This window comes from Bradyrhizobium xenonodulans (assembly GCF_027594865.1).
Taxonomy (GTDB): Bacteria; Pseudomonadota; Alphaproteobacteria; order Rhizobiales; family Xanthobacteraceae; genus Bradyrhizobium; species Bradyrhizobium xenonodulans.
Map to the genome: position 1 here is coordinate 845,291 of NZ_CP089391.1, position 57,671 is coordinate 902,961.

The window sequence follows — 57,671 nt, forward strand, 5'->3', positions numbered from 1 at the left end:
ATGGGCGGTGATCTCGGCGTCCCAGTCGCCGACGAAGCGGCCGTAAAGCTGAAGCGCCGCCGCGTGCTCGGGGTTCGGTCCATCCGCGTGCAACAATCTCGCAAAATCTGTCATGTCGGTCTCCTGTTGGGAGGAGATCAGCACGGACGAACCGCAATCGACTTGGAGAAAATTGCGCCTCAGACGCCGTCGAGGATGATCACCGTCGGATTCGTTGGCAGCGTGTCCCGCGACGTCCGGAACGAGCGGTCGCTGCGCCGGTCGATCTCGAACTGCTGGCCGATCCGGCGCATGAAGTCGTCGAGCGGGGTGGCGAAGCGATGCATCGGCAGCACGACGGAGGCGCGCAGCCGTTTGGTGATCTCGGAGATGCCGTCGAGCGACATGGTGTAGGTGCCGTCGATCGGCACCATCACGATGTCGAGCCGTCCGATCTGGGCGAAATGGCTGTCGTCGAGCTTGTGGTGGAGATGGCCGAGATGACCGATGCAGAGGCCCGCGACTTCGAAGATGAAGATCGAATTGCCGTCGCGGATCATGTCGGCGCCGGCATCGTCGCCGAAATAGCGGCGGATGTCGGTCGTGACGTTGCGGATAAAAGTGTCGCCGATGCGCTCCGAGACAATGGCCGGCTTGCCGTCCGCGCCCCAGCCATGCAGCACGTGGGGAATGCGCCTGTCGGGAGTTAGCGTGTAGTGGGTGCTGTGGGCCCGGTTCATGGTGGCGACATCGGGTAGCCGTCCCACCTGGTAGGCCCCGCTATAGTCCGTGGCGATGCGCAAGCCGCCGGGCGTGTCGATGAAATAGGTGGAATGGCCGGCATAGGTGATCTGGACCTCGGCCGCCGCTGCCGCCTGCCGGAACGCTACCGGTATCGCGCGGGGTGCGGCATTCGCCATCGCCAGGCATTCGCTGCGCTGAGGTTGCTGCTGGGCGAGGGCAGGTGAAAGGAATGCGCCGAACAGCGCCAGAGCCGCCGAAACCAGTCGCCACATATCCGTCCCCGATGACATCAGGGGGAAAGTCTAGCGTGCTATGCAGCGCGTAGCCAACGGCTGGCGATCAACAGCGCGTCAGTGTCGCACCTTCGCGGCTCTTACTCCCGCCTTGGGCTGAACTTCCAGGTGATGGCGACGAGGCTCGCTGTGATCAGGCCGCTGATGAGGCCGGCGATCGGCAGGGCCAGCAACAGCGCGGCGCTGGCCGCCCAGCCGATCGAGGAGAAGGCTTCGGCGAAGGTCGCAAGCCGCGAGGAGGTCTGGCGGCGGCGGAATTGGCTGCGCCGGGCCTGCACCCGGAACCAGAGCTGGATCGCGGTGGCGGAGGCCGCGCTGATGATGACGGCACCGGCGCTGACCGCGGCCTGGATCGGCGAGGCGAAAGCGAGTGCGGCGACCAGCGGACAGAAGATGACGGCGATCGCGATCAGCACCACCTCGATCTTGGCGCGAATGACGCTGGAGGGCGTCAGCGGCGCGGTCGCGACCAGATCGGGCGCGTCCTCGCCCGAGATCGTCAGCCAGGCGAGCCCGCCGGCAAGCTGTCCCGCCGCCATCACCATCACAGGCGTGATCAGCGTCAGCGCCGCCGAGCTGTCGGCAAAGCTGCGCCACAGCAACAGCGCAGGTGGCACCAGGTAGAGAAGCTGCATCAATGTCTGTGAGACCAGCCAGGGATCGCGCCAGAGCAGGATAAACTCCTTGCGCCGCAGCGCCTGCTGCCGCGATCCGCCGCGGAACGGACGCTCCTTTGCGTGCGTGCTGCCGGATTTGCCATGAGCCGCGGCATCGATCGCGGTGTCGGCAAAGCGGCCGGAAAAGATCGCCATGACGCTGCCGAGCAGCACGAGCCCGAGCGCCAGGAGCAGCAGCAGCGCTTCGCTGTCGCCCATCGTCGCCCGCGCCGGCCACCACCAGATGCTGTCGAGGTCGGGCGCGTAAGCGGCGAAGCTGCCGGAGGTCAGGATGGTGAAGCGCGACAGCGTGCCGTAGGACATGATCGCGGCGACCTGGAGCGCGATCACGAAGCCGGCGCCGATGATCGCGGCGAGGATCTGGGCGATGAGGCGCGTCCGCGCCGGGCCGATCAGGCGGAACAGCAGGATGGTGACGGCAATCGCGACCGCCGCGGCCGACAGCCCCATCGCGACGACGACGCCGAAGGCGGCAAGCCAGCGCGGCCCGCCGCCGATCACCAGCACGTCGATGAAGGGCGTCGAGAACAGCAGCGCCATCACGGTGACGGCGAGCGCGATCGCGGCGATGCGTACCGAAAACAGATTGGCGAGCGTCGCCGGCGAGGACATGATGAGGTCGAGATCGGCGCGCGCGTAAAACACCCGCGTCACCGATTCGATCGCCTGCGACAGCATCAAGGTCCAGGCCAGGAAGATCGTCGCCGAGATCATGATCAGCGACGATTTGTCGAGCGGCAGTTGCAGATCGGCGAAGCGACCGATCACCGCCCAGGCCGGCACGTGCAGCAGCGCTGCGATGGAGAGCAGGCCGATGACGGCGGCGCGGGCCCGCTTGCGCCGCCCGCCGGTCATCATGGCGAACCATTCGCGCCAGGCGAGCCGGAGCTCGTGGCGGGCAAACCAGGACAGCGCGGTCGCCGAGCTCATGCGGCTTCCTGAAGCGTCACCAGTGCGATGAAGAGGTCCTCCAGGCTGGTGTCGGCATGGCCGTTCTGCTGGCGCAGCTCGGCCAGCGTGCCCTCGGCGACCAGCCGGCCCGAGGCGATCACGCCGATGCGGTCGGCCATGCGCTCGGCCACCTCCAGAATATGCGTGGTCATGATGATGGTGCAGCCGGCCTGAACGCGCGTGCTGAGGAGGCCCTTCACATGGCGGGCGGAGACGGCGTCGAGCCCGGTCAGCGGCTCGTCGAGGATGATGAGGCGGGGATCGTGCACCAGCGCGCCGGCGAGAGCGACCTTCTGGCGCATGCCCTTGGAAAAGCCTTCGCAGCGCTCGTGCCGGTGCGGCTCGAGCCCGAGCGAGCTCAGCAGCTCCTGCGCGACCGGTTCCGAAACGGAGGGCGCGATGCCCCAGAGGCCTGCGACGAATTCGAGGTACTCAAGGGGCGTCAGCTTGTCATAGATCATGGGCTCGTCGGAGACCCAAGCCATCATTTGCTTGGCGGCGACGGGATTGTCGAGCGCATCGATGCCGAAGATCGAGACCGCGCCGGCATCGGGCCGCAGCAGGCCTGCAACCATGCGCAAGGTGGTGGTCTTGCCGGCGCCATTGGGGCCGACCAGAGCATAGAATTCGCCGGCGTGAATGGTGAGGTCGAGGCTATCGACCGCCAGACGGTCAAAACGCTTCGTTAACCCCAGAATTTCCAGCGCCGAGTTGTCCGGCTTCATGACAGCCACACCTTGCGGTTTTGCATCGCCCGCGACCATGGCCCGAAGATGTTTCGGCACCGTGAATCTACGGCCTACAAATTCCGTCATCCGGTTTGGACTAAAGGCAAGTCACCGTTTGTTGACAGCGCTTGGCGGTTCAGGCTGAATTGGTTTCGGACAAATGGCGCTGACGCAGCGAAACGACTGCGTAGCGACTGGACACAAGATGCAGCGAGGCGGTCACGAAGAACCGCTGGTTGTATCGGGAGGATGCGCGGCGATGCTGGATTTCGTTCAGCAGCTGGTCAGCGGTGTTGCGCTCGGCTGCGTCTACGGCCTGATCGCGCTCGGCTTCGTGCTCGTCTACAAGGCCACCGAGGTCGTCAATTTCGCCCAGGGCGATCTGATGATGCTGGGCGGCTTCTTCGCCTTCACCTTCATCGGCATGATGGGCCTGAACTACTGGATCGGCTTTGCCGGTGCGGTGGCCGCCATGGCGCTGTTCGGCATGCTGGCCGAGCGCGTGGTGGTGCGGCCGATCCTCGGCTATCCGCAATTCTCCATCATCATGGCCACCATCGGGCTCGGCTATTTCCTGCGCTCGATCGCCGGCATGATCTGGGGCACCGATGATCTCAAGATCGAGACGCCGTTCAGCCAGGGCGTGCTGCGCATGGGCACGCTGGTGCTCGCCTATGACAAGCTCTCGGTGATCGCGGCGACGATGATCCTGTGCACGCTGCTCTGGCTGTTCTTCAACAAGACCACGCTCGGCACTGCGATGCGCGCCAGTTCCGAGAACATGCTGGCGGCCTACTACATGGGCATTCCGGTCAAGCGCGTGGTGTCGATCGTCTGGGCCATCAGCGCGGCGGTGGCGACCTGCGCCGGCGTGCTGCTGGCGCCGATCACCTTCATCCATTCCAATGTCGGCCTCGTGCTGGGCCTGAAGGCGTTTCCCGCCGCAGTCCTCGGCGGCTTCGGCTCGATCCCGGGTGCCGTGGTCGGCGGTGTCCTGATCGGCGTGATCGAGAGCATGGCCGGCTTTTATCTGGCCGAGGGCTGGAAGGACGTCGCGCCCTACATCGTGCTGCTCGCCGTGTTGCTCTTGAAGCCTGAAGGCCTGTTCGGCCTCCACGTCCGCAAGAAGGTCTGAACGCCATGCGCTTCCTGTTCAAGACCGACTACGAGGACGACATCAAGCTGTTCCCGCATTCGGGCTACGTCGTTTCCTACGGCATCCTGCTCGCGCTGCTGCTGATCGCGCCCTATGTGCTCTCCAGCTATCTGATGAGCCAGCTCGTCTTCGTCTGCATCTACGCGACCGTTGGCGTCGCCCTTCTGATACTGACCGGTTTTACCGGGCAAGCTTCGCTCGGGCATGCTGCGTTCCTGGCGATCGGCGCTTACACGGCGGCGTACCTCCAGAAATACAATGTCCCGTTCCCGGTCTACTTCCTCGCGGCAGGCGCCCTGTCCGGCCTGATCGGGGCGATGGTCGGCTTTCCCGCCCTGCGGCTCCAGGGCATCTATCTCGTCATCGCCACCATCTCCTTTGCCTTGATCGTCGAGGAGATCCTGGCGCGCTGGGAAAGCGTCACCAACGGCAACGAGGGCATGCGGGTCAAGACGCTGTCGCTGCTCGGCGTCACGGTCCCGCGCGACAGCCCGACCTTCTATTTCCTCTGTCTTGCCGTGCTGGTGCTGACCATCGTCGGCACGCTCAACCTGTTGCGCTCGCCGACGGGGCGCGCCTTCGTCGCCATCCGCGACAGCGAGACCGCGGCGCGCAGCATGGGCGTCAACGTCGCGCTCTACAAGGTGAAGTCGTTTGCGATCTCGGCGGCGATCACCGGCTTTGCCGGCGTGCTGTTCGCCCACAAGCTCTCCTTCATTTCGCCGGAGATGTTCACGCTCCAGCTCTCGATCGAGTTCATCATCGTGATCCTGATCGGCGGCACCTTCAGCCTGCACGGCGCGGTGCTGGGCGCGATCTTCATCGTGATGATCGATCCGTTCCTGACGTATCTCAAGGACGACATGCCCGGCATCATCGCCGGCATCGCCGCGACATTCGGAGCGGGTTCGGCGACTGCGGGCAATATCCAGTCGAAAGTGGCGGCCTTCGCCTCGCTCAACGGCCTCAAGGGCGCGATCTACGGCATCATCATCATGCTGTTCGTGCTGTTCGAGCCGCTCGGCATCTACGGCCGCTGGCTCAAGATAAAACTCTTCTTCCAGCTCTTTCCGCTCTACAAGCGCGCCACCTTCAAGCGCCAGAAGATCTATGTGAAGTCGGAGCGCAACCGATGAGCTATTTCCGCGCCGAGAATTTGTCGCTGCACTTCGGCGGCCTCAAGGCCGTCGATGCGGTGTCGTTCGCGGTCGAGAAAGGCGAGATCCTCTCGATCATCGGACCGAACGGCGCCGGCAAGAGCTCGATCTTCAATTTGATCTCGCGGATCTACCGGCCGACCTCGGGCCGCATCTTTTTCGAGGACCAGAACATCACCGAGCAGCCGCCCTACGACATCGCCAGGCTCGGTATCGCCCGCACCTTCCAGAACATCGAGCTGTTCGAGAACGCGACCGTGCTGTCGAATCTGCTGGTCGGCCGCCACCGCCATTCGACCACGCAGCTCTGGCAGGAGCTCTTGTTCCTGCCGAGCGTGCGCGCCAACGAGAAGCTGCATCGCCGCCGGGTCGAGCAGGTGATCGAATTCCTCGATCTCGAGCCCTATCGCGACAAGCTGATCTCGGGCCTGCCCTACGGCGTCCGCAAGGTGATCGAGCTGGCGCGCGCGCTGTGCTCGGAGCCCAAGCTGATCCTGCTCGACGAGCCGTCCTCGGGCCTCAATGTCGAGGAGACCGACGACATGTCGTTCTGGATCCGCGACATGAAGAGCGAGCTCGGCGTCACCGTGCTGATGGTGGAGCACGACATGTCGCTGGTGAACCGCGTCTCCGACCGCGTCATCGCGCTGAACTACGGCCGCGTGCTCGCCATGGGCACGCCCGCCGAGGTGCAGCAGCATCCCGACGTCGTCGCCGCCTATCTCGGAGCGTAGGCCATGGATGCGACGGCGACGCCGGACATCATCCTGAAGCTCTCCAACATCGAGAGCTATTACGGGCCGATCATGGCGATCCGCGGCATCTCGCTGGAGGTGCCGCGCGGCCGCATCGTCACGCTGCTGGGCGCCAACGGCGCCGGCAAGACCACCGTGTTGAAGACCATCTCCGGCATCCTCGATCCGCAGAAGGGCGCGATCGAGTTCATGGGCAAGTCGATCCAGCGCATGGAGGCGGACCGCATCGTGCGGCTGGGCCTCAGCCATGTGCCGGAAGGGCGGGAGGTGTTCCCGTTCCTCTCCGTGCGCGAGAACCTGATGATGGGCGCCTATCCACGTAAGGACCGTGACGGCGTCGCGGAGGACCTCGAGCGTGTCTACGGCTATTTCCCGCGGCTGAAGGAACGCATCAACCAGCCGGCCGGCCAGCTCTCCGGCGGCGAGCAGCAGATGCTCGCGATCGGCCGCGCGCTGATGAACCGGCCGACGCTGCTGCTGCTCGACGAGCCCTCGCTCGGCCTGTCGCCGCTATTGGTGAAGGAGATCTTCACCATCATCCGGCGGGTCAACGAGGAGCAGGGCATGTCGATCCTGCTGGTCGAGCAGAATGCCAAGGTGGCGCTGGAGACCGCGCATTACGGCTACGTGCTGGAGATCGGCCGGATCGTGATGAACGACACCTGCGACCGCTTGATGCATTCCCAGGACATCCAGGAATTCTACCTTGGCGCCAAGGAAGCGGGCGCCCGGGGCGAGCGCCGCTGGAAAAAGAAGAAGACTTGGCGATAGAGGAAGACTTAAATGCACGAGCCCATCCGCGAGGAAAGACCGCCGGCAAGGCAGGCAGCGGAGGGGAAGGCGACAAGGAGGAGACGCGCATGGCCCGACCGGCGGTGCTGACGGTCGCTGATACGATCGCGAAGAGCTTTCTGCGCGCCGTCGAAATGCGGGGCGACAGGCCGGCCATTCGCGAGAAGAAATTCGGCATCTGGCAGCCGACGAGCTGGCGCCAATGGCTGGAGGTCTCCAGGGAGATCGCCTATGCGCTTCACGCGACCGGCTTCGCACCCGGCGACGTCGCCTCCATCATCGCCAATGCCGTCCCGGAATGGGTCCATGCCGACATGGGCATTCTGTGCGCCGGCGGTGTCTCCTCGGGTATCTATCCGACCGATGCATCGTCCCAGGTCGAATACCTCCTCAACGATTCCCGGACCAAGGTGATCTTCGCCGAGGACGAGGAGCAACTCGACAAGATCCTCGCCTGCCGCGCGCGCTGTCCGTCCCTGCAAAGGATCATCGTGTTCGACATGGAGGGCCTCAGTGGCTTCTCCGACGACATGGTGATGTCGCTCGACGAGTTTCGCGCGCTCGGCCGCAACCACATGGTCGGCCGCGAGGCGCTTTGGCAAGAGATGATCGACAGCCGCGGCGCCGGCGATCTCGCGATCCTCGTCTACACGTCGGGCACCACCGGCCCGCCCAAGGGCGCGATGCACGCCAATCGCAGCGTCACGCATCAGATGCGTTACGCCAACGACTTCATCCCGGCGCGGGAGGATGAGGACCGGCTGATCTTCCTGCCGCTCTGCCACGTCGCCGAGCGCATCGGCGGCTACTACATCTCGGTCGCGCTCGGCTCGGTGATGAATTTCGCCGAGAGCCCGGAGACCGTGCCGGACAATCTTCGCGAGGTGCAGCCGACCGTCTTCCTCGCGGTACCGCGCATCTGGGAGAAATTCTATTCGGCCATCACCATCGCGCTGAAGGATGCGACGCCGTTCCAGCAATGGGTCTACCGCCGCGCCATCGGCATCGGCTATCGCATGGTCGATTGCCGGATCGAGGGCAAGCCGCCGCCGCTGACGCTGCGCCTCGCCAACCGCATCGCCTACCGGCTCGCCTTCCGCAACATCCGCCGCATGATCGGGCTCGATCGCTGCCGCATCGCCTTCACGGGCGCTGCGCCGATCGCGCCGGAGCTGATACGCTGGTATCTGGCGCTCGGCATCGACATGCACGAGCTGTACGGCCAGACCGAGAATTGCGGGGTCGCCACCATGATGCCGGCGGAGCGCATCAAGCTCGGCTCGGTCGGCACAGCCGTGCCCTGGGGCGAGGTCGCGCTGTCGCCCGACGGCGAGATCCTGATCAAGGGCGACTTCCTGTTCATGGGCTACCTCAACCAGCCGGAGAAAACCGCCGAGACCATCGACCAGCGCGGCTGGCTGCACACCGGCGACGTCGGCACCATCGACAACGAGGGCTTCGTCCGCATCACCGACCGGATGAAGGACATCATCATCACCTCGGGCGGCAAGAACATCACGCCGTCCGAGATCGAGAACCAGCTCAAATTCTCGCCCTACATCTCCGATGCCGTGGTGATCGGCAACAAGCGGCCGTATCTCACCTGCCTCGTGATGATCGACCAGGAGAACGTCGAGAAGTTCGCCCAGGACCACGACATTCCCTTTACCAATTATGCGAGCCTGTGCCGGGCGGCCGAGGTCCAGGACCTGATCCGGCGCGAGATCGAAGGCGTCAACGGCAATTTTGCCCGCGTCGAGACCATCAAGCGATTTTACCTGATCGAGCGGCAGCTCACCCCGGAGGACGAGGAGCTGACACCCACCATGAAGCTGAAGCGCGGCTTCGTGAACAAGCGTTACGCTGCCGAGATCGACGCGATGTATCGCGAGCGCGCGGTGGCGTGACCAGCCTGCCAATTCGAGAAAGCGAAGGAGCCATGGCCCCGCCCTTCGTGCAACATGGGCCCCAAGGAGAGGAGACGTCAATGTCGAGATCGTTCAACGCGTTCGGCCTTGCGATGGGCGCCGTGGCGCTCAGCTGTCTGCCGGCCGTCGCGCAAACCAAGGTCACCAACGAGGGCATCTCGGCCACCGAGATCGTGCTCGGCACTCACCAGGACCTGTCGGGTCCGATCAAGGGTTGGGGCGTGCCGGTTTCCAACGGCATGAAGATGGCAGTCGAGGAGGTCAACGCCGCCGGCGGCGTCAACGGCCGCAAGATCCGGCTGGTCGTCGAGGACAGCGGCTACGATCCGAAGAAGGCCGTGCTGGCCTCGCAAAAGCTGATCGAGCGCGACAAGATCTTCGCGATGGTGGGCCCGATGGGATCGCCGACCGTGCTCGCCGCGCAGGACATCCTGCTCGATGCCGGCGTGCTTCAGCTGTTCCCGCTGACGGCGGCCGAGTTCACCTTCAAGTTCGATCCGGCCAAGCCGCAGGAACGGCTGAAGTTCAACAACCTCCTGCCTTATGTCGAGAGCACGCGTGCCGCGCTGAAATACATGATGGAGTGGAAGAGCTTCAAGAAGCCCTGCATCATGCACCAGGATGACGAGTACGGAAAGAACGTGCTCGACGGCTTCAACCAGCAGCTCACCGTCATGAAGGTGCAGCCGGCCTCGATCACGAGCTACAAGCGCGGCGCCTCCGACTTCAGCGCGCAGGTCGCCAAGATGAAGTCCGACGGCTGTGATCTCGTTGTGCTCGGCGCGGTGCTTCGTGAACCCATCGGCGCCATGACGGAAGCCAAAAAGCTCGGCTGGGATGTCACCTTTCTCGGCGCCACGCCGACCAACGTGATGGAAGTGCCGATGCTCGGCAAGGACGCCGTCGAGGGCCTCTACGCCGCCAGCGGCTTCGAGATCCCCTATGAGGACACCGCCAAGGGCAAGGTCAAGGACTGGCTCGTCAACTACAAGAAGATGTTTGGCACCGACGCCAACACCCAGGCCATCATCGGCTACAATGCGGTGATGACGTTTGCGTTCTACGCGAGCAAGGCGGGCAAGGACCTGACCGGTCAGAAGATGCTCGATGCGCTGGAGTCCGGCGACCAGTTCCTCGACATCTTCAACTCGCCGCCGACGAAGTTCTCCAAGACCGACCACCTCGCCAACACCATCACCCAGGTGCAGCAGGTCAAGGGCGGCCGCTGGGTTCTGGTGAAGGACAACCTGATGTTTTGATCTTCGCCTCTCCCCGCCTGCGGGGAGAGGCCGCATCGCATCGGAGATGCGAAGCGGGTGAGGGGGACTCCCCGCGAATAGTCTTTCACCGTCTTTGCGGAAGCAGCACCTCACCCCAACCCTCTCCCCGTAAGAACGGGGAGAGGGAGAGAGACAGCCTACGACCCGCCGCCCGCCGTCCCCGAGCTCACCGGCGCCAGCTCGTCTTCGCGGCAGCGCCAGCCGTCGGCGGCTTTCACGAAGGCGAAGGTGCGCTGGATCCTCAGCCGGCGCGTGACGTTGAAGGCCTCGCCGGAGCGCTCCTTGTTGCCGGCCCCCGATTGCGGACGGCCCGTCCGGGCGTCCCAGCAGGTGCCGGTGCAGGTGGAAGCGACCTTGCTGCACACGCTGAAGGGCGCCAGCACGGCCATCTCGATCTCGCCCGTGACCTGCGCCTCCTGCCCGGTCACCTGGCTGTCGAGTGCGTAGACGCGATTGATGCGGAGGAAGTTGCCGCAGGAATTGGCGGCATGGATTCGCGCGGCGCAGAAGTCGACGGCGTCGGTGTCCGGCGAGCGGGCCGCGACCTGCCGGCCGAACACCTTTTTGGGATCGCCTTTCGCCGCGCGGACCTCATCGTTCCTGTGCTTCAACTGGTCGGCGAGACAAGCCTCCGCGGATTCGAGCTCGTGGAGCGGCACATTCTCCTTGCCGACCAGATTGCATTTGCGATCGCGCTCTCGCGTCCATCGGCCATATTCGGCGTAGGCAAAGCGCGCCGCGGTCGGGTCCAGCTTTCCGATCAGGCCGAGCACCTGGCCGTTCAGCTCGGTCTCGGCGAGCGCCAGCGACGGGTCCGCGCAGATCAGCGCGCCCGCGGCCGTGTTGGCCGCAAGACAATCAAAATCGGGATCCCGCACGATCGCGGCGCGGTCTTCGGTGACCTTGAGAAGGCACGCCTTCACCCGGTCGAAATCATCGGCGCGGATCGCTGTCTGGCCGACGATGCCGCAGCCGAGATTGCGCTGGCGATTCCAGATCGCGTTCTCCTCGATTCCGGGCAGGCGATCGGGCAGGCGGGCGAGCCGCGCCTCGATCGCCGTGTTCAGCTTCTCGGCGGCGGCGGCAAGCTCGGCATCGCCACAGAACAATTGATTGCCGGGGTCGCGGATCTGCTGGCAGTTGTTCTTGGCAAACAGCGGCAGCCTGTCGGCGATGGAGCGATCGGATTGCGCGAAGGCTGGTGCCGCCGGCAAGACCAGCAGCGCAAGCACAGACAGCACGATGAACCGCATTCCAGTCGCCCCCGCATGGAAGGCGCCATGCTAGCGTTTCGGATCGCGCGGCGAAATGGCTTTGTGGCGGGAGGGACGTAACCCGGATGGGGTCACTGCGTCTCAGTTGCCACCATCGAGAACCGCACGGGCTCGTCGACATATTTCATCACGGCGGACTGGTAGAGCACGAACAGCGGTTGGTAAGTCCGCGCGACATCGTCCTCGACCATCGCCATGCGGCGGTTGTCGAGCATCAGCCAGTGGCCGTCGAGCTTTGCTGCGGCAACCGCATGCTCTTCACCGGCCCTGACGTCGCGCACCACGACGATGCGCAGGTCTTCAGTGGCGACCCCCGCCAGCCGCAGCGCGGCGAGCTTGGCGATGGCATAGTCTTCGCAATCGCCGGTGCCCCGTTCAAAGGTCGCAAGCGGCGAACTCCAGACGTCGTCGGTGCCGTCATCGGCAGCCCGAATGGCAAGGTTGACGGCGCGGTTGGTCTCGCCCAGCTTCGCGCGGCCGTCGCGGCTGCGGGCCTGGTCGACGATGGCGAGCAGCTTCAGCGCCGCAGGCGAGGCGCAATTGTCCCGGTCGCCGTCACACAGCGCGAGCTGCACCATGTCGTCGTCGAGCTTCTGCTTCAGCGCGAACCATTTCTGTTGAAGGCTGCCGGACGAGATGGCGAAGGCGAACACGCCGAACGGCTCGGCCGATTTGCGCACGAGCACGCCGGCTCCGGGCGACAGCAGCGTGCCGGCGCGAAGTTCGGCGGCTGACCCGAACAGGATCAATCCGCACAGGACAAGGACAGCGCGAAAGGCGCGCGAGCGAGCAGCGGTCTCCATCTGACATCCCCTTCCGGCTTCGCCAGGTCCCCCTTCGACCTCGACGTGCCGGGCTTTGTTGCTTTCGCGGAGATAGTGCGAGACGGGCGGTTTTGGTCTGCTTAACGCGCCCGGTACGGGTCCCAAAACCGTGGGGCAGGCTGAAATGAGCCTGCCCAAATTGCGTAAAATTTTACGATTCGCCGGCTAGGAGGGCCCCACTGCCGCGAATCGGAGCGGATTGCAGGCGGAAGTTGTGGCGGCGCCGATTCTCTGTCCTATGGCTAACGACCCGCTATTTCACGGGTTCTGTTAATTAGGTCACAGATTTTGTCCCGTATTTGCCGCAGGATGTTCCGGGGCCCTGCGAAGAAAAGATGACGGAAGTATCTGCCGTTTGATTGATACGGCAGATGACTTGGGATGACTGGAAATGCGGGAAAATCGGTCGAAATTTACTTCTGAATACCTGAGTTATTACTTCGGCTCCTCTGTGACGGCTCCACGCAACGGGGGCTCCTGCGGCCAAGTGATGCGAAATCACACAAGCAATAGATGGTATCGCTAAGGACTTGGTAATGCTATGCAAGCTTAGGCAGGCGATACTTACTTAAATTTTAACCCTTTTTACGGTGCCCGGTTGAATTACGCTGGCAAATTTGACGCCGCGATTCCTTTGGACGGCCAGGGTTCCCGCTCGCCCGCCGACGTCCATCTCGAGTCCTTTGGGGCAAAGCCCTTTATCGCCAAGGCGCACGGTCATTTGCCCGACGGCGCGGTCGTCGTTCCCGACCCGAACCTGATCTTCAACGGCGAGTTCAAGCGCGCAGGTCTCGACCTCGTGCTGTCCCATGAGGGGCACGAGTTCGTCGTTCACGATTATTTCAGGGGCGACAAGCGCGCGGCGATCGCCTCGCCCGATGGCGCGCATCTTACCGGCGACACGATCAACGCGCTCACGGGCCATGTGCAATATGCGCAGGCCGCGTCCGGCATTGCCGCTGCCCAGATCATCGGCCACGTCACCAAGCTGTCCGGCAGCGCGACCGCGGTCCGCAACGGCGTCTCGGTCATCCTCAACAACGGCGACAACGTCGAGAAGGGCGATGTGGTCTCGACCGGCGCGGATTCGACGCTCGGCATCACCTTCATCGACGGCACTGTGTTCGGCCTGTCCTCCAATGCGCGGATGGTGCTGAACGAGATGGTCTACGACCCCAACGGGTCGAGCAATTCCTCACTGCTGAGCCTCGTCGCCGGCACCATCACCTTCGTCGCCGGCGAGACCGCCAAGCACGGCGACATGAAGATCGACACGCCGGTCGCCACCATGGGCATCCGCGGCACCGCGGTACTGACCCAGATCAATTTCGTCGTTCCCGCCGGCGGCGGCGATCCGCAGCCGCAGGCGAGCTTCCAGGTGCTGGTCGAGCCAAACGGCACGACGGGCTCCTATATCCTGTTCGACAAGGTCACGCTGCTGCCGATCGCGACGGTCAACCAGGCCGGGCAAATGATCCAGATCAGCGGCGGCAACGTCTCGATCTCCAATGCGCTGATGTCACCGGACATTCAGAAGCTGATCACGGACGTGTTCACGCTGAAATTCACCGACAACAACAGCAACACCAAGCTGACCACGAACTTCACCGACTCGATCACGCAGACCGCCGATGGTCTCATGATCAAGACGCCGTCCGGCGCCACCGCGATTCCGGTCTTCACGAATCTCAATCAGCAGGGGTCCGAAGGGCCTGGCCACAATCCGGGGACGAGCACCCGCATTCCCGGTCCGCCCCTGCGTCAAAGCCTCGATGCCAACGGCAATGTGAAGACGGCATTTGCGCTGACCGAGCGCGCAGATACGACCGGCGACACCGCTCATTCCGATACGATCTCCGGCCGAATCACTTTCGTCGATCAGAATCTGGGCGATCGGCCAACGGTGAGCATAAGCCTCGCCGACGCGCCGAACTACGTCTACAAGAGCGCCGGCCAGCAGGACGTCACTGGCACGCTCTCTGCACTCCAGAAGCAGGACATCGCGGCAACGCAGATCGATATCCAGGTCGTCGCCGACGGCGCCAACAACAACAACGGTTCGGCGGTCTGGACCTACACGATCCCCGACCACGTCTTCGATTTCCTCGCGGCCGGCGAAACGCTGACGCTCACCTACAAGGTCCGCGTCAACAACAATTTCTCGGTCAACCCCGAATCCTCCTACATCGACATCACGATCACGATCGCCGGCACCAACGACAAGCCGGTGATCACCACGAGCGTGCCGGTCATTACCTTCGAAGGCGGCACCAGCGTGCCGGGTGGCCCGCTCGCGAGCGATGTGCCGACCTCGGGCACGCTGACGTTCGACGACGTCGATCTCACCGACACGCATACGGTGTCGGTGAAACTGACCAGCGCGACCCTGCCCGATGGCACCGTGCCGCCGGGCCCGCTCGAGGCGTTCCAGAAGGCGATGTCGGTCGCGATCGCGGCGGGCGCCGACAGCACGGGGGACGGCACCGGCACCATCAACTGGTCGCTGGCCGACCTGCCGGTCTATCTCGCCGACTTCATCCCGCAGGGCGCGGTGTTGACGCTGGTCTACACCGTGACGCTGACGGATTCGCAAGGCGCGACCTCGCAGCAGACCATCACCGTCACGATCACGGGCACCGACGCGCCCGCCGTGGTGTGGATCGCGACCGACAAGGCCGGCGCTCCCTCAGGCGGCTTCTGGAAGGACGCGGCCAACTGGGAAACCGGGACCGTTCCGACCATCGACGACGACGTCATCGTCATCACGGATCAGCTGCACGGCCTGACACCGTCCTATCCGGTGACGATCGATGCCGCGGCCTACGCCAAGTCGATTACGATGAACGACTTTGGCGGCCCGCCCCCGAAGGTGATCAACCAGAGCACCTTGACGATATCGGGCGCGCTCAGCATGAGCGCCGACTCGATCTTCACCAACGCCGCGGCTGGCGTGATGTTCGTCGGCGGCAAGGCCGAGATCCTGGACACGGCCGTCTTCACCAACGCGGGCAATTTGACGCTCGCGGGCGGCGGTGATTTCGCCGCGGGTGCCACGATCACCAACTCCGGCACGATCGAGCTGTCCGGCGGCACGCTGAAGACCCTCGCCGAGATCCACAATGCCGGCGGCTTGCTGAAGGCCGATGCCGGCACGATGCTGATCGTGGATGGCACGACGATCGATGGCGGCACCGTCGCCATTCTGGGCACGCTCGAGCTCGACGGCACCAGCCTGATCGAGAACGGCACGCTGAACAATTCCGGCACGGTCAACGTCAAGGGCGCGACCGAGCTCGCCCACGAGACCGTCTCCAACACGTCCAGCGGCACGATCAAGGTGCTGGCGAATGGCTGGCTGACCATCGACCAGGGCTCGAGCGTCACCAACACCGGCAACGTCACGGTCGATGGCGCCGGCAAGCTGACCGTCAACGGCGCCACGATCAGCGGGGCCGGCACGCTTACTGATAATGGTGAGATCGATCTGACCGGCAACGCCGTACTGAGCGGCGGCATTCTGAAGAACAATGCCGCCTTCAAGGTCAGCGGCACCGGCAACGCGCTGGACGACGAGACGGTCACCAATGCCGGCACCATCGAAGTGCTGGCGGCCGGCGCGCTGGCGATCGACCAGGGTTCGACGGTCGACAATTCGAACGGCAATTTCATCGTCGACGGCAATGCCCTGCTGACGCTGGACGACGCCACGATTAGCGGCGGCGCCATCAACGGCGCCGGCGCGATCGACGTCATCGGCGCCAGCACGATCGACGGCGGGGCCACGGTCAGCGTCGGCACGATCGCCGCCGACGCTGCGCTGACGCTCGACGGCGTCACCGTTTCCAGCACTGCTATCACCGATAACGCAACTATCGCGCTCGCCAACACCGTCAAGCTCAAGGACGGCGCCACGATCAAGGGGTCGTCCGCTGCGTCCAGGGGGGCGATCACCAACAACGGGACGCTCGAGATCGCGGGTGCAGCTGCCCTGCTCAATGACGTCCTGACCAACACCGGCCATGTCATCAAGGTCGATGACGGCCAGACGCTGACGCTCTCCGGCACCGAGATATCGGGCGGCACCGTCGACAATTTCAGCGGCGCGCTCGGCGGCACGATCGACGTCACCGGCAACAGCAAGATCGGCGGCAATGCGACCCTGAACAAGGGTGCCGTGACCGTCGAGAGCGGCGTCACGCTGACGCTGGACGATGCGACCGTTGCGAGCACCACGATCGCCAATGGCGGCACCGTCAAGGTCGATGCAAGCAAGAAGCTGACGCTGTCAGGGGCGAACCTGACCGGCGGCACGCTCAACGTCTCCGGCACCCTGGATTCGACCGGCGTTAGCACCGTTACGAATGCGTCCATCACCAACAATGGCCTGATCGAGGCGATTGGCGGTCTGCTGACGCTTTCTGCCACGACCTCGGCCGCCGTCGCCAATGCCGGCACGCTTCAGGCCAATGGTGCCGAGCTCGACATCGATCACCAGGCCGTCAGCAACACCGGCACGCTGGGCGCGATCAACGACGGCACGCTGAAGCTGATCGGGATGACGGTGACCAACACCGGCGGCGCCGTGTCGGTCGAGACCGGATCGACGCTCGATCTCGTCGGCGCGACCATCGACGGCGGCACGGTGACGATTGCGGGCACGCTGGAATCGACCGGCACGAGCGCGATCAACGACGCCGACATTGACAACACCGGCACGATCACCGTTACCAGCGGCACACTGACGATCGATCCCGCGGTGGTCCATACGATCACCAATCACAATCTGATCCGGGCGAGCGGTGGCGTGCTCGACATCATCGGCGACCTGATCATCAACACTGCCGACATCAAGTCGATCAACGGCGGCACGTTGAAGCTCACGACCGTCATCGTCACCAACACCGGCGGGACGATCACGGTCGACGGCGCATCGAAGCTCTATCTGTCCGACGTCTCGATCAACGGCGGCAGCCTGAGCAATGCCGGTAATCTCTACAGCGTCGCCGGCAGCAACACGGTCACGGGCGGCGTCACCAACACCGGCACGATCGAAGTCCAGAGCGGCACGCTGAATCTTTCCGGCGGCATCACCGGCATCGGCGCGCTGATCGTCGACGACGGCGCGACGCTCGAGCTCGGCGGCGCGGACGCGCAGACCGTCACCTTCGCCGGCGGCGCCAATACGCTCCAGCTGGACGACACGAGCCATGACTTTACCGGCACCATCACCGGTCAGGCGTCGACCGCAGGCACTTTCACCATCACCGGCAATGCCGCCATCATGACATCGAGCGGCGATGCCCTCGACGTCACCGCATCGGGCGGGACGAGCGGCAATCATGGTGATATCGAGTTGACGCCGACCGGCGCGCTGACCGGCGCGGCCAACGGCCTCGTCGTCACCCAGAATGGCACCGGCGACATCTCGCTGACTGCGACGGGTGACATCGAGGGTCTTGCCGGCAACGGCATCACGTTGCGCGACGGCCCGGCCGGCTCGGGTCATATCACGATCAACAATCTCACCGGCAAGGCGACCGGGACCGGCGTAGGTTCGGTTGGCGTGCTCGTCGAGAATCTGAACGGCGCCAACGCCGGCAACATCGCGATCACCCAGCGCGGCGGCGCTGTCGGTGGCGCGTACGGCATCGATGCCGTAACCGGGGGTGGCGGCGACATCACCATTGATGCCGGCGGCACCATCACGGGCAGCGCGATCTACGGCATCCGTTCGCGCAGCTATGGCAGCGGCGACCAGACCGTCACGACCTTAGCCGGCAGCGTCGTCACTTCGGGCAGCTCCGGCATCGTCGCCGTCAATCGCGCGACCGTCCTCGGCGCAGGTGCCGGCAGCACCATCACGGTCGATGCCTACGGCACGATCAATTCCGGCAGCAGCCCGAACCAAAGCGGCAATGCGCCAGCCGGTATCCAGACGGGCTACACCGGTGCCACTAGCGGCAGCAGCGCCAACACCGGCGTCAACGGCTCGGTCGTCGTCAACAACCATGCCGACATCACCGCTGCGGCGGGTTACGGCATCCACGCCTATAATTACGGAAATGGCGACGTCACCGTGAACGACGCTGCCGGCACCACGATCGTTGGCGCGGAGGAGGGCATCAGGGCCCAGGCGCTCAGCGGTGGCACCGGCGACGTCACCGTCACGCTCGGGGCGGGCGCGTCGGTGAAGGGAACGACCAGCTACGGCATTCTCGCCTACAGCATCGACCAGGGCGACATCCGCGTCACCCTGGCGGCGGGCGACAGCATCACGTCCGGCAGTTCCGGCATCGTGGCGGTCAACTACGCGGCCGTCATCGCAGCCGGCGTCGACAGCACGATCTCCGTCGAGGCGCATGGCACCATCCACTCCGGCTCCGCGCTGAATAACGACGGCACCACGCCGGGCGCGATTATCGCCGGCTACAAGCCGGGCGGAAGCTCCGGCTTCTCGAATACAGTCAACGGCGACGTCATCGTCACGAGCGATGCGGCGATCACCGCGGAAGCCGGCTACGGCATCGAGGCGTTCACCTGGGGCGTCGGCGATGTCACGGTCACGGCCGGCGCCGGTTCGTCGATCACAGCGACTGCGGGCATCGCGATCGGTGCCTTCGACCATGGTGGCGGCGACGTCAGCGTCACCAATGACGGCTCCGCCGCCGGCACGGTCGGTCTGGCCGCGCTCGCCACCGGCGGCGGCGACATCACCATCGTCAATCACGGCCACATCACCAGCACGAGCCTTGCCGGCATCAGCGTCACGCAGAACGAGACCGGCGCGATCGGCTCGACCCATGTCACCAACACCGGCTCGGTCGTGGCTCCGACCGGCCATGCTGCGATCTATATCCAGGAAAATGCGGCCGGCTCGGCGACGATCGACAATTCCGCCACCGGATCGATCGGGGCCGGCACCGTGACGTCGACGACCTATGCGATCACCGAAACCGGCGGCGCCGTCACGATCAACAACTTCGGTCATATCAACGGCAACATCAACGTTGCCAGTGCGGTGTTCAACAACGAGGCGACCGGCATCTGGACCGTCGCCGGCACCAGCGTGTTCGGCAATGCGTCCTCGATCGTCAACCACGGCGCCATCGATCTGCATGGCGCGTCGATCTCCGGAACCGACCTCGGCGTCACCAATTCCCACGAGATCGACAGTTGGGGGACGACATCGATCGCCGGCGTCATCACCAATACCGGCACCATCGAGGTCCATGACGGCGAGTTGACGTTGTTCGGCACGCTGTCGGGCACCGGCTCGGTCACCGTCGATGCCGGCGCGCTGCTGACGCTCGAGGGCTCGGTCACGCAAACGATCAACCTCGCGGGCGACGGCGCCGCGCTTCAGATCGATACGTCGACCTTTGGCGGATCAATCGCGGAATTGTCCACGGCCGATACGATCGACCTGTCGAGCATCGTTTATGATGACGGCACCTCGGCGACCTACAACGCTGCGACCGGCGAACTCGTCGTGAGCGACGCCTACAACCATACGATTACGCTGAAGCTCACGGGTGCCGACTACAGCAATTATCATTTCGCCGGCAGTGACGACGGCCATGGCGGCACGCTGATCACGATCAACGCGAACGACGATGCGCCTACGTTCGCGACGGCGTCGCTGACCGCCACCGTCCCCGAACGCGAGAACACCACCGGCTCCTCCGCGCTGGACCCCACGCCGACTGCCGCCACCGGCGCGCACGACTTCAAGGACATCGACCTGACCGACCGGCCGACCGCCGAGATCACGGGCCAATCCGTGACCTGGTTCGATACCGATGGCACGACGCCCCTGACGCTGACGGGCCAGGAAGCCGCGCTCGAGCAGGCGCTCACGCTTCAACTGACCGGCAAGAACAACGGCACCATCGGCTGGAGCTATTCGGTCGCCGACAACGCGCTGGATTTCCTCGGCGAGAACCAGACCGCGAAAGTGGTTTCGACCGTCACGCTCGACGACCATCAAGGCCACAAGATTACGACTGACGTCACGATCACGCTCGCCGGCAAGAACGATGCGCCGACGATCACGGCTGGGACGGATGACAGCGCCGGCGCTACCCTGCCAGAGACCAATGCGGGACTGGACCAGACCGGCACGCTGACCGCGTCCGACGTCGACACCACCGACCACGTCAGCGTCGCGCGCGATCACGTCACCGTCTATCTCGACGGTACCCTGCAGACGGACGATGTCGGTGATCTCTCGCACGCGACCCTGCTCAACTATTTCACCGTGCCGTCCGGCGACATCCTGAGCGGCACCGCCGGCCACGCGCAGTTTGCCTGGGAGTTCAATTCGGGCAGCCAGGCCTTCGACTTCCTCGCCGCCGGCCAGACGCTGTCGCTGCAATACACCATCGTTCCGGACGACGGCCACACCGCGACCGGCACGGGCAACGGCGTCGTCACCATCACCATCGCCGGCAGCAACGACGCGCCGACGCTGGACGTCGGCGCGATGACGATAACGCAAGACGATGGTCTCGTGACTGTCACTGGCCTGTCCGTCACCGACCCCGATGCCAATGAGACGTTCACCGTCGAAGCTGCCGCCGTATCCGGAAGTGCTGCGAACGCCTCTTTGCATTCGGGCGCCCTGACCGTGACCTATACCGAGCCAAGCCAGGACGCGCCTGCCACGGATACGGTCGCGGTGACCGTAACCGACAGCCACAATGCGACCGATACTGTCAATTTGATCTTCAATCTGAGCGAACAATGCCCGGTGACGCTCACCAGCACGACCGGCAAGGACGTGCTGTTCGGGACCGGGGATCAGGATCAGTTCGTGTTCGCGGCCAATTCGAACCACGATGTGATCATGAATTTCACTTCCGGCACGGACAAGATCGACCTGTCGGCCGTTGTCACGGCCTCCGATACGCAAACCTGGCTGGATCAGCACGCGACCACCACGTCAGGGCTGGACACCCTGATCACCATCAATGCCGCCGACACCATCCTCCTGAAGGGTGTCGCCCACGTCCAGGCGAGTGACTTCATCGTCCATGCCTGATCGCGGCGTGATGGGCGTGGCCGGTCGTCGGCAAGCCTGATCCGCGCTGCCGTTTGCCGCAAAAGCGTGATATCCAGCCAGCATGAAACGTCTCAAGATCCTGCGGCGGTGGTTTGCGCGGAAGCTCGGCATTGCGGGGCTGATGTGCCTTGCGCTGCTGGTCCTGTTTGCCGGCGCCCGGCTGTGGGATCCGCCGCCGATCCAGGAATTGCGGCTGCGCACCTTCGACATGTTCCAATTGATCGATCCGCGCCACAAGGCGGCGCGGCCGGTCACCATCGTCGACATCGACGACAAGAGCCTGGCCACGCTCGGCCAGTGGCCGTGGCCGCGGACGCGGATCGCGGATTTGATCCAGAACCTCACCAGTAACGGCGCGGTGGCGATCGGCTTCGACGTGGTGTTCTCGGAGCCCGACCGGCTCAACCCGGATCTGGTCGCGGGCCAGATGCGTTATCTCGATGATGCCACCCGCGCCAAGCTGCGCGAGCTGCCGACCAACGACCAGATCCTGTCCGAAGCGATCAAGCGATCGCGCGTGGTGCTGGGCGAGACCGGCCTGCCCGACATCCTGACCGAACTCGACAAGTCGCTTCCGTTCACCGGTGTCGCGACGGTCGGCGAGGATCGCGCGGAACGCTTCTTGTTCGAATTTCCCGGCCTCTTGCGCAACGTGCCCGTCATCGAGAAGGTCGCGGCCGGCCGCGGCCTGTTCACCATCAGGACCGAGCGCGACGGCCTGATCCGCCGCGTGCCGATGGTGATGCGCGCCCAGGGCAACATCATGCCCTCGCTCAGTCTCGAGATCCTGCGCGTCGTCACGGGCACGCCAACGCTGCTGGTGCGGACCGACAAGTCCGGCGTGCGGGCCGTGCGCCTCAAGGGCGTTGAGATTCCGACCGACAAGAACGGCCAGTTCTGGGTGCACTATGCCCGTCATGACCCCTCGATCTACGTCTCGGCGGCCGACGTGCTCGACAACACCGTGTCGCCGAGCAAGATCAACGGCAAGCTGGTGCTGATCGGCACGTCCGCCGCCGGGCTGAACGACATCAAGACCACGCCGGTATCGCGAACCATGCCGGGCGTCGAGATCCACGCCCAGGTGCTGGAGAGCGTGCTGAGCGGCGCGGTGATCTCCCAGCCGAACTACGCGCTCGGCGTCGAATTGCTTGCCGCGCTCGTCATCGGACTTCTGGTGATCGTCTTCACGCCGAATCTCGGGCCGGTGCGGCTGGTGCTCGCGGGTGCGATGTTCGCAGCGATCCTGGTCGGCGTGTCCTGGTTCTTTTACGCGCAGTACCGCTATCTGATCGACTTCACCTATCCGCTGCTGTCGACCACCGCGGTCTATCTGACGCTGATCTTCGCGAGCTTCGTACGCGAGCAGCGGCAGCGTGTGCAGATCCGCGGGCAATTCGCGCAATACATGTCACCGGTGCTGGTCGAGCAGCTCGCGCAGTCGCCGGAAAAGCTCGTGCTCGGCGGCGAGGAGCGCGAGATGACGATCATGTTCTCCGACGTGCGCGGCTTCACCACCATCTCGGAGACCTACAAGCACGATCCGCAAGGCCTGATCGCGCTGATGAACCGCTTCCTGACGCCGCTGACCGACGTAATCATCGAGCGAAAGGGCTATATCGACAAATACATGGGCGACGCCATCATGGCGTTCTGGAACGCGCCGCTCGACGATGCCGAGCACGAGATCAACGCCTGCGAGGCCGCGATCCAGATGCTGGAGCAGATCGACGCGGTCAACAAGGAGCGCGAGCAGGAAGCCGCCGACGGCGGCCACGTCTATATCCCGCTCAATGTCGGCATCGGCCTCAACACCGGCATCGGCGTGGTCGGCAACATGGGCTCGGACCTGAAGAAGAACTATTCGGTGCTCGGCGACAGCGTGAACCTCGCCTCGCGTCTCGAAGGCCAGTCGAAGGAATACGGCTTTCCCATCATCGTCGGATCCAGGACCGCGCTCGCCGCCAAGGATAAGTTCGCGATCCTCGAGCTCGACTTCATCATGGTCAAGGGCAAGACCGAGCCGGAGGTGATCTACGCCATCGCCGGCCGCGAGGACGTGATGCATTCGGGCGCCTTCCAGCGCCTGCGTAACATCACCATCGAGATGCTCGGCTGCTACCGCGGCCGCGACTGGCAGGGCGCGCTGGACGCGATCGAGCGCGGCCGTCGCAGCGAGGACGCCGACACGCTGGAAAAGCTGTTCAAGCTGTACGAGGTGCGCATCAAGGATTTCCAGCTCAATCCGCCGGCAGAGGGCTGGACCGGGGCGTATGCGCTGCTGACGAAGTAGTTGCCCGCGTCACCGCTCTCGTAGGGTGGGCAAAGGCGCATAGCGCCGTGCCCACGGTCTTTCGCGGCGGCTGAAGGTGGTGGGCACGCTTCGCTTTGCCCACCCTACGACAGCTGCGCGTGAACCCTCACTCCATCCCGATCGTCGTCAGATCCTGGAACCAGTGCTGCGCCTGCACGAACTGTTTCACCTTCGGCGACAGGGCATGCGGGTTGGTGTCGTGGACGACCCAGACCAGCGTAGCGTCGTCGACGATCAGCGTATGTGCCTGCGCCAGCAACTCGTCCTGCTTGGCGCTGTCGAACGTCTGCTTGGCCTTGTCGATCAACGCGTCCACCTCGGGGTTCTTGTAGCCGCCCCAGTTGACGCCGACCGGCGCGATCTGGCCGGAATGGAAGAAGCGGACGATGGCGTAGAGCGGGTCGGAGGTGACATAGGCGATGTTGTTGGCGGTGATGCCGGCGTTGATCTCGTCGGCCGCGCCCTTGCGCCAATGCGTATAGAGTGTCTCGAGCTCGACGACCTTGAAGTCGATGTCGATGCCGATCTCCTTGAAGCTCTGCTGCAGGAACTCGTTCATCGGCAGCGACAGCATCTGGCCGGTGCCGCCCTGCGCGATGATGAAGGTGGCCTTCAGCGGTTTTGCTTTTGAATAGCCGGCTTCCTCGACCAGCTTCTTCGCGGCAGCCAGATCGTATTTCAGCTCGAAGCTGGGCTTGCCGAACCACGGGCTCGATGGATCGACCTGACCCTTTGCGGGTTTTGCTAGCCCGTTCATCAGGCCGACCACCGCCTCGCGGTCGATCGCGAGGTTGAGCGCCTTGCGCAGGCGGATGTCGGTCCAGGGCGAGCCCGGCAGCACGCTGAGATGATAATTCCAGACATGCGGCGTGACGTTGTCGACGAGCTTCATCCCCGCCGCCTTGAGCTGCGGCACCGCATCCGGTGCCGGCGTCTCGATCAGGTCGACTTGTCCGGCGAGCAGCGCGTTGGTGCGCGTCAGCGCTTCCGGCATCGGCACCAGCACGATCTTGTCGGCCTTGGGAATGCGCTTCTTGTTCCAGTAATCAGGGTTCTTGGTCAGCTCGGCCAGCTCGCGCGGCACCAGTTTTGTCAGTTTGAACGGTCCGGTGCCAGAGGGCTGGCTGGCGAACTTGTCCCAATCCTTGCCGAGCTTTTCGTATTGCGCCGGGCTGGAGACCAGGAACCACAGCATCTGATAGGGGAAGAACGAGTCCACCGTCTTGGTGGTGATCTCCACCGTGAAATCATCGATCTTGGCGTAGCTGGCGACCGAGGGCAGGCGGGTCTTCACCTGCGCGCTCTGCCGCTTGTCGAACTGCGGCGCCTTGTCGTTGAGCACCTTGTCCAGATTCCAGATCACCGCATCGGCGTTGAACGCGCTGCCGTCGTGAAACTTCACGTCCTTGCGCAGTGTGAAGCGCCACTTTGTCTTGTCGGCATCGTCGACCTTCCATTCCGTGGCGAGGCCCGGCACCAGCTTGCCCGGCCGGTCGGCGACGTCCATCTCCCAGGCGACGAGCGGATCGTAGATCGTGTAGGCGGTGAACTGATACGCGCCGGCACCGCGATCGGGCTGGCCGGTCGTCAGCGGAATGTCCGCCATCGAGATGCCGTAGCGCACCACCGTTTCAGCGCGTGCCGAGATTGCGGACAACGCCAGCGCAAGCACGGCGAGACAGATCGACAGACGAATACGCATGGCCCAAAGCTCCCAGGGGATTTCGGGGCCAAACTTGCAAGCTTGATGCCAGAATAGGCAGCGCGGCGGCCTTGCCCTCGCGCGATCACAAGGACTTGTCGTCGCAGGGGCAATTTGCAGAATAAGTTTCCCCACTGGCACAGCCATTGCATACGATTGCATCAAAATTAATCATCGGAAGCCGAAGAAGGATCGAGGCGATGCTTATCAAGAACAACAAAACACGGGCCGCGCTGATCGCGTTGCTGGCGCTAGGCAGCGTGGCCGCCTGGCCGCGCGTCGCCAGCGCCGACACCGTGCTGCGCATCGGCATGACCGCTGCCGACATTCCGCGCACGCTGGGCCAGCCCGATCAGGGTTTTGAGGGCAACCGCTTCACCGGCCTCACCATGTATGACGCGCTGACCGGTTGGGACCTGTCCTCCGCCGACAAGGCGAGCGTGGTGATCCCCGGCCTTGCCACCGAGTGGAAGGTCGACGATGCCGACAAGACCAAATGGACCTTCAAGCTGCGCCCCGGCGTCACCTTCCATGACGGCTCGCCGTTCAATGCCGACGCCGTGGTGTGGAACGTCGAGAAGGTGTTGAAGCAGGACGCGCCGCAATTCGACGCCAGCCAGGTCGGCGTTACCGCCTCGCGCATGCCGACGCTGGCCTCGGCCAAGAAGATCGACGACATGACAGTCGAGCTCACCACCAAGGAGCCCGACAGCTTCCTGCCGATCAATCTCACCAACCTCTTCATGGCGAGTCCGGCGAAGTGGCAGCATTTCTATGACAAGGCGGAAGGCGCCGACGCCAAGGCCAAGTCGCAGGCGGCGTGGACCGCCTTTGCCAAGGACGCCGCGGGCACCGGTCCGTGGAAGATGGCGGGCTTCACGCCGCGCGAACGTCTCGAGCTGGTGAAGAACGCGAACTACTGGAATAAGGATCGCGTGCCCAAGGTCGACAAGATGGTGCTCCTGCCGATGCCGGAAGCGAACGCGCGCACCGCGGCGTTGCTGTCAGGGCAGGTCGATTGGGTCGAGGCACCGGCGCCCGACGCGCTGCCTGAGCTGAAGCAGCGCGGTTTCAAGCTCTACGCCAATGAGCAGCCGCATGTCTGGCCGTGGCAATTCTCGCGCGTGGAAGGCTCGCCCTGGAACGATATCCGCGTGCGCAAGGCCGCCAATCTCTGCGTCGATCGCGAAGGCCTCAAGGACGGCCTGCTCGCCGGCCTGATGGTGCCGGCGTCCGGCACCTTTGAGCCTGGCCATCCCTGGCGCGGCAAGCCGACCTTCGAGATCAAGTACGACAAGGCGGCCGCGCAGAAGCTGATGCAGGAAGCCGGCTTCGGTCCCAGCAAAAAGCTCGAGGTGAAGATTCAGACCTCGGCCTCCGGCTCGGGCCAGATGCAGCCGCTTCCGATGAACGAGTATCTGCAGCAGGCGCTCGCCGAATGCTATTTCGATGTGAAGCTCGATGTCATCGAATGGAACACGCTGTTCACCAATTGGCGCCGCGGCGCCAAGGATCCCTCTGCGAACGGCTCGAACGCGACCAACGTCACCTATGCGGCGATGGACCCGTTCTTCGCGCTGGTGCGCTTCCTGCAATCGAGCATGGCGCCGCCGGTCTCGAACAATTGGGGCTTCATCAATAATCCCAAGTTCGACGAACTGGTGAAGAAGGCACGCCAGACCTTCGATCCCGCCGCGCGTGACGCCGCGCTCGCCGAGCTGCACGCGGCTTCCGTCGACGACGCCGCCTTTCTCTACGTGGCCCACGACGTCGGTCCCCGCGCCATCAGCCCGAAGGTGACAGGCGTGGTGCAGCCGAAGAGCTGGTTCATCGACTTCTCGCTGGTGTCGATGAAGTAGTCTATCGCAACGAAGTCGGTGCACCCTCTCCCCCTGTGGGAGAGGGTGGCTTCGCAATAGCGAAGCCGGGTGAGGGGTATCTCTCCGCGGGTGCGGACCCCTCCATCGATGCAATAATCTCCACGGAAACAACCCCCCATCCGGCGCTTCGCGCCACCTTCTCCCACAAGGGGAGAAGGGAAGAAAAGAAACAACGTGCTCGCCTATATCGCCAGACGCATCGCCTATGTCATCCCGATCGTCATCAGCGTGGCGCTGGTGTGCTTTCTGCTCGTGCACATTACGCCGGGCGATCCGCTCGTCGCGGTGCTCCCCGCAGATGCCTCGCAGGAGCTCGCGGCGCAGCTCCGCGTCGCCTATGGTTTTGACCGCCCGTTGCCGGTGCAGTTCGGGCTGTGGCTGCTGCGCGCGCTGCACGGCGATCTCGGCAATTCCATCGCCACCGGACGCCCCGTGCTGGCCGAGGTCATGCGCGCGGTCAGCAACACCGTCACGCTGGCGATTGCCGCCGCCATCATCGGCTTCACCATGGGCATCCTGCTCGGCCTGATCGCCGGCTATTTCCGCGAGACCTGGATCGACAAGGTCGCGACCTCCTTTGCCATCGCCGGCGTCTCCGTGCCGCATTACTGGCTCGGCATGGTGCTCGTCATCATCTTCTCGGTGCAGCTCAACTGGCTGCCCGCGGTCGGCGCCGGTCCCAACGGCTCCAACTCCTGGGCCTGGGACTGGGCGCATCTGAAATATCTCGTGCTGCCGGCGATCACGACCTCGGTGATCCCGATGGGCATCGTCACCCGCACCGTGCGTGCGCTGACCGGCGACATCCTCAGCCAGGACTTTGTCGAAGCGCTGCGCGCAAAAGGCCTGCATGAAACCGGCGTGTTTCGCCATGTCATCAAGAACGCTGCACCCACTGCGCTCGCGGTGATGGGGCTTCAGCTCGGCTACATGCTGGGCGGCTCGATCCTGATCGAGACCGTGTTCTCCTGGCCGGGCTCGGGCTTCCTGCTCAACTCCGCGATCTTCCAGCGCGACCTGCCGCTGCTCCAGGGCACCATCCTGATCCTGGCCCTGTTCTTCGTCTTCCTCAACCTGCTGGTCGACATCGCGCAAGCGGCGATCGACCCGCGCATCAAGCGGGGCTAGCCGATGAGCGAGCTTCCGTTGTCCGCCACCGCCGATGCCGCGCTGCAGGCCGCGCCCGCCACCAAGGCGCGCGGCTATTGGGCGACCGTCGGCCGGCGCATCGCCCGCGACAAGGTCAGCATGGCCTGCGCGCTGGTGCTGCTCTTGATCTTCCTGTCCGCGGTCCTCGCGCCGTGGCTCGGACTCGAAGACCCGTATAAAGGCTCGATGATCCGCCGCCTGCGCCACATCGGTACCGTCGGCTATCCGCTCGGCACCGACGAGCTCGGCCGCGACATGCTGGCGCGGCTGATCTATGGCGGGCGGCTGTCGCTGGTGATCGGCATTTTGCCCGTGATCCTCGCCTTCGGCATCGGCACTTCGCTCGGTCTCGTTGCCGGCTATGTCGGCGGCAAGCTCAACACCGCGATCATGCGCACGATCGATGTGTTCTATGCCTTCCCTTCCGTGCTGCTCGCGATCGCGATTTCCGGAGCGCTCGGGGCCGGCATCCTCAATTCCATCGTGTCGTTGACGGTCGTGTTCGTGCCGCAGATCACCCGCGTCGCCGAGAGCGTCACCACCGGCGTGCGCAACATGGACTTTGTCGAGGCCGCGCGCGCCTCCGGCGCGGGGCCCTTCACCATCATGCGCGTGCACATCCTCGGCAACGTGCTGGGTGCGATCTTCGTCTATGCCACCAGTCTCATCTCGGTCTCCATGATCCTGGCGGCGGGCCTCTCCTTCCTCGGCCTCGGCACCAAGCCGCCGGAGCCGGAATGGGGCCTGATGCTGAACACCTTGCGCACCGCGATCTACGTCAATCCCTGGGTCGCGGCATTGCCGGGTGCGATGATCTTCGCGGTCTCGATCTGCTTCAACCTGCTCTCGGACGGCCTGCGCAGCGCCATGGACATCAGGAACTAGGCCATGAGCGAGAGCAACGCATCCGTTGAAATGCTGGAGCCCGTCGAGGACGTCGGCGGCGTCGCGCAGCCGCTGCTCCAGGTCAACGGCCTCACAAAACATTTCCCCGTTCGCGGCGGGCTGTTCGCCGCCAAGCGCACCGTGCGCGCCGTCGACAACGTCTCCTTCGCCGTCGCCAAGGGCGAGACCGTCGGCATTGTCGGCGAATCCGGCTGCGGCAAGTCCACCACCGCGCGGCTGCTGATGCATCTGATGCCGCGCGACACCGGCGATATCATTTATGACGGCATGACCGTCGGGCAGTCCCTGTCGCTGCGTGAGCTGCGCCGCGGCATGCAGATGGTGTTCCAGGACTCCTACGCCTCACTCAATCCGCGCCTGACCATCGAGGAATCGATCGCGTTCGGCCCCAAGGTGCATGGCATGGCCGATGGCACCGCGCGGGCGCTCGCGCGTGAGCTGCTCGGCAAGGTCGGCCTGCGCCCCGAAAACTTCGCCAACCGCTATCCGCACGAGATCTCCGGCGGCCAGCGCCAGCGTGTCAATATCGCCCGCGCCCTGGCGCTGTCGCCGCGGCTGGTGATCCTGGACGAGGCCGTCTCTGCGCTCGACAAATCCGTCGAGGCGCAGGTGCTCAATTTGCTTGCCGATCTCAAGCGCGAGTTCGGCCTGACCTATCTCTTCATCAGCCACGACCTCAACGTGGTGCGCTACATCTCGGATCGCGTGCTGGTGATGTATCTCGGCGAAGTCGTCGAGCTCGGCCCGGTCGACCAGGTCTGGGACAGGCCTGCGCATCCCTATACGCGCGCGCTGCTGGCGGCGATGCCGTCGTCCGATCCCGACAACCGCACCGAGACGCCGCCGATCACGGGCGATCCGCCCAATCCGATCGACCCGCCCTCGGGCTGTCGCTTCCACACCCGTTGCCCGTTTGCGGAGCCGCTCTGCGCAAATGCGACACCAAAGCTCACCGCGCTCGATAAGATGGGCCACGAGGCCGCGTGCTACATGGCGATACCGGGTTCAGGCCACAGCCGCGCGCCCAGGGAGAAGACCGCATGACGAGACCGACACCGAAAGAGATCAAGCCCATGGCGCAGATCGCCGGCGTCCCCGTGGATGACGAGATCGCGACGCGCATCTCCAATTCGATCGGACCCGCCTTCGAAGGCTTTGCCGCCATCGCCGGCACGCTGCCGTTCGACCTCGAGCCCGCGCTCTATCCGATCGCGCAGACGCAGAAGGTGTCGAAATGAGCCTTGAGCCTGCATTGATGACGCTTACCGAGGTCGCGCGTGCGATCGCGATGAAGCAGGTCTCCTCGCATGAGGTGACGCGGTCATTGCTGCATCGCATTGCTCAGTGGCAGCCGCATCTCAACGCCTTCATGTCGATTGAAGCAGAGGCCGCGCTAAAGGCGGCCGAAGCCGCCGACGCCGAGCTCGCCAAGGGCAATGTCCGCGGTCCCTTGCATGGCGTGCCGCTCGCACACAAGGACATGTATTACGACGCGGGCCACGTCGCGACCTGTGGCTCGCTGATCCGCCGCGATTTCGTCGCGACCACGACGTCCACCGCCTTGCAGCGCCTGAAGGATGCCGGTCAGGTCCGGCTCGGCACGCTTCACCTTGCCGAATTCGCCTATGGCCCGACCGGCCACAACGCCCATTACGGGCCGGTGCGAAATCCCTGGAACGTCGCGCACATCACCGGTGGCTCTTCGTCCGGCTCCGGCTCGGCGGTTGCGGCGCGCCTGACCTATGCGGCGCTCGGCTCGGATACCGGCGGTTCGATCCGAATGCCCGCGCATTTCTGCGGCGTCACGGGATTGAAAACCACCGTCGGCCGCGTCAGCCGCGCCGGCGCAATGCCGCTGTCGCAATCGCTCGACACCGTCGGCCCGCTCGCCCGCACTGCCGAGGATTGCGCGCTGCTGCTTGCGCTGATGGCCGGCGCGGACCCTGCGGATTCGACCTGCAGCCAGGAGCCGCTGTCGGACTATGTCGGCGCGACCAAGGGCTCGTTGAAGGGCCTGAGGATCGGCGTGCCCGCGTCCTTCTATGTCGACGATCTCGACAGCGAGGTCGCGCGCGTGCTGGACGAGACCATCGCGGTGCTCAAGCGCGAGGGTGCCGACATCGTCAAGGTCGAGCTGCCGGACCAGCGGCAATTGAATTCGGCGAGTCAGCTCGTGCTCGCGGCGGAAGCCGCCGCCTTCCACAAGCGCTGGATGATCGAGCGTCCGCAGGATTATGGCGCGCAGGTCCTGATGCGGCTTCAGAACGGGCTCGCCGTGCCCGCCATTACGTATCTCGAGGCGATGCGCTGGCGTGGCCCGGCACTTGCCGCACACAATGCGGCGACCACAGGCGTCGATGCGGTGATTGCGCCGGCCTCGCCGATGCCGGCGCCGACCATCGAGGAGAGCGATGTCGGCGGCGGCCCGAACGCACCGGCAATGGTGCAGCGGCTGACGCTGTTCACCCGCCCGGTGAATTTTCTCGGCCTGCCGTCGCTCACGGTGCCCTCCGGCTTCACCAAGAGCGGCCTGCCGGTCGGCATGCAGCTGATCGGCCGCTGCTTCGATGAAGCGACCCTGCTCACCATCGGCGCCGCCTTCCAGCGCGCCACCGACTATCACGATCGATTGCCGAAGCTGCCGTCATGACAAAGCTCGTCGAGATATCAGGCCTCAACATCCGCTTCACCGGGGAGCGCACGGTCTATGCCGTGAACGACCTCAATCTCTCGCTTGGTGACGGCGAGGTGCTGGGCCTGCTCGGCGAGTCCGGTTCGGGAAAAAGCGTGACGTTGCGTGCGCTGATGCGGCTGTTGCCGAAGAAGCGCACGCAGATCACGGGCAAGGTCAACGTGATGGGCCGTGACGTGCTCGCGATGAACGACGAGGAGCTGTCGTCATTTCGCGGCCAGACCGTCTCGATGATCTTCCAGGAGCCGGCGCTCGCGCTCGATCCGGTCTACACCATCGGTGCGCAGATCGCCGAAAGCGTCGTGCGCCACGAAGGCAAGTCTTATGCGGAAGGGCGGGCGAGGGCGCTCGACATGCTCGAGGTCGTGCGTATTCCATCGGCCAAGCGCCGACTGGATGCCTATCCGCACGAGATGTCGGGCGGCATGCGCCAGCGCGCGATGATCGCGCTCGCACTCGCCTGCCGGCCAAAGATCCTGCTGGCGGACGAGCCGACCACCGCGCTCGATGCCACCGTGCAGATCCAGATCCTGCTGCTGCTCCGCGAATTGCAGCGCGAGTTCGGCATGTCCGTCATCTTCGTTACCCACGACATTGGTGTTGCGATCGAGATCTGCGACCGCGTCGCGGTGATGTATGCCGGCCAGGTCGTGGAGCAGGGTACGCTGCGCGACATCGTCCGCTCCCCGGTCCACCCTTACGCCAAGGGCCTGCTGGCCTCCACCATTCACGGCGCCAAACGGGGGCAGCGCCTCGAGACCATCCCCGGTACCCCGCCGTCGCTGTCCGAGAAGCCCCACAACTGCTCCTTCGCCCCCCGCTGCAAGCTCGCCGAGCCGCGTTGCCTCGAGCAATTGCCTGCCAATGTGGAGGTCGGGCCGGGCCGGGCGGCGCGGTGCGTGCTGGCCGAGCCGGTGGTGGCACCGTAGTCGGTGCGCTCCCTTTTCCCGCACGCGGGAGGCCTGATAGCCGCGCGCGCCTCGATCCGGAATTCCTCCACGACAACACCGACTTGTCACCGTTCACCGGGCGCACGCGGCGAAGACCGGCTCTACTGTGCATGGGGTTGTTTTCGACATTTTTGTTTTCGCAGGCCCAACCGGGTGGGCGGGAACAGCATTCACACCTCATTCATCCCGGTTCCCGTTCCATGCGGGGCATTCACGGAAGAGGGACCCCACTTATGTACATTTCCAACGAAGGCCTGCTTGTCATCCTGTTCGTCGGCTTGGTTGCCGGCTGGCTGGCGGGCAAGATCGTCCGGGGCGCCGGGTTCGGCATCATCGGCGACATCGTGATCGGCATCGCCGGCGCGCTGGTGGCGAGCCTTTTGTTTCCGAAACTCGGCATCCGTCTCGGCACCGGGCTCGTGTCCGAGATCATCTACTCCGCCATCGGCGCGGTCATCCTGCTCCTGGTGGTCCGCCTGGTACGCGGTGGCGGCCGGCTGTAGCGGCCGGCTTCGCCCGATTGGAACTTTTCGCCTCTCCCCGGCTGGGGAGAGGCCGCGATGTCTGCTATAAAAAGCCGCAAAGACTGTGAAATACCGGACTTGCGCACGGGGCCGTCAGGGGGTGATGTGGCCCGTCAGGGATCTGGATTAATTCGGCCGCGCTCGTCGCGGGGAACACGATGTTAATCCGGGTCGCGTACCCCTGAACTGTCTATGAAATCAGGGGCATTGCCCCTTACCCGAAAGAGATCAGACTGATGGCAGCCGTACCTGGCGTCCGCCGTTCAGAGCTCGGTGACGCCCTGCGTGCTTGTCGCACGGCGTTCGTCGGCGTCGGCTTGATGAGCTGCATGATCAACCTGCTCTATCTGACCGGGTCGATCTTCATGCTGGAGGTCTACGACCGGGTGCTGCCGAGCCGCAGCATTCCGACCCTGGTCGGCCTGATCATTCTCGCCGGCTTCCTCTATATGGCGCAGGGCGTCCTCGACATGATCCGCAACCGGATCCTCGGGCGGATCGGCACCGCGCTGGACGAAGCCCTCAACAAGCGCGTGTTCGACACCGTGGTGCGCCTGCCGCTCCTGGTGGGCAGCCGCAACGAGGGGCTCCAGCCGCTGCGCGACCTCGACAATGTCCGCTCCTTCCTCGGCGGCATGGGGCCGAGCGCATTCTTCGATCTGCCCTGGCTGCCACTCTATCTCGCCATCTGCTTCGCCTTCCACGTCATGATCGGCGTGACCGCCCTGGTCGGCGCCGTCATCCTGGTCGGGCTGACGATCGTCACCGAATTCATGTCCCGCCAGCCGGCGAAGGAGGCGATGGGCCTTGCCGCCCAGCGCAACGATCTCGCGGCGTCCAGCCGCCGCAACGCCGAAGTCATGGTGTCGATGGGCATGACCGGCCGGATGAACGCGCGCTGGAGCGAGGCCAACGAAAGATATCTCGACGGCAACCAGCGTGCGAGCGACGTCGCCGGCGGCCTCGGCGCGGTCGCAAAAGTGCTGCGCATGATGCTGCAATCGGCCGTGCTCGCCGTCGGCGCCTATCTCGTCATCCACCAGGAGGCGACCGCCGGCATCATCATCGCCGGTTCGATCCTCTCCGCCCGCGCGCTGGCGCCGGTCGATCTGGCCATCGCGCACTGGAAATCCTTCGTCGCCGCACGTCAGAGCTGGCAGCGCCTCACCCGTCTGCTGGAGCAGATGCCGGCGCAGACGATGCCGACCCAGTTGCAGGCGCCAACCAGCCGCCTGTCTGTCGAAGGCATCGCCATGGTGCCGCCGGGCGACCAGCGCCTCATCGTGCAGGATGTCACCTTCGCGCTCACTGCCGGCAACGGCCTCGGCGTGATCGGGCCGAGCGGATCCGGCAAATCCTCGCTGATCCGCGCGCTGGTCGGTGTCTGGCATCCGGTGCGCGGCAAGGTGCGGCTCGACGGCGCCGCGCTCGACCAATGGTCGAGCGACATGCTCGGCCGCCACATCGGCTATCTGCCGCAGGACGTCGAGCTGTTCGGCGGCACCATTGCGCAGAACATCAGCCGCTTCGATCCCGAGGCGACGTCTGACGGCATCATCACCGCGGCCAAGGAGGCCGGCGTGCACGAGCTGATCATCAAGATGCGCGAGGGCTACAACACGCAGGTCGGCGAGCAGGGCACCGCGCTCTCCGCAGGCCAGGCGCAGCGCGTGGCGCTGGCGCGTGCGCTCTACGGCAATCCGTTCCTGATCGTGCTCGACGAGCCCAATTCCAATCTCGACACCGAGGGCGACGAGGCGCTGACCCGCGCCATCCGTGCGGCACGCGAGCGCGGCGCCATCGTCATCGTGGTGGCGCACCGTCCCATCGGCGTCGAGGCGGTCGATCAGATCCTGGTGCTGCGCGATGGCCGCATGCAGGCCTTCGGACCGAAGGAGCAGGTGCTTGCCCAGGTGCTTCAGCCGCGCGTGACGCCGCCGGCCCCGATCAAGATCGTCAGTGAAGGCGGAGCCAAGGCATGAGCACGATGGCCATTGGCGGCACGAAGCCTGCCGCAAAGAAAACCGTGCGGCAGTCAATCCAGTTTCACCTGATGCTCGGGCTCGGGATCGTGCTGGTCCTGGTCGTCGGTCTCGGCGGCTGGTCGTCGACCGTGCTGATCTCGGGCGCGCTGATCGCGCCGGGCCAGATCGTGGTCGAGTCCAACGTCAAGAAGGTGCAGCACCCGACCGGCGGCGTGGTCGGCGAGCTGCGCGCCCACGACGGCGACGTGGTCAAGGCCGGCGACATCGTGGTGCGGCTCGACGACACCGTCACCAAGGCGAACCTCGCCATCGTCACCAAGAATCTCGATGCGGCGCAGGCGCGCACGGCCCGGCTCCAGGCCGAGCAGCGCGGTCTCGACAGGATTGAGTTTCCGCAAGCCCTGCTCGATCGCGGCAATGACCCTGATGTCAAGGCGCTGCTCGCCGCCGAGACCAAGTTGTTCGACGTTCGCGTCAACGGCCGCGCCGGCCAGAAGGCGCAGCTCCGCGAACGCGTGCTTCAGCTCAACGAGGAAATCGAGGGCCTGTCCGCGCAGGAGAGAGCCAAGGACAAGGAGATCGGGCTGATCCAGAACGAGCTCACGGGTGTCCGCGACCTCTACGACAAGCGTCTGGTCCAGATATCGCGCCTGACCCAGCTCGAGCGCGACAGCGCCCGCCTCAACGGCGAACGCGCGCAGTACATCGCATCGCGGGCGCAGGCCAAGGGCAAGATCACCGAGACCGAGCTCCAGATCATCCAGGTCGACAAGGACATGGTGAGCGAGGTCTCCAAGGATCTGCGCGAGACCAACGACAAGATCGGCGAAATGATCGAGCGCAAGGTCGCCGCCGAAGACCAGCTCCGTCGCGTCGACATCCGTGCGCCGCAGGACGGCATGGTGCTGCAATCGACGGTGCACACCGTCGGCGGCGTCGTCACCGCCGGCGACGCCATCATGCTGATCGTGCCGCAGGCCGACGACCTCCAGGTCGAGGCCAAGGTGAATCCGGTCGATATCGACAAGCTCCAGATCGGCCAGAAGACGCTGCTGCGCCTGTCCGCCTTCAACCAGCGCACCACGCCCGAGCTCAACGGCCTCGTCACCCGGGTCTCGCCCGACGTCACCACCGACCAGCGCACCGGCCAGAGCTATTACACCATCCGCGTCTCGATGCCCGCAGAAGAGGTTGCCCGGCTCGGCGATTCCAAGCTGATCCCCGGCATGCCGGCGGAAGCCTTCGTCCAGACCGGCGACCGCACGATGCTGTCCTACCTGATGAAGCCGCTGCACGATCAACTGATGCGGGCGTTCAGGGAGAAGTGACGCGCGCCACAGCTTCGGTCTCGTAGGGTGGGCAAAGGCGCGAAAGCGCCGTGCCCACCATTCTTCGCAGAACGAACAGGATGGTGGGCACGCTTCGCTTTGCCCACCCTACGGCTCCTCCTTCTTTGCTATAGTTCGATTCAAGCCCCAGCAACCCCGGCGGTCGAACAATGCAATCTCCACCCACCATCGCCACCGAATCCTTCGCCGATGCGTCCCTCGCCGTTGCCCGTCTCGAGGAGATCTACGAGCGCAACACGAAGTTCCTGCGCGACCGGTTCGAGGCCTATGTTGGCGGCGAAGCGGTCACGACGCGGGTGCGGGCCTATTATCCGTTCGTGCGTGTCACCACCGCGACGCATGCCCGGCTGGATTCGCGTCTCGCCTACGGCTTCGTCGCCGGCCCCGGCGTGCACGAGACCAGCGTGACGCGGCCGGACCTGTTCCGCGCCTATCTCACTGAGCAGATCGGATTGTTGATCCAGAACCACGGTGTCCCCGTCGAGATCGGTGAATCCGCCGAGCCGATCCCGATCCACTTCGCCTATCGCCGCGACATCAACATCGAGGCGGCGATCACCACCAGCGAAAATTCCCCTGTCGCGCGCTCGCTGCGCGATGCCTTCGACGTGCCTGATCTCGCAACGATGGACGATTCGATTGCGGATGGGACCTTCGAGCTGCAACCGGGCGCACCCGAGCCGCTGTCGCTGTTCCGGGCCGCCCGTGTCGATTACTCGCTGCGCCGGCTCTATCACTACACCGGCACCGACCCGGAGCATTTCCAGAACTTTGTCATTTTCACCAACTACCAGTTCTATGTCGACGCCTTCGCGCAAGCCTGCCAGCAGCGGCTTCAGTCCGGCGAGGCCGGTCTCGACGCTTTCGTCGCGCCCGGCAATGTCATTATGCGCAGCGGCGGTGCCACCAGCGGGGATGCGCCCATGCGTACGCCGCAGATGCCGGCCTTTCATCTGGTCATGCCTGGCTATCGCGGCATCACGCTGATCAATATCGGCACCGGCCCGTCCAACGCGCGCAACGTCACCGACCATGTCGCGGTGCTGCGCCCGCATGCCTGGCTGATGCTCGGCCATTGCGCGGGCCTGCGCAACACGCAGCGGCTCGGCGACTACGTGCTCGCGCATGGTTACGTACGCGAGGATCATGTGCTCGACCGCGAGCTGCCGCTGTGGGTGCCGATCCCGGCGCTGGCCGAGATGCAGGTCGCGCTCGAACAGGCGGTCGAGGACGTCACCGGCCTCGAAGGCTTCGAGCTCAAGCGCCTGATGCGCACCGGCACCGTCGCCAGCGTCGACAACCGCAACTGGGAGATCTCGGGGCCTGAGGTGATCCGCCGCCTGTCGCAATCGCGCGCGGTCGCGCTGGACATGGAATCGGCCGCGATCGCCGCCAACGGCTACCGCTTCCGCGTCCCCTACGGCACGCTGCTATGCGTCTCGGACAAGCCGCTGCACGGCGAGATCAAGCTCGCGGGCATGGCCAGCGAATTCTACCGCCGCCGCGTCGGCCAGCATCTCGAGATCGGCCTGAAGGCGCTGGAGCGGCTCAAGCAGCAGGAATCGGAGCGGCTGCATTCGCGAAAGCTCCGCAGTTTCGCCGAAGTCGCGTTCCAGTAGGACGCAGCACCTCTTTGCGGCTGACAAGCCGAAGAATTTTCATCATTGTCGGCGCGGGGGCCGACCGGACTGTTTTCAATGCCGCTGATGCGCGACAAGATCATTGGTCATGATCTCGAACGGCTTGCCTTCCGCTTCACGATGATGAGCGCGGACGACGTCGTGCAGTGCCAGATCAGCGATGCCGCGATGGACGAGCTCGCGGGCATGCAGGGCACCGAAAGCAGCGCGCGCCAGGCGCAATTCCTGTCGCTGCGCGAGACCATTGAACGGATCGCGTCGGACCTCTACGACGAGTCGCCGCGATTCAAGGGCTATGTGGTGCGGATTTTCATGCGGCATCTGGGAAGGTAGCTGTCGCTCCACTCTCCGCTGTCATGCCCCGGCTTGTCCGGGGCATCCAGTACCCCGCGGCCCATCGATTCAATCACGACCGTTTCGGAGTACTGGGCGGATTCAACCGCTCGTCGCAACACCCTGAACAAGGAGGTTGCGATGGAGAGCCGTGCGCGAGCAAGTCGTCCTCAAGAGGCCCGACGAGAGGATTGTAGACGGTTCTGGGCTGCGATTGCCTCGGGGCGATCGAGCGAAGATGCTGCGGTTGAGGCCGGGGTATCGCCTTCGGTTGGAGTGCGCTGGTTCCGGAGGGCGGGCGGCATGCCGCCAACACATTTGTCACCGTCGTCAAGGCTTCCATCGGAGCGCTATCTCTCGTTCGCCGAGCGCGAGGAGATCGCCATCTTGCGTGTGCAGGGTCATGGGGTGCGAGCCATCGCTCGTCAGCTTGATCGAGCTCCCTGCACGATCTCTCGTGAACTCCGTCGTAATGTGGCGCGCCGCCACGGCGCCCCACAGTACCGAGCAACCACGGCACAATGGCACGCTGATCGATCCGCCCGACGGCCCAAGCCGGCGAAGTTGGCGATCAATCCGCCCCTGCGGGATTACGTGCAGGACAGGCTTGCCGGTATGATCGCCAAGCCGGACGGGGAGCTCCTGGCTGGCCCGAAGGTCGTGTGGAAGGGACGCCGGGCTGTGCATCGGCAAAACCGGCGCTGGGCCAGGGCATGGAGCCCGGAACAGATTTCTCGGCGACTTCGGCTGGACTTTCCCGAGGATGAGACGATGCGCATCAGTCACGAGGCGATCTATCAGGCACTTTATGTGCAGGGTCGAGGAGCTTTGCGCCGCGAACTGACGGCCTGCTTGCGCACCGGGCGGGTGTTGCGGATGCCGAGGGCGCGCGTCCGCAAAGGCAGAAGCTTCATTCCTTCCGAGATCATGATCAGTCAACGTCCGGCGGAAGCCGCCGATCGAGCTGTGCCGGGCCACTGGGAAGGTGATCTCATTATGGGTCTTGGAAGTTCCGCGATCGGCACCTTGGTGGAGCGCACGACCCGCTTTACCATTCTGCTGCATCTGCCGCGTATCACAGGCCATGAACAGGAAGCTCGCGTGAAGAACGGACCTGCACTCGCCGGACATGGCGCTGAGGCAGTGCGCGACGCCATCACCCGCGCAATCGTCAGCATGCCCGAACAGCTGCGTCGATCGCTGACCTGGGATCAAGGAGCTGAACTGGCTCAGCATGCACGCCTGAGGATCGATGCAGGCCTGCAGGTCTACTTCTGTGACCCTCATAGCCCATGGCAGCGCGGCACCAACGAGAACACAAATGGGTTGCTGCGCCAGTACTTTCCAAAAGGGACCGATCTTAGCCTGCACAACTCTGGTGATCTCGAGGCCGTGGCTCTCGCACTCAACACCAGGCCCAGGAAAACCCTCGGCTGGAAAACACCGGCCGAAACTCTCGACCAATTGCTACAAGTGAACGATACACAGGGTGTTGCGACGAGCGGTTGAATCCGCCCTGGATCGCCCGGTCAAGCCGGGCGATGACAGCAGTGTTGGTGGCGAGGCTGTCCCGGCTCACTTGAGTCGCGCGCCAGCGTCACCCCTCCAGCTTCCTCAGCAACAACTTCATCGCTGTCACCGCGAACACCTGCATGTTCGCAAGCCGGTCATTGCCACCCGTCTCCAGTGTCATCACCTCCGTCGCGGGTCCAGCGACCGCCATGCAGCTATGGCCGGCGGCATCGCCGTAGCGGTTGCCGGTCGGACCGGCTGCACCGGTCTCCGACAGGCCCCAGTCGGAGCTGAAGCGGCTGCGCATCTGTTCGGCGAGGAGCTTTGCGTAAGGCTCCGACGACGAACGAAAACCCTTCATTCCTTCGTCCGAAATATCCATCAGCACGCGCCTGGCATCGCGGGTGTAGACCACGGCGCCGCCGAGGAAATAGGCGGAGGCGCCGGGCACCGCGAGCAGGCTGGCCGAGATCAGGCCGCCGGTCGAGGATTCCGCCACCGCAATGGTCTGTTTGCGCGCGATCAGTTTGGCTGCGACCTGTTCCGCGACGCCGACAAGCTCTTTCATCCCTTAACCCCTCGTTCCTTCGCAACCGAGCTCAGCCTTCCTAGCATATGACAGCAGCCTTGGCTGAGTTGCGGGCGGAGGGCAGGCCTGCTTGAATGGCGGACACAAGAGGGCAGCCGCGAAGTGCTGCCCAAGACGATACGAGGAAACGTGAAGGAGACGTCATGGCGTCCCTGATCGCCGGCGCCGTCGATTGCGACGTGCATCCGGCCGTGCCGCATCTGACCAGCCTGCTGCCTTACCTGAACGACTATTGGCGCGATCAGGTGACGACGCGCGGCATGGTCGACCTCCTCTCGCAATCCTATCCGCAGAATTCGCCGATCGTGGCGCGCCCTGACTGGCGTCCCGAGACCGGCAAGCCGGGCGAAAGTCTGGAGGACATGCAGCGCCATGTGCTCGATCCCTTCCAGCTCGGCTACGCCATCTGCAATCCGCTCTACGGCGTGCAGATGGTGTTTTCGGAAGATTTGCAGGCCGCCTTCTGCCGCGCGCTGAACGACTGGCTCGCAAAGGAATGGCTCGATCGTGATCGGCGGCTGCGCGGCTCAATCGTGATCCCGACGCAAAGCATCGAGAAGGCCGTTGCCGAGATCGAGCGCTGCGCGCAGGACCAGCGCTTCGTGCAGGTGCTGATGCTGGTGATGGGCGACACGCCGCTCGGCAAGCGCGCGCTATGGCCAATCTACGAGGCCGCGGAACGATTGGAACTGCCGGTCGGCATCCACGCCGGTTCCGCCTATCACAATCCGCCGACAGCAGTGGGCTGGGGTTCCTACCACATCGAGGACTATGTCGGGCAGGCCCAGGCGTTCCAGACCCAGCTCACCAGCCTGATCGTCGAGGGTGTGTTCGCGAAATATCCGCGGTTGAAAATGGTGATGCTGGAGTCAGGCGTCTCCTGGATCTCGCCCTATCTCTGGCGGCTTCACAAATTCTGGCGCGGCGTACGGATGGAGACGCCCTGGGTCGATCGCGCGCCGCTGGAGATTGTGCGCAGCAACATCCGCTTCTCGTTACAGCCATTTGATGCGCCGCCGGAACCTGAGACATTAATTCGCCTGTTTGATCATATGCAGTCGGACGAATTGGTCCTATTCTCTACGGACTATCCGCACTGGCAGTTCGACGACCAGGACGCGCTGCCCGAAGGTCTGTCCCCCGATCTCGTGCGCAAGATCATGATCGATAATCCGCATGCAACCTATCCCCGCCTGACGTGAGCCCGCTGCCAAAGGAGGCAAGGCGATGAATATCCAGTTTCGCGAAAGCCCAGAGGCCGCTTCCACCCCGACGACGAAGACCGCGATCGCGGACTGCGACATCCATCCGGCACGCGCCACGCGCACCGAGCTCTATCCCTATCTCGCCAAACGCTGGCAACATCATCTCGAAGTCTACGGCGTGCATGCCTATCAGGGCATGATGGAAGGCCCGCCCTATCCGAAGGCGCAGCCCAATGCCTCGCGCCGCGATGCCTATCCGCCGGAAGGCGGACCGCAGGGCTCCTCGCTGTCCTTCATGCAGAAGCAGCTGCTCGATCCCAACAATGTGCAGCTCGGTGTGCTCAATCCGCTCAACACCGGCCAGGGCATCCGCAATCACGAACTCTCGGCCGCGCTGTGCTCGGCGATCAACGACTGGCAGATTGACAAATGGACCAGCAAGGACAAGCGGCTGAAGGCGTCGATCGTCGTCGGCAATGAAGATGGGCTGTCGGCCGCCGCCGAAATCCGCGAGCGCGCCGGCGACAAGAATTTCGTGCAGGTTCTGCTGCTCAGCCGTAATGTGGAGCCGCTCGGGCAGCGCCGCTATTGGCCGATCTATCAGGCCGCGGAAGAGGCGGGCCTGCCCGTCGGCGTCCACGCCTTCGGCTTCGGCGGCAACCCGATCACGCCATCGGGCTGGCCGTCCTATTACATCGAGGAGATGGTGGGCCACTCGCAATGTCAGCAATCGGCCCTCGCAAGCCTCGTGCTGGAGGGCGTGTTCGAGCGCTTCCCGAAGCTGAAGATGGTGATGATCGAGGCCGGCTTCGGCTGGGCGCCGTCATTGGCGTGGCGTCTGGACAAGGTCTGGCAGCGACTGCGTAGCGAGGTGCCGCATGTGAAACGGCCGCCGTCGGAATATATCCGCGAGCAGGTATGGTGGACCACGCAGCCGATGGAAGATCCTGAAAGGCGTGAGGATCTGTTCGACGTCATCAAATGGATCGGTTGGGATCGCCTCCTGTTCGCGACCGACTATCCGCATTGGGATTATGACGAGCCGTCACGCGTGCTGCCCGCGGGTGTCAGCGAGGATAATCGCGAGGCGTTTTATCTCGGCAACGCGCGTAAGCTCTATGGAATGACTTGATGGCGCGTCACGTGATTGCGCCCGTCGATGAACTTCCTCCGGGCACGCGAAAATTCCTGGAGATCGAGGGACGGCCGATCGCGGTCTTCAACATCAAGGGCGAATATTTCGGCCTGATGAACCGCTGCCCGCATCAGGGCGCGGCCCTGTGCGAGGGGCCGCTGATTGGCCTCGCGCAATCCAAAGACCCCGGCGAGATCGAATACACCAAGTTGGGTGAGATCATCCGCTGCCCCTGGCACGGCTGGGAGTTCGACATCCGCACCGGCCAATCCTATTGCGACCCCCGCCGCTTCCGCGTGAAGGCTTATGCGGCCCATGTTGAGCCGGGCGCGAGCGTCGTGAAGGGACCGTATGTCGCCGAGACTGTCACGGTGAAGGTCGAGAGCGATTACGTGGTGGTGGAGCTGTAGATCGCGCTGCGGCCCAGCGGAGGTGCGCTCCCTCGCCCCGTTTGCGGCAGGGCTATCGCACATGACCTTGGCGGCGCCCGAGTGCCTGCCGCTCGTGGGACGGTGAGAGCGGCGCTGCAAGTCAATCGACTCTGCCGCGGAAGCCGATGATTTTTCAGGCTTTATTCTGCGTTGCCGCGATCATCCATTCGCGGAACGCCGCCAGCTTCGGCGCCTCCCGGCGGCCCTCCGGCGCGACCAGGTAGAAGCCGGCATCGGCCGGCAGCGCGATCTTGAAGGGCACGACCAGCCGGCCCTTGGCGATGTCGTCCCGGACGTAGGAGGTCCGGCCCATCGCCACGCCGATGCCGTCGATGGCGGCCTGGATGGTCATGAAGATCATGTCGAAAGTGATGCCGGGTTGCCTCGCGATATCGGCCGGCAGGCCGGCCGCCGTCAGCCATAGCCGCCAGTCGTCGCTGTTGGCGTTGGAGGTGTGCAGCAGCGGATAGCCCTTGAGATCCTCAGGCTGGCGCAGCGGCTTGTCGCCGCGCAGCAGCGACGGGCTGCACACCGGAAACAGCTCGTCCGCCATCAGCCAGTCGGCGCGCAGGCCCGGCCATTGACCGCGGCCATAGCGAATCGCAGCATCGACATTGTCGCGCTGGAAGTCGACGAGGCTGGTCGAGGTGGTGATGCGGACGTCGATCCCGGGATGCTGCTCCTGGAAATCGGTCAGCCGTGGCAATAGCCATTTTGCCGCGAGCGATGCCAGCGTCGAGACCGTCAGCACCTTGTCGTCGTCCTTGCGCAGCAGCCGGTCGGTGGCGAGGCGCAGGTCGTTGAAGGCGGCGCGGACGCCCGGGAGATAGTCGCGGGCTTCCGGCGTCAGCGCCAGCGCGCGGTTCTGCCGGACGAACAGGCGGATGCCCAGCTCCTCCTCGAGCCGCCGGATCTGATGGCTGATCGCGGTCTGGGTCACGTTCAGCTCGGAGGCGGCCAGCGTGAAGCTGAGATGGCGCGCGGCGGCCTCAAAGGCCCGCAATCCGTTCAGGGAGGGCAATCTGGCAGTCATCTGGCAGCAGGATGCATGACGTTATTTCATGCGAAGAGGTACAAATTGTCGTTTGTCGCAGCGCGGTAGGAAGCAGATATTAGCGTTCAAGTTAGCTCAAGGAGCTGAAAATGTCTACTTTGACCCAGAATTCAATGACAAATCATCATGCACCGGGCCTGATCCAGCAGATCGGCGACACCCTTCATGTCTGGCACGAGCGCTACCGCAACAGGCGCGAGCTGAGCAATTGGACCGCCCGCGATCTTCACGACGTCGGCCTGTCATGGACCGATATCGCCTACGAGGCTGACAAACCCTTCTGGCGGGCCTGATTGGCCGCCAGGCCGGCGCCGCCTAATCTCAGGGGCGCCGGCGGTCCCCTTTTGAGAAGGGCTCGTGTCATGAGCACGTTCCGCCTGGAAGACCTGAAGCAATATTCGGACGTCCTGCGAACCCGGCAAGGCGAGCCGCTCAATGTTCGCTTCGTCGAGCCGCGCGACACCGAGGAGCTTCAGCACTATTTCCGTTCGCTCTCGACCCGCTCCCGCTACAGCCGCTTCTTCGGTGCGATCAGCGAATTGCCGAAGGGCCTGCTGCACGACTTCCTTCAGGTCGGCGAGCGCGAACGTTTCACTGTCGTCGCGACCAAGATGGTCGACAGCTTCGAGACCATCGTCGCCGAAGCGCGCTACGCTCTCCATGCCGAGACATCGACGCTCGAGTTCGGCCTGTCGGTCAGCGACCGCTGGCAGGGCCACGGCATCGCCACCGCGCTGATGAAGAATCTCGAATGCCGTGCGGCCGCGCTCGGCGCCGAACACATGTTCGGCGACACGCTGCGCTCCAACGAGACCATGATCTCGCTCGCGCGCAAATCCGGCTTCGCCTTCGTCAACCATCCCGACGACTGGAAGCTGGTGCGCTTCGACAAGGAGATCACGGTCGCGTCGAAAGACATTCCCTGCGCGAGCTGGCGTCTCGCCGCCCTTTCCCGTCAGGCCGAAAGCCCCTCAGCCTTGGCCTGACATCACTGCGAGCCCGGCTCTGGTCATCCGGAGCCGGGCATTTTTTGCTTTCACGCCCGATCCGTCGTCCTGAGGTGCTCGTTCTGCGTTCTTTCGCAGAACGAACCTCGAAGGATGAACGGCCTCGCCGTTTCCGAGTAAGCTTCTCGCAGCAATAGTCGGGCTGTCACCCTTCGAGGGCCGCTGAAGAAGCGGCCGCCTCGGGGGGACGGTCATAGATTTTCAGATGCCTCTACTTCCCCGTGAATACCGCCTTGCGCTTCTCGATGAACGCCTGCACCGCCTCCTTGTGATCGGCAGTCGTGGTCAGGCGGATCAGCCGTTCGGCCTCGTGGTCGCGCGCGGTTTCGAAATCGAACAGCAGGGCCTCGTCGAGATTGTCCTTCATGTAGCGCAGCGCCAGGCGAGGGCCTTCGGCGAGTGACTTCGCCAGCGCGAAAGCCTCGGCCTGAAGCTTGTCGTCGGGCACGACGCGATTGACGAGTCCGATGGTCTCGGCACGCGCAGCGTCGACGCGATCGCCCGTGAACATAAGCTCGCGCGCCCGTGCGGTGCCAACGAGCCGGGTGAGCAGCCAGGCGATGCCGTAATCGCCGGAGAGCGCGATGCGGGCATAGCCGGTGGCGACGAAGGCCGATTGCGCGGCGATGCGGATGTCGCAGGCCATGGCGATGGCGAGTCCCGCGCCGACCGCAGGACCGGGGAGGGCGGCGATGGTCGGCTTGCGGATCGACACCAGCGCACCTGTCAGCAGCCGCTGTCGCTCCTGGAGATCGGCGACCTTGTCGTCAAAGGACATGTCGAGCTTGGCCTTGTCGCGATGCGCGCCCATGCCCTTGACGTTGCCGCCGGCGCAGAACGCTTCGCCCGCGCCGGTGAGCAGCAGCGCGCCGACGCCGGGATTCTCGCCGCAGGCCCGGATCATCGTGCGCAGCGCCGGCGTCAGCGCGTCCGACAGCGAATTGCGCGCCTCCGGCCGGTTCAGCGTGATGACAGCGACGCGGTCGCGGATGACGCAGAGGAGCTCGTTGGTGCCGGTGTCGATGCTGGTCTCGGTGGTCATTGTTCCTCCCTGCTCTTGTAGGGTGGGCAAAGCGAAGCGTGCCCACGTCTTTTAAGCAATTTCGGCGCGATGGTGGGCACGGCGCTCCGCGCCTTTGCCCACCCTACGGCAGCTTGCCTCAAAATTTCTCCACCCAGGGTCGCAGCTCCAGCTCCCAGCTCCAGGCGCTGCGCGGCTGCTGCAGCACGTTCCAATAGCTCGCCGCGATCGCATCGGGATCGAGCATCGAATCCGGTTTGTCTTCTGCCTCCGTCCGCGCCGCGCTCTTGATGCCGCCGTCGATGACGAAATGCGCGACGTGGATGCCTTGCGGCGACAATTCGCGCGCCAGGCTCTGCGCGAGACCGCGCAGCGCAAACTTGCCCATCGCGAACGAGGCTGACTGCGCATAGCCCTTGACGCTGGCGGACGCCCCGGTGAACAGGATCGCGCCGTGCTTGTTCGGCAGCATGCGTTTCGCCGCCTGCTGCGCCACCAGGAAGCCGCCATAGGCGCTGACTGCAATGGCCTGCGCGACGTCGGCCGGAACGAGATCGACGAACGGCCCGCGTGTGCGGCCGCTGGCGTTGTACACGACCAGATCAGGCGTGCCGATCTCGCGCTCGACGAGGCCGAACAGACGCTCGACCTCCTCGGGCTCCGTCGCGTTGCAGGCATAGGCCTTGGCGCCGGTCTCGCTACAGAGCGCGCCGAGCTTTTCGATCTTGCGCGCGGCGAGCGCAACGCGAATGCCTTGCGCGGCAAGCAGCCGCGCCAGCGAGGCGCTCAGGCCTTCGCCGGCACCGACGATGAGGGCGATCTTGTATTTCGGGTGTTCCATGGCGTGATCTCTCGAAGACGGGGAGCGGTTGATCTATGCACGGTTCGCGCGAACAACCAGCGGGGACGACGACAATTCCGCAGAGCGAATTGCTCCTTCATGGCGGTCATGCCTCCCTGACAATTTGCGGCTTTATCCGCATCCGCTGCTGGAGCATGATCGACATCATTCAACGCGGCAAGCGCTAAAGCCGCGCAAAATGTTCGCAAGGCGGAAACGAAGAGGACGATCATGCACGAGCCGGTCACAGGGCAGCCAAACAACGTCGCGGCCGGGCAGTCCGGCCTGCTGGCACCTGACACCACGGGCATGAACTTCTACCGCGCCGATCAGGCCCTCACCGATCTCCTGCGCATCCATCTGCCCGAGAAGCTGTTCCGCCACATCGAGCCGCATCTCGATCGCCTCGGCGAGCTTGCAGGCGGCCGGCTCGACGACTGCGCGCGGCTCGCCGACCGGCACACGCCGGTGCTGCACCAGCGCGACAAGTTCGGCCGCGACGTGCAGTGGATCGAATATCACCCGGCCTATCGCGAATTGGAGAACGCGGCCTTCGGCGAATTCGGCATCCATGCGCTCTCGATCCGCAAGGGCATCATGGGCTGGCCGGACAAATATCCCGTCGTGGCAAAGCACGCCTTCACCTTCTTGTTCAACCAGACCGAATTCGGCATGGGTTGCCCGATCAACGTCACCGACGGTTGCGCAAAACTGCTTTCGAATTTCGGCAGCGAGGCACTGAAGGCGAAATATCTGGACGGCCTGACCCAGACCGACATGAGCAAGCTGACGCAGGGTGGCCAGTTCATGACCGAGAAGGAAGGCGGCTCCGACGTCGGCACGCTCACCACGACGGCCGTTCAGGAGGGCGACCATTGGCGCCTCCAAGGCGAAAAATGGTTCTGCTCGAATGCGGATGCGAAAGTCGTGATGCTGCTGGCGCGGCCCGAAGGCGCCGGCCCCGGCACGCGCGGCGTCGGCCTGTTCCTGATGCCGCGCTTCCTCGACGACGGCTCGCAGAACCACTACCGGATCGTGCGTTTGAAGGACAAGCTCGGCACCCGCTCGATGGCGTCGGGCGAGATCAAGCTGGAAGGCGCGATCGCCTATGCGGTCGGCAAGCTCGACCGCGGCTTCGTGCAGATGGCCGAGATGGTGAACTCGTCGCGGCTGTCCAACGGCGTGAAATCCACCGCGCTGATGCGCCGGGCCTATCATGATGCGATGACGGTCGCGAAGAACCGCGTGGTGTTCGGCAATCGCATCATCGATCTGCCGCTCGGCCGTCGCCAGATGCTGAAGATCATGCTGCCGGTCGAGCAGGCGCTGTCGATGAGCTTTCTCACGGCGGATGCGCTCGACCGTGCGGAAGCCGGCAGCCAGGACGCCGCGGCGCTGCTGCGCATCCTGACGCCGACGCTGAAATTCCGCGCCACGCGCGATGCGCGAAAGGTCTGCGGCGATGCGCTCGAGATGCGCGGCGGCATCGGCTATATCGAGGAATTCGCCACCCCACGCCTGTTGCGCGATGCGCATCTCGGCTCGGTCTGGGAAGGCACCGGCAATATCGTCGCGATCGATGCGCTCCGGCGCGCGGTCGGCCGCCATGGCGCGGAATCCGCGCTTGCCGCCGATCTGCACGCGCGTCTCGATGATAGCGCCTCCGTGCCGCAGGCTTGGCGTGACAGTTTGCGCGGTCTCGTCGATCGCGCCGTCGGCTTCGCGCGCGAGGTCGCCGGCAAGGCCGATAACGAAGCCGATGCGCGCCGTGCCACCAGCCTGCTCTATCACGTCGCCAGCGCGGTTGCGCTCGCCTGGGAAGCGCATCGCATCCACGACATGCGCGGTGATGCGCGCCGGCTGCTGCTGTCGCGGCTGGTGGTCGACCATCGCGTGGCGCCGAGCGATCCGTTCCGGCTGACGGAAAATGCCGTGCAAGCGAAGATCGCGGAGCTGCTGCTCGGTGATCGCGTGGCCTCCATGAGCGAGGTTGGCGAACTGGTTCTGGCAGCGTAGGCTGCATCCCACGCTCAAACCAAAAGAAGCGATAGGGGAGTGCTCGATGAAGGCCGCCGTGCTCTACGAAGTCAACCAGCCGCTCGTCATCGAGGATGTCAGCCTGCCGAAGCCGGGTCCGCGCGAAGTTCTGATCCGCACAGCGGTCGCCGGCCTCTGCCACTCCGATCTGCACTTCATGGAAGGCCTCTATCCGCATCCGCTGCCCGCGGTGCTCGGGCATGAATCCGCCGGTGTCGTCGAGCAGGTTGGCTCCGACGTCACCTATGTGAAGCCGGGCGATCACGTCGTCACGTGCCTGTCCGTGTTCTGCGGCACCTGCGACAATTGCACGACGGGCCGCACGGTGCTCTGCACCGACACCACGGTGAAGCTGCTGCCGGGCGCCTCCAACCGGATGCAGTGGTCGAAGCCCGAGAAGCTGCACCAGTTCCTCAACCTCTCGTCCTTCGCCGAGCAGATGCTGGTGCACGAGAATGCGATCGTCAAAATCCGGAAAGAAATGCCGCTCGATCTCGCCGCGCTGATCGGCTGCGGCGTCATCACCGGCTATGGCGCGGTGGTGAACACCGCGAAGGTGACGGCGGGCGAGACCGTGGCGGTGATCGGATGCGGCGGCGTCGGCATGGCCGCGATCAACGGCGCGCAGATCGCCGGCGCCGGCCGCATCATCGCCATCGACACCAATCCGGCCAAGCTCCAGCTCGCGACCAAGCTGGGCGCGACCGACATCATCAATCCCGCCGACGGCGACGTCGTGAAGCAGGTGCGCGACCTCACCAATGGCGGCGTGCATCATTCCTTCGAGGTGCTCGGCCGCAAGGAGACCGCGGAGCAGGCGTTCGGCATGCTCGCCTCGGGCGGCACCGCCACCATCGTCGGGATGATCCCGTTCGGCCAGAAGATCGAGCTGCACGGCTTCGATTTCTTGCGCGAGCGCCGGATCCAGGGTTCATCGATGGGCTCCAACCACTTTCGCGTGGACATGCCGCGCCTGGTCGATTTCTACCTGCGCGGCCGGCTGCACCTGGAGGACTGGATCTCGGCCAAGCTGAAGCTGTCAGAGATCAACGAGGGCTTTGCCAACATGAAAGCCGGCAAGACGCTGCGTAGCGTGATCATGTTTGATAGCTGATACAACACCGGTGTCATCGCCCGCGAAGGCGGGCGATCCAGTACTCCGCGGCGAAAGTTGTGTGAACGAACTCTCGCCGCGGAGTACTGGATGCACCGGTCAAGCCGGGGCATGACACCGAGTATGAGGATGGCTCGCCTCAGCTCACCGCGACACGTGCGCCGACACTGCCAGCCACCGTCCGTTCTGCTTCGCCCAGCAATCGGTGTATCGCCCCGTCGCCTGCTGGCCATCGGCGGTGGTGTAGCTGGTTGCGGCGTGGATGATGGCGAAATCGCCGATGATGCGGATCATGACATCATGCGCCCGCAGATTGCGGATCGCGATCGGCCGTGCCGTTTGCTCGAGGAAAGCTACGCGGTCGACCAGCGTCTTGTCGGGATTGGAGCAATAGAACTCAGGCGCCAGGATTTCGTCGAAGCGCTTGACGTCGCAGGTCTGCACCGAGGCGACATAGTCGCGGTTGAGCGCGGTGAGGTCTTCGAGATCGTTGCTCATGACATTCCTCTCCGCTTATCTTGCTTGTGGTGACTCCGTCATTGCGAGGAGCTCTTGCGACGAAGCAATCCAGACTGTCCCCGTGGAAAGATTTTGGATTGCTTCGCTTCGCTCGCAATGACGCCGCGGCGCTAATCGTCAAACATCTTCGGCGGCACGAACCCGCCGAATTCGCGCTCGATCAGCTCGGCGAGCTTCAGCGGCGTCCTGTCCTCGAGGAAGGGCCCGATGATCTGCACGCCGACCGGCAGGCGGTCCTTCGACAGACCGAGCGGAACAGCCGTTGCCGGCAGGCCTGTCAGCGTGGCGATGCCGGGCCAGGCAAGCTGGTCCGGATAGACATAGTCCTTGCCGTCGATGTTGATCCGGCGCGTCTCCTGCTGCGGCGAATGATCGTGGGGATAGGCCGGGGTGGGCATGATCGGGCAAATGACCGCATCGAATGTCTTGAACAATTGCCGCCATTGCGCGCGCAGGCCGGCGCGAGCCCCCTCGTCGAACACCCAGGACTGGTGTGTGCTGGTCATGCCGCGCAGCCGCTCGGCAGAAAGGCTCTTGTCCTCGGGTGAGAGCTGCGCCGCAGCGGCACCCGCGCCGGCGAGAACGTCCGGCGGAAAGAAGGCGCCGAGAAAGCTCATCAGCATGCGCATGTAGAGGCGGGAGGCCTCGGTGAAGTCGGGAAACAGCCGGCTTTCGCGCGCGATGCTCGCACCCGACCGCGACAATTGCTCCGCAAGCTTCTCGATCGCGCCCCGGATATCTGCATTCGCAGGCAGCAACGGGTGGCCGTCGATCACCAGCAGACGGAAATCCTTCAGCTCCTGGTGTCGCGCCTGCGGCAGCGCGAGCTTGTAACCAATGCCGAGGTCCAGCGGGTCCGGGCCTGCCATCACGTCCAGCAGCAGGGCCAGATCGGCCGCACTGCGCGCCATCGGGCCGATCACCGCCATATCGCGCTCCATTGGGACCGCTGGAAAGGGCGGCGGCGTATGGCCACGCGTTGGACAGAGATTGTAGGTCGGCTTGTGAGCATAGACCCCGCAATGGAAGGCAGGCACCCGCAGCGAGCCGCCGATGTCGGATCCGAGCGAGAGCGGTCCGTAGCCTGCCGCGAGCGCCGCAGACGAGCCGCCCGATGAGCCGCCGGGCGTGCGGCCGAGATCGAACGGATTGTTCGTGGTGCCGTAGATGTCGTTGTAGCTCTGCCAATCCCCGAGCCCGACGGGAACGTTGGTCTTGCCGAGGATGACGCCGCCGGCGTTCTTCACCCGGGTGACCGACAGCGCGTCCTCCGCCGCTTTGAAATCCTTCTGCGGTGTCCAACCCCAGGTCGTGGGCAGGCCGGCGATGTTGAAGGATTCCTTCACCGTCACCGGCAGGCCGAGCAGCGGCTTGCGCTCGCCCTGTGCCAATGCGGCGTCGGCGTCACGCGCGGCGCTCAGCGCGCGGTCGAAATCCCGGACGCAGATCGCATTGATCTTGCCATCATGCCGTTCGATGCGGCCGATCGCATCCTGCGTGAGCTCGACCGCGGAGACCTTCTTCGTGCTCAATGCGGCCGACAGCTCGACCGCGCTCTTGAAAGTCCATTCCGATTTGGCCATGGCGCTTCTCCCGATCTTGTTGTTGGGGGATGATGCGCAGTTTGGCACAGGGCCGCAACGGCTGTTTGATCGCGATTGATCTTCGGAATCGCCAGAGCAGGCGCCGTTCCAACCGCGGTGTCATCGCCCGCGAGGTCCGCAATTGCGCACAAGGCGATTGACGACACCGGGCATGAGGTGCCGCCGCCGCGCCCCTTACTGATCCGGCCCGAACTTGAACTTGCCGTCGCCTTCCAGATACGGGCCGCTGCGCATGTAGAGCTGGCCGTTGTGGCCGATGAAGAACAGCGTGCCCTTCGGCACCTTCTTGGCGCCCTTCAGGAGTTCGCCGGCATTGCTGGTGCCCATCTTGTAGGAGAAGGTCTTGCCTTCCTTGTCATAAGCATAGCCGGTGTCGGGCTTGAGCTCCCACGGCGTCGCCGGGGCTTGTGCGTATGCTGGCGCGGCGAACGCGCCGAGCGCTGCTGCGAGTGCAGCCAAAACAAATGTCTTTTTTGAAAATGTCATCATCCCATCCTCCCCGCCATTGCGGTTGCCCGATTTGAACAAATCACGAACAGTATGTCCGGGTCAATTTGCGAAAGCGCCGCAGCGCATCAAATCCTGCCCAGCAGTTTGTGATTTTCCCTTCGTCCCCGCGCGACTATGTTCCGCTTTCCGTCTAGAACGCAACTCGACAAAATTATGGGTGGGGATGATTCGGATGCGCCATTTGATCAAACTTTGCTGGGCTGCTGCATTGTCGCTGACGGCGCTGGCGCCGGACGCCCGGGCCGACGATTACCAGCTCAGCCACAACCAGCGCATTTCGTGCAGCCGCGGCCTTGCCCCGGGCAAGCTGAACACCGCGACCTGCAAGTCCTACACCTATCTCTTCAACACCAAGACCTCGGAATATTTCCGCTGCCAGGTCTCGCTGGCGCTGACCCGCGACAACAAGGAAGTCATCAACGTCCAGACCGACGGCGGCTGCACCAAGAAGGCGCGCATCTTCGAGACCGACGGGAAGTATGATTTCGACGCCACCGAGACCGAGCCGCCGAACACCAACTCGTTCTTCGGCCCCGGCGGCTATTCGATCTGGGCCGCCGACACCGCGGCACAGAAGATCCGCGGCTGCATCACCATCTCCTCCGGCCTCGGCTCCGACATCTCCAAGTGCCTGGACATGACGTTCCAGTGAGGGTGCGCTCTCCCCCGCATGCGGGGAGGGTTGGGGAGAGGGGGCCGCCGCAATGGGACACTCCCCCAGAGGAAACAACCCTCACCCGCGCCTTCGGCGCGACCTCTCGCGCAAGCGGGAGAGGTGACCGAGTCCGCGGCTTGAGCGATTGGCCCTCACGTAAGTCCATCCACTGCGCCAGCTCGCCGCACCTGCCCGAGTTCCCAAAAATCCAGCCCGGACAGCCGTTTACCGCAGTCCTGTTTTGACTTTTGGACGGGTTGACCCGCTCCCCTCATCCGGCCACTTTCGCGGCCGGTTTGGGGAGTACAACAACCATGAAACGGACGATTTTCGGCGCGGCCGCGGCTCTTGCCCTGGCGGCGTCGGCACCTTGCGCGCATGCGCAATCCTTCATCAACGTGCTGACCGGCGGCACCTCCGGGGTCTACTATCCGCTCGGTGTCGCGATCGGGAAGATCTACGGCGACAAGATTCCGAACGTGAAGACGCAGGTGCAGGCCACCAAGGCGTCGGTCGAGAACCTGATCCTGCTCCAGCAGGGCCGCGGCGAGCTGGCGTTCACGCTGGGCGACTCGCTCAAAGCCGCCTGGGACGGCGAGGAGGAGGCGGGCTTCAAGAGCAAGCTCGACAAGCTCAGGACCATCGGCGCGATCTATCCGAATTACATCCAGATCGTCGCGACCACTGAGTCCGGCATCAAGACGCTGGCCGACCTCAAGGGCAAGAGCCTGTCGGTCGGCGCGCCGAAGTCGGGCACCGAGCTCAATTCGCGGGCGATCCTCAGCGCGGCCGGCATGAGCTACAAGGACCTCGGCAAGGTCGAATATCTGCCCTTCGCCGAATCCGTCGACCTCATGAAGAATCGCCAGCTTGGTGCGACCCTCCAGTCGGCCGGCCTCGGTGTCGCCTCGCTGAAGGACCTTTCGACCTCGAGCCCGATCACAGTGGTGTCGGTGCCGAAGGAGACCGTGGACAAGATCGGCCCGCCCTTCATCTCCGCCACCATTCCGGCCAACACCTATACCGGCCAGGACAAGGACGTGCCGACGGCTGCCGTCGTGAACTATCTCGTCACCAGCTCCGCTGTTTCCGACGACCTCGCCTATCAGATGACAAAACTGGTGTTCGAATCGCTGCCCGAGCTCGCCAACGCGCACGCGGCCGGCAAGGAGATCAAGCTCGAGACGGCGGCCAATGGCAGCCCGGTTCCGCTGCATCCCGGCGCGATCCGCTATTACAAGGAAAAAGGGCTGATCAAGTAGGATCGGCTCGCTCCGTCGGACGTCATGCCCGGGCATCAGCGCGAAGCGCGTCTTCGCGCAGATGTCCCGGGCATCCACGTTCTTGGGGCACCGCAGACCGCGGATGGCCGGGACAAGCCCCGGCCATGACGTGTGCGGCGGCGGCGCCGGTGTTATGATTGCCTTCACAGGTTGGGGACGGATTGAGATGCTGGAAAAGGCAGAGGGCGCCGCGGCGGCGCCTGACAAGGTCAAGGTCGAGTTCGACAATTTCGAGCACGGATTTCCGGAAGGCTTTGGCCCGGGCCGGTGGGGCCATCTCGCCTACTGGATCGGCATCGCCTTTGCGACGTTCCAGCTCTATGTCGCCGCCTTCAACTATCTGCCGAGCCAGGTGGTGCGCGGCGTCCATGTCGGCTTCCTCGTCCTGCTCACCTTCGGCCTGATCGGCAATTTCACCGCGAAGAGCGATGTCGGCCGCGCGCTCGGATGGCTGATCGGCGGCGCCGGCTTCCTCTGCGGTCTCTATCAGTGGATCTTCTATGCTGACCTGATCGCGCGCGACGGTGATCCGACCCGGCTCGATCTCGTGGTCGGCACGCTGCTCGCCGTGCTGATCTTCGAGGGCACGCGGCGCCTGATGGGCGCGGCGCTGCCGCTGATGTGCGGCGCCTGCCTCGTCTACTGGTTCTTCGGCCAGTACCTGCCGTCGCCGCTGAACCATCGCGGCTATGATTTCGACCAGATCGTCACGCACCTGTCGTTCGGCACCGAGGGCTTCTACGGCGTGCCGATCTATGTCTCGGCGACCTACATCTTCCTGTTCATCCTGTTCGGCTCGTTCCTGGAGCGCGCCGGCATGATCCAGCTCTTCACCGACGTTTCTCTTGGGCTATTTGGCAGGACCCGCGGCGGCCCCGCCAAGGTCGCGGTGTTCGCCTCGGGCATGATGGGCACCATCTCCGGCTCCGGCGTTGCCAACGTCGTCACCGTCGGCCAGTTCACGATTCCCCTGATGATCAGGTTCGGCTACCGCCGCGCCTTCGCCGCCGGCGTCGAAGCGACGGCTTCGATGGGCGGCCAGATCATGCCGCCGGTGATGGGCGCGGTCGCCTTCATCATGGCCGAGACGCTCGGCGTCCAGTACTCGGAGATCGTGAAGGCGGCTGCGATCCCCGCGATCCTCTATTTCGCCTCCGCCTTCTGGATGGTGCATCTGGAAGCCGGCAAGCACGGCCTCACCGGCATGAAGCGGTCGGAAACGCCGAGCGCCTGGAAGGCACTGGTCAAGGGCTGGTATCTCGTGCTGCCGCTCGCGGCGCTCGTCTACATGCTGTTCGAAGGTTTTACGCCGCTCTATGCCGGCAGCATGGGCCTCGCGCTGACGGTCGCGCTGATCCTCGGCGCCAGCATCACGGCGGGGCTTCCGAGTACGGTCATCCGCTATGTCTTCTGGATCGGGCTCGCACTCGTCGTCGCTGCGCTGTCGCGTGACGGCCTCCAGATCGTGCCGGTGGCGAGCGTGGTGGTCGGGCTGATCGTGATCACCGCTTTCATCCGCGGCGGCTTCAAGGCCCTGCGCGAGTGCCGCGATGCGCTGGCCGAAAGCGCGAAGTCCGCCATCACCGTCGGCATGGCCTGCGCCATCGTCGGCGTCATCATCGGCATGATGTCGCAGACCGGCGTCGGCACCATCTTCGGCGGCTGGGTGATCGGCCTCGGCGAGAAGAGCCTGTTCCTGGCGTTGATCATGACCATGCTGCTGTCGATCCTGCTCGGCACCGGCATTCCGACCATTCCGACCTACATCATCACTGCTGCACTTGCCGCGCCGGCGCTGGCCAAGCTCGGCGTGCCCTTGATCGCGAGCCACATGTTCGCGTTCTACTACGGCATCATGGCCGACCTCTCGCCGCCGGTGGCGCTGGCCGCGCTTGCGGCGGCGCCGATCGCGAAGGAGAACCCGGACAAGATCGGCTGGGAGGCGATGCGCATCGCGCTCGCCGGTTACGTCATCCCCTTCATCTTCGTCTATTCGCCGGCCTTGATGCTGCAGGCCGGCGATCCCATGGCGGCCAAGCTCGGCTTCTACGGCGCGGTGGCGCTGGCGGCCCTCAAGGCGCTGGTGGCGATCGCGCTGTTCGGAATGGTCGCGATTGGCTTCCTGTTCACG

45 protein-coding genes (2 of these 45 running past the window's edge) are annotated in these 57,671 nt (G+C 64.4%); 31 read left to right on the forward strand and 14 right to left on the reverse strand.

Translation table 11 applies throughout. The annotated features are described in order from the left end of the window. From I3J27_RS04015 to I3J27_RS04030, 4 genes are all read right to left on the reverse strand, one after another. A protein-coding gene (locus I3J27_RS04015; protein WP_270165523.1) for a hypothetical protein crosses the window boundary here: on the reverse strand, positions 1-114 show its beginning. It extends 408 nt beyond the left edge of the window; only the first 114 of its 522 coding nucleotides appear in the window; it begins with the start codon at positions 112-114; the stop codon falls past the left edge of the window. Positions 115-179: 65 nt separating this feature from the next. After that, a complete protein-coding gene (locus I3J27_RS04020) occupies positions 180-995 on the reverse strand; it encodes an MBL fold metallo-hydrolase (protein ID WP_270165525.1) in 816 nt (271 codons plus the stop codon). 101 nt (positions 996-1,096) lie between these two features. Beyond that, positions 1,097-2,623, reverse strand: coding sequence for a permease (locus tag I3J27_RS04025; protein ID WP_270165527.1), 1,527 nt, complete (start codon positions 2,621-2,623; stop codon positions 1,097-1,099). Beyond that, positions 2,620-3,369 (reverse strand): ABC transporter ATP-binding protein, encoded by a 750-nt coding sequence (locus I3J27_RS04030; protein WP_270165529.1) that lies wholly within the window; start codon positions 3,367-3,369, stop codon positions 2,620-2,622. Before I3J27_RS04030 ends, I3J27_RS04025 begins: the two co-directional genes overlap by 4 nt. 262 nt (positions 3,370-3,631) lie before the next feature. Here I3J27_RS04030 and I3J27_RS04035 point away from each other — a divergent pair, with 262 nt between their 5' ends. The 6 genes from I3J27_RS04035 (at position 3,632) to I3J27_RS04060 (ending at position 10,419) form a co-directional block, all read left to right on the forward strand. Then, the gene (locus tag I3J27_RS04035; protein ID WP_270165531.1) at positions 3,632-4,507 is read left to right on the forward strand and encodes a branched-chain amino acid ABC transporter permease; all 876 of its coding nucleotides are present in this window, start codon (positions 3,632-3,634) and stop codon (positions 4,505-4,507) included. A gap of 5 nt (positions 4,508-4,512) precedes the next feature. Next, a complete protein-coding gene (locus I3J27_RS04040) occupies positions 4,513-5,664 on the forward strand; it encodes a branched-chain amino acid ABC transporter permease (RefSeq protein WP_270165535.1) in 1,152 nt (383 codons plus the stop codon). Beyond that, a complete protein-coding gene (locus I3J27_RS04045; RefSeq protein ID WP_270165537.1) occupies positions 5,661-6,419 on the forward strand; it encodes an ABC transporter ATP-binding protein in 759 nt (252 codons plus the stop codon). Before I3J27_RS04040 ends, I3J27_RS04045 begins: the two co-directional genes overlap by 4 nt. A gap of 3 nt (positions 6,420-6,422) precedes the next feature. After that, positions 6,423-7,211 carry an ABC transporter ATP-binding protein gene (locus I3J27_RS04050; protein WP_270165539.1) on the forward strand — a complete coding sequence of 263 codons (789 nt, stop codon included), beginning with the start codon at positions 6,423-6,425 and terminating at the stop codon, positions 7,209-7,211. Between the two features lie 89 nt (positions 7,212-7,300). Further along, positions 7,301-9,139: an AMP-dependent synthetase/ligase gene (locus tag I3J27_RS04055; protein ID WP_270165541.1), complete on the forward strand. Its 1,839-nt coding sequence runs from the start codon at positions 7,301-7,303 to the stop codon at positions 9,137-9,139. A gap of 80 nt (positions 9,140-9,219) precedes the next feature. Further along, the gene (locus tag I3J27_RS04060; protein ID WP_270165543.1) at positions 9,220-10,419 is read left to right on the forward strand and encodes an ABC transporter substrate-binding protein; all 1,200 of its coding nucleotides are present in this window, start codon (positions 9,220-9,222) and stop codon (positions 10,417-10,419) included. A gap of 158 nt (positions 10,420-10,577) precedes the next feature. On the opposite strand, the gene I3J27_RS04065 is transcribed toward I3J27_RS04060, so the two are convergent. Together I3J27_RS04065 and I3J27_RS04070 are read right to left on the reverse strand one after the other, a co-directional pair. Continuing rightward, entirely contained in the window at positions 10,578-11,693 is a 1,116-nt protein-coding gene (locus I3J27_RS04065) for a lysozyme inhibitor LprI family protein (protein ID WP_270165545.1), read from the reverse strand. Positions 11,694-11,785: 92 nt separating this feature from the next. Continuing rightward, positions 11,786-12,517: a transglutaminase-like cysteine peptidase gene (locus I3J27_RS04070; RefSeq protein WP_270165547.1), complete on the reverse strand. Its 732-nt coding sequence runs from the start codon at positions 12,515-12,517 to the stop codon at positions 11,786-11,788. A gap of 619 nt (positions 12,518-13,136) precedes the next feature. On the opposite strand from I3J27_RS04070, the gene I3J27_RS04075 reads away from it, so the two are divergent. Both I3J27_RS04075 and I3J27_RS04080 read left to right on the forward strand, forming a co-directional pair. Continuing rightward, complete coding sequence (locus I3J27_RS04075) at positions 13,137-21,578, forward strand: FecR domain-containing protein (RefSeq protein WP_270165549.1); 8,442 nt, start codon at positions 13,137-13,139, stop codon at positions 21,576-21,578. A gap of 82 nt (positions 21,579-21,660) precedes the next feature. Beyond that, complete coding sequence (locus tag I3J27_RS04080; RefSeq protein ID WP_270165551.1) at positions 21,661-23,892, forward strand: CHASE2 domain-containing protein; 2,232 nt, start codon at positions 21,661-21,663, stop codon at positions 23,890-23,892. Between the two features lie 127 nt (positions 23,893-24,019). On the opposite strand, the gene I3J27_RS04085 is transcribed toward I3J27_RS04080, so the two are convergent. Next, positions 24,020-25,615: an ABC transporter substrate-binding protein gene (locus I3J27_RS04085; protein WP_270165553.1), complete on the reverse strand. Its 1,596-nt coding sequence runs from the start codon at positions 25,613-25,615 to the stop codon at positions 24,020-24,022. 200 nt (positions 25,616-25,815) lie between these two features. On the opposite strand from I3J27_RS04085, the gene I3J27_RS04090 reads away from it, so the two are divergent. From I3J27_RS04090 to I3J27_RS04150, 13 genes are all read left to right on the forward strand, one after another. Then, positions 25,816-27,474 carry an ABC transporter substrate-binding protein gene (locus I3J27_RS04090; protein WP_270165555.1) on the forward strand — a complete coding sequence of 553 codons (1,659 nt, stop codon included), beginning with the start codon at positions 25,816-25,818 and terminating at the stop codon, positions 27,472-27,474. 195 nt (positions 27,475-27,669) lie between these two features. Beyond that, positions 27,670-28,623 (forward strand): ABC transporter permease, encoded by a 954-nt coding sequence (locus I3J27_RS04095; RefSeq protein WP_270165557.1) that lies wholly within the window; start codon positions 27,670-27,672, stop codon positions 28,621-28,623. A gap of 3 nt (positions 28,624-28,626) precedes the next feature. Then, a complete protein-coding gene (locus I3J27_RS04100; RefSeq protein WP_270165559.1) occupies positions 28,627-29,529 on the forward strand; it encodes an ABC transporter permease in 903 nt (300 codons plus the stop codon). A gap of 3 nt (positions 29,530-29,532) precedes the next feature. Next, entirely contained in the window at positions 29,533-30,594 is a 1,062-nt protein-coding gene (locus tag I3J27_RS04105; protein ID WP_270165561.1) for an ABC transporter ATP-binding protein, read from the forward strand. Next, positions 30,591-30,788 carry a hypothetical protein gene (locus tag I3J27_RS04110; protein ID WP_091890669.1) on the forward strand — a complete coding sequence of 66 codons (198 nt, stop codon included), beginning with the start codon at positions 30,591-30,593 and terminating at the stop codon, positions 30,786-30,788. The genes I3J27_RS04105 and I3J27_RS04110 overlap by 4 nt, the downstream gene beginning before the upstream one ends. Continuing rightward, positions 30,785-32,200: an amidase gene (locus I3J27_RS04115; RefSeq protein ID WP_270165566.1), complete on the forward strand. Its 1,416-nt coding sequence runs from the start codon at positions 30,785-30,787 to the stop codon at positions 32,198-32,200. Before I3J27_RS04110 ends, I3J27_RS04115 begins: the two co-directional genes overlap by 4 nt. Next, complete coding sequence (locus tag I3J27_RS04120) at positions 32,197-33,171, forward strand: ABC transporter ATP-binding protein (RefSeq protein WP_270165568.1); 975 nt, start codon at positions 32,197-32,199, stop codon at positions 33,169-33,171. Before I3J27_RS04115 ends, I3J27_RS04120 begins: the two co-directional genes overlap by 4 nt. A gap of 254 nt (positions 33,172-33,425) precedes the next feature. Next, positions 33,426-33,695, forward strand: a complete 270-nt coding sequence (locus I3J27_RS04125; protein ID WP_270165570.1) for a GlsB/YeaQ/YmgE family stress response membrane protein — start codon at positions 33,426-33,428, stop codon at positions 33,693-33,695. Between the two features lie 257 nt (positions 33,696-33,952). Next, the gene (locus I3J27_RS04130; protein WP_270165572.1) at positions 33,953-35,698 is read left to right on the forward strand and encodes a type I secretion system permease/ATPase; all 1,746 of its coding nucleotides are present in this window, start codon (positions 33,953-33,955) and stop codon (positions 35,696-35,698) included. Beyond that, positions 35,695-37,029, forward strand: coding sequence for an HlyD family type I secretion periplasmic adaptor subunit (locus tag I3J27_RS04135; protein ID WP_270165574.1), 1,335 nt, complete (start codon positions 35,695-35,697; stop codon positions 37,027-37,029). The genes I3J27_RS04130 and I3J27_RS04135 overlap by 4 nt, the downstream gene beginning before the upstream one ends. 170 nt (positions 37,030-37,199) lie before the next feature. Next, positions 37,200-38,669 carry an AMP nucleosidase gene (locus I3J27_RS04140; RefSeq protein WP_270165576.1) on the forward strand — a complete coding sequence of 490 codons (1,470 nt, stop codon included), beginning with the start codon at positions 37,200-37,202 and terminating at the stop codon, positions 38,667-38,669. A gap of 78 nt (positions 38,670-38,747) precedes the next feature. Further along, complete coding sequence (locus I3J27_RS04145; protein ID WP_270165578.1) at positions 38,748-39,023, forward strand: DUF1488 family protein; 276 nt, start codon at positions 38,748-38,750, stop codon at positions 39,021-39,023. 141 nt (positions 39,024-39,164) lie between these two features. Further along, entirely contained in the window at positions 39,165-40,532 is a 1,368-nt protein-coding gene (locus I3J27_RS04150) for an IS30 family transposase (RefSeq protein WP_270160737.1), read from the forward strand. 88 nt (positions 40,533-40,620) lie between these two features. Here I3J27_RS04150 and I3J27_RS04155 read toward each other — a convergent pair whose 3' ends face one another. Continuing rightward, a complete protein-coding gene (locus I3J27_RS04155; RefSeq protein WP_270165580.1) occupies positions 40,621-41,103 on the reverse strand; it encodes a CinA family protein in 483 nt (160 codons plus the stop codon). A 164-nt stretch (positions 41,104-41,267) separates the two neighbouring features. On the opposite strand from I3J27_RS04155, the gene I3J27_RS04160 reads away from it, so the two are divergent. Genes I3J27_RS04160 through I3J27_RS04170 form a run of 3 tightly spaced genes read left to right on the forward strand, consistent with a single transcriptional unit; the run spans position 41,268 to position 43,874 of the window. Then, the gene (locus tag I3J27_RS04160) at positions 41,268-42,326 is read left to right on the forward strand and encodes an amidohydrolase family protein (RefSeq protein ID WP_270165582.1); all 1,059 of its coding nucleotides are present in this window, start codon (positions 41,268-41,270) and stop codon (positions 42,324-42,326) included. A 25-nt stretch (positions 42,327-42,351) separates the two neighbouring features. After that, a complete protein-coding gene (locus I3J27_RS04165; RefSeq protein WP_270165584.1) occupies positions 42,352-43,461 on the forward strand; it encodes an amidohydrolase family protein in 1,110 nt (369 codons plus the stop codon). Continuing rightward, on the forward strand, positions 43,461-43,874 hold the full coding sequence (locus I3J27_RS04170) for a Rieske (2Fe-2S) protein (RefSeq protein ID WP_270165586.1): 414 nt from the start codon (positions 43,461-43,463) through the stop codon (positions 43,872-43,874). The genes I3J27_RS04165 and I3J27_RS04170 overlap by 1 nt, the downstream gene beginning before the upstream one ends. Positions 43,875-44,028: 154 nt before the next feature. Here the strand turns inward: I3J27_RS04170 and I3J27_RS04175 are convergent, their stop codons facing one another. Beyond that, positions 44,029-44,928 (reverse strand): transcriptional regulator GcvA, encoded by a 900-nt coding sequence (locus I3J27_RS04175; protein ID WP_270165588.1) that lies wholly within the window; start codon positions 44,926-44,928, stop codon positions 44,029-44,031. Positions 44,929-45,038: 110 nt separating this feature from the next. On the opposite strand from I3J27_RS04175, the gene I3J27_RS04180 reads away from it, so the two are divergent. Beyond that, positions 45,039-45,242 (forward strand): DUF1127 domain-containing protein, encoded by a 204-nt coding sequence (locus tag I3J27_RS04180; RefSeq protein WP_270165590.1) that lies wholly within the window; start codon positions 45,039-45,041, stop codon positions 45,240-45,242. Between the two features lie 69 nt (positions 45,243-45,311). Next, on the forward strand, positions 45,312-45,935 hold the full coding sequence (locus I3J27_RS04185) for a GNAT family N-acetyltransferase (protein ID WP_270165592.1): 624 nt from the start codon (positions 45,312-45,314) through the stop codon (positions 45,933-45,935). 232 nt (positions 45,936-46,167) lie between these two features. Here the strand turns inward: I3J27_RS04185 and I3J27_RS04190 are convergent, their stop codons facing one another. Next, entirely contained in the window at positions 46,168-46,998 is an 831-nt protein-coding gene (locus I3J27_RS04190; RefSeq protein WP_270165594.1) for an enoyl-CoA hydratase, read from the reverse strand. 118 nt (positions 46,999-47,116) lie between these two features. Next, the gene (locus I3J27_RS04195; protein ID WP_270165596.1) at positions 47,117-47,818 is read right to left on the reverse strand and encodes an SDR family NAD(P)-dependent oxidoreductase; all 702 of its coding nucleotides are present in this window, start codon (positions 47,816-47,818) and stop codon (positions 47,117-47,119) included. A 231-nt stretch (positions 47,819-48,049) separates the two neighbouring features. Here I3J27_RS04195 and I3J27_RS04200 point away from each other — a divergent pair, with 231 nt between their 5' ends. Both I3J27_RS04200 and I3J27_RS04205 read left to right on the forward strand, forming a co-directional pair. Next, positions 48,050-49,834, forward strand: a complete 1,785-nt coding sequence (locus I3J27_RS04200; RefSeq protein WP_270165598.1) for an acyl-CoA dehydrogenase family protein — start codon at positions 48,050-48,052, stop codon at positions 49,832-49,834. Between the two features lie 46 nt (positions 49,835-49,880). Beyond that, positions 49,881-50,969 (forward strand): Zn-dependent alcohol dehydrogenase, encoded by a 1,089-nt coding sequence (locus tag I3J27_RS04205; protein ID WP_270165600.1) that lies wholly within the window; start codon positions 49,881-49,883, stop codon positions 50,967-50,969. 144 nt (positions 50,970-51,113) lie between these two features. Here I3J27_RS04205 and I3J27_RS04210 read toward each other — a convergent pair whose 3' ends face one another. The 3 genes from I3J27_RS04210 to I3J27_RS04220 all read right to left on the reverse strand — a co-directional run bounded on the left by I3J27_RS04210 (position 51,114) and on the right by I3J27_RS04220 (position 53,578). Continuing rightward, entirely contained in the window at positions 51,114-51,467 is a 354-nt protein-coding gene (locus I3J27_RS04210; RefSeq protein WP_270165602.1) for a nuclear transport factor 2 family protein, read from the reverse strand. A gap of 131 nt (positions 51,468-51,598) precedes the next feature. Next, positions 51,599-53,071: an amidase gene (locus I3J27_RS04215; RefSeq protein ID WP_270165604.1), complete on the reverse strand. Its 1,473-nt coding sequence runs from the start codon at positions 53,069-53,071 to the stop codon at positions 51,599-51,601. A 195-nt stretch (positions 53,072-53,266) separates the two neighbouring features. Continuing rightward, positions 53,267-53,578 (reverse strand): hypothetical protein, encoded by a 312-nt coding sequence (locus tag I3J27_RS04220; RefSeq protein ID WP_270173032.1) that lies wholly within the window; start codon positions 53,576-53,578, stop codon positions 53,267-53,269. Positions 53,579-53,774: 196 nt separating this feature from the next. Here I3J27_RS04220 and I3J27_RS04225 point away from each other — a divergent pair, with 196 nt between their 5' ends. From I3J27_RS04225 to I3J27_RS04235, 3 genes are all read left to right on the forward strand, one after another. Further along, positions 53,775-54,254 carry a hypothetical protein gene (locus I3J27_RS04225; protein ID WP_270165606.1) on the forward strand — a complete coding sequence of 160 codons (480 nt, stop codon included), beginning with the start codon at positions 53,775-53,777 and terminating at the stop codon, positions 54,252-54,254. Between the two features lie 317 nt (positions 54,255-54,571). Further along, positions 54,572-55,519, forward strand: a complete 948-nt coding sequence (locus I3J27_RS04230) for a TAXI family TRAP transporter solute-binding subunit (RefSeq protein WP_270165608.1) — start codon at positions 54,572-54,574, stop codon at positions 55,517-55,519. A gap of 187 nt (positions 55,520-55,706) precedes the next feature. Then, positions 55,707-57,671 carry the 5' portion of a TRAP transporter permease gene (locus tag I3J27_RS04235; protein WP_270165610.1) on the forward strand. It continues 156 nt past the right edge of the window, so 1,965 of the gene's 2,121 nt are visible here — the first part of the coding sequence; it begins with the start codon at positions 55,707-55,709; its stop codon lies off the right edge, out of view.

Coding starts and splice junctions, on each gene's coding strand:
- I3J27_RS04020 (WP_270165525.1), bottom strand. CDS start 995: ATGTGGCGACTGGTTTCGGCGGCTCTGGCGCTGTTCGGCGCATTCCTT.
- I3J27_RS04025 (WP_270165527.1), bottom strand. CDS start 2,623: ATGAGCTCGGCGACCGCGCTGTCCTGGTTTGCCCGCCACGAGCTCCGG.
- I3J27_RS04030 (WP_270165529.1), bottom strand. CDS start 3,369: ATGAAGCCGGACAACTCGGCGCTGGAAATTCTGGGGTTAACGAAGCGT.
- I3J27_RS04035 (WP_270165531.1), top strand. CDS start 3,632: ATGCTGGATTTCGTTCAGCAGCTGGTCAGCGGTGTTGCGCTCGGCTGC.
- I3J27_RS04040 (WP_270165535.1), top strand. CDS start 4,513: ATGCGCTTCCTGTTCAAGACCGACTACGAGGACGACATCAAGCTGTTC.
- I3J27_RS04045 (WP_270165537.1), top strand. CDS start 5,661: ATGAGCTATTTCCGCGCCGAGAATTTGTCGCTGCACTTCGGCGGCCTC.
- I3J27_RS04050 (WP_270165539.1), top strand. CDS start 6,423: ATGGATGCGACGGCGACGCCGGACATCATCCTGAAGCTCTCCAACATC.
- I3J27_RS04055 (WP_270165541.1), top strand. CDS start 7,301: ATGGCCCGACCGGCGGTGCTGACGGTCGCTGATACGATCGCGAAGAGC.
- I3J27_RS04060 (WP_270165543.1), top strand. CDS start 9,220: ATGTCGAGATCGTTCAACGCGTTCGGCCTTGCGATGGGCGCCGTGGCG.
- I3J27_RS04065 (WP_270165545.1), bottom strand. CDS start 11,693: ATGCGGTTCATCGTGCTGTCTGTGCTTGCGCTGCTGGTCTTGCCGGCG.
- I3J27_RS04070 (WP_270165547.1), bottom strand. CDS start 12,517: ATGGAGACCGCTGCTCGCTCGCGCGCCTTTCGCGCTGTCCTTGTCCTG.
- I3J27_RS04080 (WP_270165551.1), top strand. CDS start 21,661: ATGAAACGTCTCAAGATCCTGCGGCGGTGGTTTGCGCGGAAGCTCGGC.
- I3J27_RS04085 (WP_270165553.1), bottom strand. CDS start 25,615: ATGCGTATTCGTCTGTCGATCTGTCTCGCCGTGCTTGCGCTGGCGTTG.
- I3J27_RS04090 (WP_270165555.1), top strand. CDS start 25,816: ATGCTTATCAAGAACAACAAAACACGGGCCGCGCTGATCGCGTTGCTG.
- I3J27_RS04100 (WP_270165559.1), top strand. CDS start 28,627: ATGAGCGAGCTTCCGTTGTCCGCCACCGCCGATGCCGCGCTGCAGGCC.
- I3J27_RS04105 (WP_270165561.1), top strand. CDS start 29,533: ATGAGCGAGAGCAACGCATCCGTTGAAATGCTGGAGCCCGTCGAGGAC.
- I3J27_RS04110 (WP_091890669.1), top strand. CDS start 30,591: ATGACGAGACCGACACCGAAAGAGATCAAGCCCATGGCGCAGATCGCC.
- I3J27_RS04115 (WP_270165566.1), top strand. CDS start 30,785: ATGAGCCTTGAGCCTGCATTGATGACGCTTACCGAGGTCGCGCGTGCG.
- I3J27_RS04120 (WP_270165568.1), top strand. CDS start 32,197: ATGACAAAGCTCGTCGAGATATCAGGCCTCAACATCCGCTTCACCGGG.
- I3J27_RS04125 (WP_270165570.1), top strand. CDS start 33,426: ATGTACATTTCCAACGAAGGCCTGCTTGTCATCCTGTTCGTCGGCTTG.
- I3J27_RS04130 (WP_270165572.1), top strand. CDS start 33,953: ATGGCAGCCGTACCTGGCGTCCGCCGTTCAGAGCTCGGTGACGCCCTG.
- I3J27_RS04135 (WP_270165574.1), top strand. CDS start 35,695: ATGAGCACGATGGCCATTGGCGGCACGAAGCCTGCCGCAAAGAAAACC.
- I3J27_RS04140 (WP_270165576.1), top strand. CDS start 37,200: ATGCAATCTCCACCCACCATCGCCACCGAATCCTTCGCCGATGCGTCC.
- I3J27_RS04145 (WP_270165578.1), top strand. CDS start 38,748: ATGCCGCTGATGCGCGACAAGATCATTGGTCATGATCTCGAACGGCTT.
- I3J27_RS04150 (WP_270160737.1), top strand. CDS start 39,165: ATGGAGAGCCGTGCGCGAGCAAGTCGTCCTCAAGAGGCCCGACGAGAG.
- I3J27_RS04155 (WP_270165580.1), bottom strand. CDS start 41,103: ATGAAAGAGCTTGTCGGCGTCGCGGAACAGGTCGCAGCCAAACTGATC.
- I3J27_RS04160 (WP_270165582.1), top strand. CDS start 41,268: ATGGCGTCCCTGATCGCCGGCGCCGTCGATTGCGACGTGCATCCGGCC.
- I3J27_RS04165 (WP_270165584.1), top strand. CDS start 42,352: ATGAATATCCAGTTTCGCGAAAGCCCAGAGGCCGCTTCCACCCCGACG.
- I3J27_RS04170 (WP_270165586.1), top strand. CDS start 43,461: ATGGCGCGTCACGTGATTGCGCCCGTCGATGAACTTCCTCCGGGCACG.
- I3J27_RS04175 (WP_270165588.1), bottom strand. CDS start 44,928: ATGACTGCCAGATTGCCCTCCCTGAACGGATTGCGGGCCTTTGAGGCC.
- I3J27_RS04180 (WP_270165590.1), top strand. CDS start 45,039: ATGTCTACTTTGACCCAGAATTCAATGACAAATCATCATGCACCGGGC.
- I3J27_RS04185 (WP_270165592.1), top strand. CDS start 45,312: ATGAGCACGTTCCGCCTGGAAGACCTGAAGCAATATTCGGACGTCCTG.
- I3J27_RS04190 (WP_270165594.1), bottom strand. CDS start 46,998: ATGACCACCGAGACCAGCATCGACACCGGCACCAACGAGCTCCTCTGC.
- I3J27_RS04195 (WP_270165596.1), bottom strand. CDS start 47,818: ATGGAACACCCGAAATACAAGATCGCCCTCATCGTCGGTGCCGGCGAA.
- I3J27_RS04200 (WP_270165598.1), top strand. CDS start 48,050: ATGCACGAGCCGGTCACAGGGCAGCCAAACAACGTCGCGGCCGGGCAG.
- I3J27_RS04205 (WP_270165600.1), top strand. CDS start 49,881: ATGAAGGCCGCCGTGCTCTACGAAGTCAACCAGCCGCTCGTCATCGAG.
- I3J27_RS04210 (WP_270165602.1), bottom strand. CDS start 51,467: ATGAGCAACGATCTCGAAGACCTCACCGCGCTCAACCGCGACTATGTC.
- I3J27_RS04215 (WP_270165604.1), bottom strand. CDS start 53,071: ATGGCCAAATCGGAATGGACTTTCAAGAGCGCGGTCGAGCTGTCGGCC.
- I3J27_RS04220 (WP_270173032.1), bottom strand. CDS start 53,578: ATGACATTTTCAAAAAAGACATTTGTTTTGGCTGCACTCGCAGCAGCG.
- I3J27_RS04225 (WP_270165606.1), top strand. CDS start 53,775: ATGCGCCATTTGATCAAACTTTGCTGGGCTGCTGCATTGTCGCTGACG.
- I3J27_RS04230 (WP_270165608.1), top strand. CDS start 54,572: ATGAAACGGACGATTTTCGGCGCGGCCGCGGCTCTTGCCCTGGCGGCG.